Consider the following 57,168-nt stretch of genomic DNA (forward strand, 5'->3'; position numbering starts at 1 on the left):
ATCTTGCACCGTTACTTTTATATTTCCATTGGTAGTAGAAGTAAATGTTTTGTTATCATCCCAGTAAAAATTTCTATAACCTCCTACCATCTTACCACCTGCATATCTTCTTAGTAGTACAATTTTCCCACGGGCATCCCCCATTGTTATATTTCCCTCTTTTTTTAAAAAAATAGAGTCTTTAAAATATCTTTTTTCAAACGTATCTACAAAAGTATCTTTCGCTCCTGGCATTGCTTCATATTCTTCTTTGAGGGACATTATAATTGTTTCACTCGGATAATCTTTTAAAAACCATTTCGCTTGATTAATAAATTGATGGAGAGTTACTTTAAGATATATAGAACCATGGTGTAGAACAATTGTATTATCATCAGTGACACGCCCTCTGATATCGAAAAATCTCACACCCATATGCATTTGTTGATGAAAGTCCCGATCTTGAGTTTTTGCCCATATTCTGTTTATCATGCCCTTCAACTTAAAAGTACCACTGTCATGGGTTCCTGGAATCGACATTTGTGCTAGTGTCCATGAATCTGGTATTTTCTGCATCCATTCCGAAAGTATTATGCTTCTCTCAATTTTTGTATTCATATCTGTCATATTACCACTCCTTAGAATATTAGTTACTTTAATTATTTTCTTTGACTTATTTTGAAATCGAAACTATATAGTCAAATTAATATCACGATATAAAGATTAAATATTAAATATTTTCTTAATAGCTTTTAAACAAAAACAATAAACTTAAATACAAAATTAATATATATTTATATTGGATTATAACAATTAAAGAGCGTTATCCTTACCTTAATACTGAAAAATTAACTGTAATTAATTAAATATTATTTAATTACATAATTTAATTTGAATTTTTGCGCTTCAATTGATGGATTATCTAAAGCATGTTGCTCATTTACTTTAATATTTGTACCATTTGCAGTTTTGTGTCCATCTACATCTAACACCAGATTTTGTTTCTTTTTATTTCTAATAAGATAATTACCTTCTCCTAAATAGTCTAATATCCAGTAATGTTCATCCTTCTTTGAATTATATGTAGCAAACACATTCTTTGATCCACCAAAATCATTCCACGCCAATACTATATTTTTATCAGCCTTACTTTTAATTTGGAAAGCTTGTTTACTACTATCATAATCAAAATACCACTTTTGATTATCTTGATTGCGCCGCTCCCATAAATGAACATTCGAATTCTTATCTTTTGACCAGTCTACGACACTTTTATTATTTATAGCTGTAATAATTTCATATAAACCATTAATAACTTCATGCTCTTTTAAGAATTTAATAGAACTAATTTTTCTGTTTAAATTGTGCCCTTTTAAACTAAGCTTTTGTCCTCCCGAAACCTCTATATATTCACCTTTATAATAACTATGTTCAAATAGTCTGACAGTACCAGATACATTGGGGCTAACAACTATTGAAGATGTCTTATCATTAAAATCTGTTAGATTCGGTATATCATCAAAAATTAGTTTCTTTTCTCCTTTATAATTATCCTCTTTATACAGGCCTAAATTAGCAAACTTTACAGAAGATAATCTCTTATTAAGCCTATGATTTTTTAAACTTAATTTCTCGCCACTTCCAAGATCAATAAAATCTCCACTATAATGATAATGTTCGTAAAACCTAACACCGGCTATATGAGAACCTACCTTTATTGAAGATGTTCTATCATTGAAATCCGATAAACGCGCTGTATCCTCAAAAATATATTTTTTTGTCCCAGCATAGTTATCTTTGTCATATAAAGTTGTAATATCAGGGTCTTTTATACTATCAGAATCCATTGTCAATTCAAGTGACCCAAGATTCCATGTTTTTATATTTGCTGAAGATTGAAGCACATCATTATGAATGGTAATGCTATTCATGCCTCTCTTAAGAGGAAAGGTTCCTATTAATATTCTTTTATAAACAATGCTTTCATTTAATGACATTCCTTCCCAAATATCATGGCTATCAAAAGAATCAGTTATAATTTTTTTTTGCTGTTTAGTATTAAGTATTACCTTAAATGATAATTTATCTTTTTGTTTTTTTGCACCTATTATGGCATGTAATTGATAGATACCCTCTATCTCTGTATTAATTTGATACGTCACAGAACTATCTTGATTCATAGTATTTGCATAATTAGTAAATTGCAAAACTCCATCTCCGAACATTGGCTCATCAGTTATTTGAATATTTGATCCGAATTTTTCTTGGTGGAAATTTCCTGCATCTATCACTTTAGTTACAGGTTCACCAGTTTCATTAATACCAAGTAATCTATTTTCGGTTGTATAATCGTCTCTTTTAAAACCGACTATCATTGCATCTAAAGAATTAAATCCACCAGTTTCATTTTTTCCGAATCCTATAATAGAGGATACTTTATTACCTACAAAATGATAAGCACCAAATTTATGTGGTTTAGGCCACCATGATCCTCCTCCAATATTTTGCTCTTTTTCATCATAAAATTTGAATCCTAAAGAAATTGGCACTAATTCGGACCACATATTTACTTGTATTAGAGGATTCTTTATTGGATCTTCTAATACAAGTGACGATATCCTCCCACCTACTCCACCAATTTTAGTACTATTAATTATCTCGTTGTTTCTTATATAAGTGCTTTGTATACTATCAATTCTCTCTGCATGATAAACTTGCAATCTTTTTAAAATTCCACGATATTTAAGATTCTGATTTTTAATAGTATTATTAATTTCATTTGTTGTTTTTATATAAGGATATACTGAACCAGCAATATCTGAATAAATTGTTCTGAATGGGTTTAACGTTATATTATTTTGATAAACTTCATGATAATACTTCCATTTATAAGCAAAATCAAAGGCAGTTAAAGTCATACCTCTTTTATATTGATTGATTACATTCCATCTAACTGTATTAATATAGTGATTTTTATTGTTAGTTGTTGGAAAATCTTTGTCATTCAGTTCCCTTTCTGACACTTCTTTTAATCCCTTATTATATGTTTTCAGCAAATAACTAGTATATTCATCTATTATTTCTTTTAAATTCCTTTTGAATTTTTGATGTATTTCTTCATCCATTCCCCATTCTAATCCATGAATTGCTGCATCCCTAATTAGAAGAATGTGCATTTCTGCAACGTGAACAAAGAATGGAAGGAATAATACATCATATTTAGGATTTTGAAATGTCGGTATTCTTTGTATGAATAGTAGATTTGCTGAAGTAAATACCTGTACTAAATATTCTTCAGGTGTCAGCCGATCTGGTATGTCAAAAACTTTTTTACCATTATATGAATCGTATGCATCTCTATATTCTTTCAACACATTGGCTAAACCAGCTATTTCTTGCATAAGCTGAGACATCAATGCTTCTTCTATTTTTTTATCAACTATTTGATTAATAGATTTTTCTAAATTCTCCCATATTTTTTTGAAATCTATACTTGATTTTGTAGGGAAAAATAGCATAGATACTAAGCTAGAAAGTACTCCACCTACAACCGGAATAGCTTCTAAAGCAGTTAACCCAATAAAACTAAGCACCCCTAAGACATCATCACCATCATTAATCCCTTTTTCAATAAGATCTAAAAGAACAGAAGTATTATCAAGCGCACTACTAAACATTTCTTTATTCCACCTAGTGCCTGATATAGTGGGCATATTCATATTTCTTAAGACATTATAAGGTACCATACTATTACTAACCAATTTCATCACTCCTGATAAAAATATTTATTAGTATTCTATAATTTAAATTAATAGAAAATAAGTAACACATATGCATTGTTACATACTTTCCATTTCAAATATTACACACTATTTAAGTTGTTTTTTGGTAAAAAAATTAGAAAAATATAAATATTTTTACTTGAATTTAGTAATTATATGATATTAAATTAGTACTGTTAAGCATTAATAAATTATATATGATACATAATTCTAAAAGTTATTATGTTTCTAAATAGATACTAAATGAACTACTTTTGTTAATAATCCCTCATTAATAATGATTGTACAAATACATAAAACTGAGTCCTTTTCAGACGATAATTCACAATTCAATGATGTTACCACTAGGAAATATTTTCTCCCAATCGCAAAAATAATCAATGTAAGGATACTGCATTCAATATACACCCTTTCAAAAAGGATTATTATTACTATCCGTTGAATTTGCCATAACAATATTCGTGTATTAAAATTTATAGATATAAACATTTAATTATTAAAAGAAATTCTATGATTACTTATTTTTATCTTCTGGTTCTTATTGATAAATGGTTTAAAGATAACTATAGAGTAACTCACATTTGCTATGATAATAATTAAATAGGATTAGGATACTTCTATGAGAGGCGGAAATTTTTCATGAGTGTTTTAGTAAAGAGGGGGAATTTATTTGTACAGAAACTTGTTGAATTTTTCATTATATTGTATTCTAAGTCTTTTTATATATTTAACAACTTATTTCATCGCTATAAAACCTGCTATTATTAATGCAACATCCTTAAATTATAATAGGATTCAATTTGTTTTGCTGTTACTTCTACTCATTTTAGTTTCTATGATATATGGTTTAATAATAAAAAAATTAATTCGTCATAATTCTAGATCTTCTCATTCAATCACAAATGAAAGTATTTTATTTATATTTAGTTATATTTTCACTGCACTTATTCTCTTTTTTATTATGTCTATTTAGGCTTTTAAACGAGTACCAAGTAAGATATGGCTTATTTTATTTTTACAATTGATTACGGAGAAATGTTGAAAGATAAATTACCACAAAAATAAAGTTTTTTCGACGGGATAAGGAAAGAGATATAGCCATCATAAGCCTCATTTTAAACAATGGCCTTCAGGTTTCCGATGTAGCTAGCTTACTATTTCTAGTATAAAATTCCGTCAGGGAAAGATAAAACATTCAACATATATTTCCAGAAAAATCACTAGATTTATTGACAGGAATTCTGACATAAGTCACAAAGTAAAAACACAGAGATGAAAAATCTCTGTGTTTCTCCAAGTTTTCTCTGATTGATTGCGCAAAAAACAGCTGTCTTTTCTTTTAATTAACTTGATGGAAGTAATAAGTAGCGTTATCAGCTTCCACAAATACTTTGTATAAATCAGGAACAGCCCAAGCAGCAAGACCTATTGCACCTGCCGCTCCTGCAATTACAGTCCATGGATTTGGAGTTCTTAATAAAGTTAAACAAGCTATTCCTATTTCTCCGCCAACTTTAGATAAAAACGAAACTTCATTTGTCATTAAGTTATTTACTGCTGTTCTAAATCCATTTAAATCAGCTTTATTTTCACTAGTTTGAAGTGGATTTTTAGCATAATCTACAGATGGAATTTTAATTACCCATACATTTCCTTTATAATAGGTATATTCAAAAGCTCCATCTAAAGAAACAGCACGGTCTATAACTTCCATTGCATAATTAGCTTTTTTATTTGCGTTTGCATAAAATTCATTAGCACTTGGTATATTAATAGTCTCTGTTGTTACAGAATTATCTGCTATCTTTTTTGTTGTTATATTTAATACCTTATTTTTTTTATCATATGTAGACGTGACAACTATATTACTGTCTTTAGACTCTACTATCTTTTCATTGGCATCTTCTTTTAAAATTTTTATAATAGGTTGTTCTACTTGTTGTATATTTTTACTAGGCGAAGCTGAAATAACCGGATCATTTGTTTCTGCAAAAGCACCTGTTGGGGTAATAGATGTTAATAAACCTAAAGTAATAGCTGAAACAATAATTTTATTTTTTCTAATTTTCATAGTGCATCCTCCATTATTTGTAATTTTTATAACAATACAAATAATAACAATTATCAGAAAAAAATACAATTATTTTTTGAGAAAGAGGGTAATAGTATGTTTAAATCAAATAATGTTTCTTTATTTTTAGTAGTCATTTCTTTTTCTTGTTTTATTTTATATCTTCTAAATAGTCTAGTTAAATTTCAACCAATTGTTCTATTAGCTGTTATGTTATTTTCGATTTTAGGGGCTATTTTCACGATAGATTCTACTGATAAGACATACAAAAAAAAGATTCTTTTATTTATCGTAATTCTGTATTTCATTTCAATACCTGTAATACTTTTATTTAAACTTATTTTCAAGTGAATCAAACTTTTAATTTTCGAGAGGATAGGCAGAAATACTCATTTTCTAATTAATTAAGTTTTGGGTTATATGAATAGCTTGATATTTTTCATTTTTATGAGTTGTACATTATCAATAGGGTACACTCTATTGATAAAATTTTGACTTCCTGATAATTAAAGGTTTGTAGGTTATCAATCGCACTTATCAAAAATAAAAAAGACATGAAGACCAATTGGTTCTGGTTAGTCAACCTTGATAGCATTACCTTTAAGATTTGTAAAAATAATAAGTGGATATAATCCTTTCAATGATTCATCTATCAATTGTAAATGTAAGAAAATTCCTTCACGTACAATTTTCTTTTTTGGGTTGTGTGACCCCTATTAGATTCTTTACAAGAATCTGTAGATAATTTGTATGATGAGGATTAGTTGATTTTAGAATACTAAGAATCATATTTTATGTAATAATACATATTTATAGGTTTCATATGATTTTACTGTTTTGATTTACAAAGAAAAAGCCGATTATCTCTAAACGTAGAGGAAACGGCTTTTTTTCTATGAAAATTTGCTTAGCGTACCAAATTTACGTTTATTCTAACTAGTCATTATGTATGAAGTACTGACATTCACAATGCTATGTTTTATATGTTCTCCTCCTTATCATTTTTTTCTTCCAATGAAATGTGTTTGTTATACCATTTATTTATTTTTCCTTTGTAATACTTTTCGACTTCGTAATCCGGAATCCAAATTTCACAATCATAGATTTTACTCATAACCCTTTCTAAAACATCCTCATGTTCTCTCGGTTTCAATCTACGGTTATGAACCTTAATCATCCCTATATAAGCCTCTCTCAGCCAATTTGATATGGTTTCACGCTGTTTTTGCTTTAGGTGAGACCATTTCTTATTTGTTTGCAATAATTGCCCTTTAGGACCTTTTATATGGTTTTTCACTGTCTTCCCCTCATCGCTATGTTAGATTTATACTTATCACTTATTTTAAACTTATATGAAGAGGAATCCAAATTGACCAAAATATAACTGAATTTTCTGGTAATTATTTAGAAATATACTTTTAAACCTCTATTGCCTGTAATAATATGGATTTAACTGCTATGATAAAAACATATAGATATAATTATACAGAGGGGGAAGCTATGTGATTGTAGCAAAAGGAAACGAAAAGATTACTAAATTAATGAACGACTGGTACAAAGCTATGCGCTCTCAAAAGTTATTGAAAGCTAAAAATCTAAGATCAGCTGTTGAAAAACTTATCGACGAAATGGAACAAGATCAAACGCTTCTTATTTACTATTCGTTACTAGAGTTTAGATATAATCTTTTGATAAATAATACATCAGGTTTAGTAAAACCTGGAGAACATATTGAAGAGTCTACCACAGACATGCTCAATTACTACTACTATTTGTTCAATGCTATATATGCAATGAAGATTGGACAATATAGTGACGCCAAACACTTCTATCACAAAGCTGAAACACTTCTATCACTTATTCCGGATGAATTAGAACAAGCGGAATTTAATTATCAATATGCCCTCTTCAACTATTATCAGTTCCAGCCACTAAATACAATAACATACGGTAATAAAGCGAAAGAAATCTATTCTAATGAAGTTGGGTATGAAATAAATGTAGCTTCATGCAATAATATTTTGGGGCTTGCAAGTACTTCTCTAAAGCAATACGAGTTAGCTGAAGAGTATTTCCTTTCCGCTTTAGATATGGCAACCAAACTAGATCAAACACAACATATTCATTTGATTCGTCATAATATAGGTCTGCTATATTCAGATCAAAATATGCCTCAATTAGCAATCAATTATCTCTCCAAGGCACTAGAAGGTAGCTGTAAAACAATGTATTTGTTAGCTAAAGAACATGAGAAACTAGGCAATATAAATGCTGCTGCCGAGTATATAGATAAAGGATTGCAAATTAGTAATGCACAAAATAATAAAGAATATTATCATCATTTATCGATTCTAGATGCAAGATTACAGCGTATACCTATAGATGAATACGAAAAGATTGTTGTTGACGGAATTCATTATCTCCAGGAAGAAAATTTATGGCACTTTGTCGAAATATATGCTGATGAATTAGCAAACAAGTATTATGATGAAGGTAACCACTTGAAAGTAAGTCAATACTTCCGTGTGGGATACAAAGCTAAAAGTGAAATGGAGAAAAGGAGTGCTTTAAAATGATGAAAAAAATACTAATTAGTACAGCAGGACTTTTATTCTCAGGTTTTATGCTAGTCGCACCAATCACTTTAAGTAACACTCACGGCGAGGCAATGATTGCAGTACAAAAGCAGGAAAATATACAATATACAAATACCCATGGTGAAGGAATGTAAAAACTGCAGAACTCCTCTCCCTACAATTAATACACTATTATTTGCAGGGAGGATTTCTTTGTATGTTACATATACTTACTTTGTATTAGTTAGGGTATAAGACTCTCCTTAATAAATCCATGCAGTGAAATTTAATAATTTAAAAGCAAAATTAAAAGGAATCTTATAATAAAAATTCGCCTAAGAAAATAAGAACTAATATATAAATAAGAAAAGGTCTTTACTTTATTGTAAGGGCTTTTATTTTTATGAAAAAAATCCTTAAAATGGTATAATTTTACCATTACTTTTAAATTCACGGAAATAATTCAAAAAGATCAGAATATTTAAAGAGAGGAAGAAACAATTGATGTATACACAAGAAAACTTTTATAAAAAATTAATAGAGGAACAAAGAGTAGTAACAATATTTCTAATAAACGGAGTTAGAGTACCTGGAATCATTATCGCTGTTGATAAATTTTCAGTATTAATCTCTAATAATGGCAAACAACACTTTCTTTATAAACAAGCGATTTCAACTGTTGCTGTTTAAACAATCTTGAACTCCGGTGTTTCATTATTAATATACTCCACTTTAAAATCGCAATCACTGCCACTTTCTATGTCCAAAATACAGTATATGTAATTATATTTCACTGTGAATGGTTAATTCAAAATCCTTTCAACTCGAAATAAATTGTGAATTAATCAGGATTCGTGAAATTTTAATATCTTTTTTACGAGGAGGAACTTTTTTGACTTCTATACGTGACATTATTCAACCTATTTTATTTATAGTTACTTTTGTTTTACTCTTTTTTATTCTTGTATTAGCAGATAAACTATCAGGATTAGGACTTTCTAATAATAATCATGCCGTAGAGTCTCTCTATTCATTTTCAGTTTTATTAGCAGGGATTTTCATCTTCCCGATAATAAGAAATGATTTCAAAAATCGCTTCATTCTCAATAAAAACAAATTATATTTAACTATAAGTCTCCCAATTATAATTGGCATACTCATTCAATTTATCGTCACCTTCATTCGCTTTATTCCTACTTTGCTAGGTCAAGATATGATCGGCATAGGATCAGAACAAATAACATATACATCAGACCTAACCAAAACAGGATTTCTTATCTTGGTTTCTGTAATTGGTCCATTTCAAGAAGAATTTGTCTTTAGATATTTGTTTTATGCTGGAATATTTTTAGCGCTTGCTAATTTTAAAGTAAAGTTTTCATGGATTAAAAAAATTTACAATGAATTGTTTATCCATAAAAATCCCTTATATATATGGGGATGGATATTAGTAACTAATTTAATATTTACATTATACCATGGACCTGACATAACAAATTTCTATGCATACTTCATTCCAGGTGTAATTAATGCTTTATTTTTTATAAGATTGGGATTCCTATCAGCTTGGTTAGCTCATGGAGTTTTTAATTTATGCTCACTGACTATCTTCAGCATCGTATCGATTATATTTTTAAAGTAAGCATATAAATAAAAATCTACAGTTAATGAAATATTGCATATACGACAGCTAAAGCATATATTAAATTATAAATTGATAAAAGGTGAATCCCCTCTCTCACAAGGGATTCACCTTTTATATTAACAGTACTGCAGGTCTCCACCATCCAGAATATTGTACTTTTATCCATTAATACATATTCCCTTATAGGATATTACTTTTACTTTACTGGCATAAATTCAATCTTATCTATATAAACTTCTTCATTATTTCATTCGTATTCTCATAATCTCCCTCTCTAGGTATTTCAGCCAAAGATCCGTTCTATTTTTATCTTCCTTGCTAAATCTTTATAAAGTTTCATAGAACATGTTTATTTTATATGTTTCGTATAAAGGTAACATATTACAACGAACCTTTAATTCTTAGTCTGGCCAATGAGAATTAAAGACTATCATTAAACATATTTATTAGTTTATCTGTTGTATTTTTACTTTCAAAAACAACAAAATACTTAAATGCCCTATCTATAGTAGATAGGGCATTCTTTTTTAGTAACCCTTAAATCAATTTTTCACCATAGTTAGCTCCTCCACCATTAGAAGAACTACACTCTAAGCTTGTGAATTTATCATTCTGCAGTACAGCAGATGTTACAACTAAATTTAATAACACTCTTTCTATCAACCTATTTCGAATTAGAATTACAGACCTAATACTCCGACAATCTGGCATGCTTTTGCATTGGCAACATGGTAGTACATCTCCAATCCTTTTCTTTCTGCACGAAGGATTTTTCCGCGCATTTTAGAAAGATGCTGAGATACGGTAGATTGAGGTATATTTAATAGCTCCGTTAACTGTGTTACATTGCAAATCTTGCGATGTTCTAACTCTTTTACAATTTGTAGTCTAACTGGGTGAGCCATGATCTTAAGTAATTCTACATCTGCCTCTGGAATTTTGTTCATTTCATTATTTACTTGTAGTGTTTTCATTTTTATTATCTTCCTTTTCATATTTTTAATTTTTAAATTAAGTTTTTAATGCATTTAATTAGACTTACATGTAAATCTCTCTTGTTTTGCGATCTGTTTTACCCCGATTTAATTTACTGTTTGGTTTTATGTACAGAAGTACGATTATAGCTAAAAACCCAACAAAAGATAGCATAGGTATCGAGATGAAACCAAATAAATTCAGGTAATCTTCTGTACAAGAAACTCCTACTGAACATATCTTCATCTCACTAGCTGGAAACGTTTGAATTGTAATTTGATATACAGATAACATTAAGCCGATACACGCAAATGGGAATGCATACGTGCTGACGTTCGGATCATTTCTGTACATTCCTATCCCCAATATCAATACTAATGGATACATGGCCATCCTTTGATACCAGCACAAATCACATGGCGGCAGCTTCATCCATTCACTAAAAAACAAACTAATTAACATTGCGCTAGTAGCTATCGTCCAAGCAAATACAATGTGATACTTTTGAATGATCAACATCTTATTTTCGCCTCACCTATTTTTTAAAATACAAAACATTTGCTAGTATATGACTAGTTTATTTCCGTATTTTGAGTACCCTGTTTCAATAGAAAGTATCCAATCATTGATATCTTCCCAATCGTATCCCCTCTCTTTTAATTCTAGAGGGAAAAGTTTTTCAAAATCACCACGCATCTCGTACATGGTTTCTAATGCTTTTTCTAGCGGACCAAATCTATATACCATGTGTGTATGTACTTTTTTGTTTTTCTTTTCTGCTACAACTAAATATACATACCGTCTTTCTTTCGCTAAAACAAACTTTAAAAATCCAGGTACTTGACTCACCTTTCACACTCCTTTTCGGTTTTCCTTACCAAGCTTAAAAGGATATGAGTAAGGAAAACTATTAAGTTTTAATTTACTAATTTAATAAATGTTCCGTTTTTTTACTTTGAAAATACAAGAAAACGCTCATCATCACAATATTTATTACACCAGCTGCAGCCCCAATTTTGGAGATAACATACACATATTCATTATTACTAAATGGTAATAGGCTCGCGAAAATAAATAAAATTGAAATGATAAAGGATAAGAGCATATTTCTTTTGTTTTCATTCATTCAAAAAACCTCCATTTTGCACAAATATTTGTATTGCAATGGATTAGAATGCTAAGCCGCATCATTACGGTTATAATGATGTTTCTCTTCATCCACATACCCTTTTATGTTCCAAATGCCAGTCTTTGATGCTTTTGCTTCTTTTTCGCTTTCTAGCATTTGTGGTAGCAAAGTAGTGTTAGGTTTTGAAATGTAAGCTACAATACCATATCCTGATTTGATCATTAACTCGTTTATATGTATCCCTTCACAAAATACATATGCTAATTTCCTGCCATACTTGTCCTCTTTGGGTCCACGATCATAGACTATTGTTACATTTTTTCCTTTTAACTGTTTCTTTAGAAATGAAGATGCTTCTTTTCCCATCTTTTGCGGTGGGATTTTTTGAGATACAGACTCAGGGGTATCCAATAACAGTAATCTTACCGTCTGTTTCTGCCCGTTTACGTTTACGTCTATCGTATCTCCATCCTTTATATGTATTACCTTCCCTTTAACAGTATCTAAGCCTTTTAATTTCTCATTATAAGCTTCTGGAATATCTACAATACCTTTCCCTACTGTGTGCTGTTGTATTCCGTTTTGTACTGTTTGGGCAGGTCTTGAATCATTTTTTGTTTGCGTCGAATTACTACATGCTGTCATTTGAAATACGAATGATGTTATACAAATAGCCTTAATCCATATTTTCATATCGAATTTTCTTCCTCCTAATCAAAATACGTAAATAGCTACATCTAATAAACAAACAGACTCTCTATTGTATTTACTTCTCGATAATTACAACATAGGCAAAACTGTATCCATTTTGGATGATCATTATAAAGTGCCCTATATGACCGTTCCTTACACTGCGGGCATATTAACACCATACTTTCTTCTTACTTTTCCTGACTTTTCAATTTTTCAAAAGATACATTAGCAGATGCTATATTACTGGTACACAATATATATCCCCCTTTTGAGTCTTGAAATTCTAAAAATACATAAAAAAGGACACACCTATGGCATATGTATGCGTAGGTGTGTCCTTTTGCAAGATAGTTTTAGAAGTATTTTGTTACTTTCATCATATCATAGTTCCTATTAATTTTATATATGAAATTTAAGATTTTATGATATTATTTCTTTTTATTCATTATAAATGTAATACGTTGTTTTTGTACATCATAGGTTAATTTTGCATCGAATTTTTCTCCGGTTTTCTTACTTTCAAATCCTGAGATTGTATCGGTCATATTCTTCTCTAATAACTTTTTTACTTGTGCGCTAGTTATTTTCTTTTTCAAAATGCTTCCAGACACAATGAATTCGCAAGGATTTTTGTAATGTTCACATAAATAAGTAGTTTTTCCTACAATTACCCTTCCTTGGCACAAAGGACATTTCCCTATAGTACGATCATCCGTTGTTGGACGTTCAAAACAAATGCTAAGATCTTCTTTTAATCGGATAGCTGCAGTGAATTCTCCGTACTCTCCTTTAAAACCATGAATGAAGTCAGTAACGCGATTCTTCAATAATTTCTTAATCTGGCTATCAGATAATTTCTTTTCTTTAATTTTAGCTGATATCGCAAAATTACATCCGTTTTGATATTCTGAACACCCAAAAAACTTATCACGGTTTAAAATGTGTCCATTTTGACACTTTGGACACTGACCTAGCGATAATTCTTCAACTGTAGGCAAATTAAAGCTTACTTCACCGTTAACGAATGCTAGATACGCAGAAAATTCTTTACCATTAGATTTAAATCCTTTTATAATGTCCGTTTTATTTTCTTCAAACAGTTTTTTAATTTGTGCTGCAGGAATTGTTTTTTCCTTTATTCTTTTGGGTAATCCAATGTTACAGTTTGGATGATTGCTACACCCGAAAAATTTCCCTCTATCTAAAATTATTCCATTTCCACAAGGACATTGGCATACTTCTATTTGTTGCTTCCAGGTCTCTATTAGATTGTGCGAAACCGTGTCAGGTATTCTTATAATATCTTGTGTTATTTTTTGTACAAATGTATTTGTTTGTGCAATGAAGTCTTTATAACTCATTTCATTCTTTTCAATGCGATGTATCATTCCTTCCATTTCAGCTGTGTATAGCGGATCTTTAATTTGCTGAACGGGAAATTGTTCAATAAAAGCACGGCCAATTGGAGTTGTTATAATTTTTCCCTTTTCAATGTCTATAAAATTCTTCTCGTGTAAAGCCGGAATAAAAGCTGCTTCTGTTGCAACGGTTCCAATTCGTTTTCCTTTCATTAGCTCTTTTAAATGTTCATCATCAATTTTACGACCAGCCGTTTCCATGAAAGTAAGAATTGAGCTTTCTGTGTGTAGAGCAGGTTTCTTTGTTTTAGATTCCAGCAACTCAAAATCACAGACTTGAAGTTTATGCCCTTTTTGCAGAATAGGCATTTTGAATGCTTCCATACTTTCTTCTTCTACTTCCTCTTTAAACACTTCTAGAAATCCTTTTTCTCGAAGTACACTTTCTTTTGTTTGATAGATATTTCCCATTGTATCAATAAAGGATACATCTCTTACCAGGTACACTGCAGGACGCATGAAATTGCCCACAAAACGTTTTACCACGAGACTATATAGTTGTTTTTCAATCTCGGGACGGCCTTCCTCTTGATATTGTTTTGTCGTCGGTATAATAGCAAAATGGCTTGATACAAGATCATCATCAAATGTTTTATGTTTTATATCAATGGCGTCAATATCGACGGATTGTACCAGTAAAGAATAACGACTCTTAGCTAGCGCCTGCATAACACCCTTTACCCGATCCACTTGTTCTGTAGGTAAATGTCTAGACGAAGAACGTGGATAGGTTATGAACCCTTCTTCATACAAGTTCTGAATGTGTTTTTTTGCAGTTTCAGCATTAATTTGTAATTGTGCATGAGCATCTTTATACAAATCTGTTAAGTTGTATAGCAATTTAGGATTATGCTTCCTAGTGCCCTCTTTAAATTCTTCAACCGTGAGATATTGACCTTTTAGATTCTCCCCCAAACTTCTTAATAGCGATGGGTTTAACACCTGATCTTCTGTTTTCATAACTGGAGTGATCCCTAAATTTGTTGCTAGTTGCAAATGATAATAAGACTGTTCCTTATAGTTTTCAATCGCTAACTCACGTTGACGTATCTCATGTAGCAAACACATTTGTACACGGCCAGATGACAATAAGAATTTATTTTGTGCTAATTTTGTGGTGCATCCCCTGGTTATATTCATTCCTAATAGATAATCCAGATACTGCCTTGCTTTAGCAGAATAAGCTAGTCCATCATACTTAGACGCGCTCTCTAATCGATTGAGAGCTGCTTCAAGTTCTGCAGCTTCAAAAGAGGATTTATAAACACGAGATTGCTTTTTATTCACACCTGCGTATTCATACACTTCTCTATAGATTAACTCTCCCTCGCGGTCCGCGTCACAGATATTCACGGCATGGTCAACATCAGGTCGCTGTAACAGTTTAACAAGTATTTGTAGTTGCTCTGCATTTTCTTGTATCACCTTATACGATGGTTGAAAAATTAAAGGTAAATGTTCTAACTGAAACACTTTATACTTTGGATCCATCTCTTCCGGATTTTTCAGTTCCAGTAAATGTCCACGGCACCAACTGACAATATAATGATCATTTTCATAATAACCGTAATAAGGTTTGCTCCCAATGTACTTTTGTGAGTGACGGAATCGTGGCGATTTCATAATTTCATTGGCCACTTTTGGTTTTTCTGCAATAAATAACGTTTTCCCCATAACTTTTTCCTCCTTAAACAAAAAAAGGACACACCTACGCTATGGTTATGCGTAGGTGTGTCCTTTTGCAATCTGATTTTTTAGTATTGAATTATTTATATCATAACATTGCTTCTATTTATAAACAAATATAATCAAATCCCTTTGAGATTCCTAAATATCTATCGTTTTGTTTTAACTCAGGAATTTAACAAGCAGAATTTATGAAATATCTCTTGGATAAAAAAGATTTCAATACATCCATTGTTATGTTTTAACCACTTAGAAAATCATTTGTTGCAATTATTACTCAATATTTCAATACATCTATTGTTATGTTTTAACTAGCGCCATACCAGGAGTGCCAGGACATTATTGTATTTCAATACATCTATTGTTATGTTTTAACTTGCTTAGTTGTATCTCGACAATATAATTATAGCAATTTCAATACATCTATTGTTATGTTTTAACCCCCGATAATATATGGATGATTAACAATGAATTGTGCGACGATCCCTTGTGTATTAACAATACCCTGCTTTTTTACCAGCAAATTAATGTATTATGTAACGGTCTTTGTGTTACACCCTTCAAAGCATCCAGGATGCTTATGTATCAATGTTTATTTAACATTCGATACTACCTTATGGAGCGTTGACACTTGGTAAATTCACCTTGTATTACTTCTCCATTTATGGCGTGGAAATCCACCAAAAATTTAATAATTCACACTCTTGTACCCAGGGTTTCTTATTGATTTGTTTTCTTTTTAAATACATCTATTAGTTTGTTAAAACCTGAATAGAGGGCTCTTACCGACTTATTAATAAGTATTTCAATACATCTATTGTTATGTTTTAACGAAGGAAGCTCGTGCTGTATGTATCCATTCATAATATTTCAATACATCTATTGTTATGTTTTAACTGGGTTTAACTCCTGGAAAGGTTCAAAAATCTTTAAAATTTCAATACATCTATTGTTATGTTTTAACCCCCGATAATATATGGATGATTAACAATGAATGTGCGACGATCCCTTGTATATTAACAATATACTGCTTTTTTACCAGCAAATTAATGTATTATGTAACGGTCTTTGTGTTACACCCTTCAAAGCATCCAGGATGCTTATGTATCAATGTTTATTTAACATTCGATACTACCTTACGGAGCGTTGACACTTGGTAAATTTACCGTGTATCACTTCTCCATTTATGACGTGGAAATCCGCCAAACTATTTCCTACTACGTTATTTAATTAATATTTTTCATTTGTTCTATATACTGTTCTTTATATTTTGTTTGATTTAATTTTTCTTGTAACTCCAATTGTTTTTGTATTACCTTCTCAATATTGTACAAAGAAATGTTTTTTGCGGCATTGTAGTCTGCATGAACTTTAAAACTACATTGCTGACATTCAAAGGTAGATTGATCTTGCCGATTATTTTTGTGGATATACCCACATTCACTACATCGTTGACTTGTATAGGATGGGTCAATTTTCACCACTTTCACCCCATATTGATTTGCTTGATTCTTGATTTTTTCCTGCAAATCAAAATACGTCCAATTTTTTAGGAATGTTTGCTCCTTACTTATTCCTTTTAGATCCTCTAACTGTATAGTGCCACAATTATATTTTAAACACTGTTGTACTATATAATTTGCGTATTTATGATTCGTTGCATTTCTGAATTTAGCTACTTTATCATTTAGTACGTCAATTGGTTTAATTCGTTTTTCACGGCCTTTCCCTATCCTATTTCCACTACAATACTTACCTTGGCGTAATAAACTTATACGTCTGTGCTCAATTTTTTTTCGAAAAGCCTCAATTTCTTCACCACTAATTGCCCCTCGTACCAAACCTTTATTAAACGCAAAATAGAGAACATTTATTTTCCCCATATCTATACCCATAATCAAATCTTCATCAAATTTAAGTTCTTCTTTTATATTTGACTTATAAGTAATAGATAAATACCATTTCTTTTTATGTTTATGGAGCATGCAAGCGCCTTTGGCATACGTACTATCAATTATTCTATCTAAAATTACCTTCATACTATTTTGTTTTCTTGTCGATAATTTCACTAAGATTTTACCATTGGGTAAATCGTTTTCTTTTATAAATTTTGATGAAAAAAGAGATACGCTTGCAATATAATCACCACTCTTTTCTTTTATTATCTGAATAGAGTTTCCATGAATATCAATTGGTAAATTGTTTCGGAATGAAGGAATGGACATCTCACCACTCCAAATTTCTTTTTTTCTACTATTCCAGGTCCTAATTGTTTTCTGTAGAGTAGTGGACATATTGGCTTTATTAATATCTTGATATTCTTCTTTTAACTGATCATAAATATATCCACTTATCGTTTTTTGAGTACACCCATATAATTGTTGGGCACTTGGATATTGGCCAGTATCTTTAAAATGCTTCAATGATTGATTATCATATTCCCACAATTTTTGTATAGTTCTATTCCCAATAGTTCTAAAATGATATGAAAGTGTACGTAAATATATTTCAAACGTCTTCCATTCTATATTTACAGGACAGACTATTTGGTATTTCATTACTTTTACAGCTATGCTCAAATATGTCACCTCACCGTTATATTAATCAATACATCAATATAACCGTTTTATTAGAAAATATACTAAGCAAAAGGGTCCATTTCTGTTTAGCTTTTATCCTTATTTGTGCTGCATAACATATAAACCAAAATGTAGTACCATGTCCCACTCGTAAATGAACTAATGTTTTAATATTTAAAGAAAAGACGATTTTTTATCATAAATGTAAGGATATTCTTCTAATTTGAAAAAAATTGCCATATAAATATCTATTCGACAATATATGACAATTTATAAATTAATATTGTGTTATGATATCGAAGGATTTATTTACAGTAGGAGGAACGCATAGATATGTTAAAAAAATTATCAGTATTTCTTATTGGTACTTTGCTATTATTTGGTTTAGCAGCCTGTGATAGCATAAAATCGGTAACTAGCAATGTTACAGTAGGAAAAGTAATTGAAGAATTTAAGGCTGCAGGGCTTGAAGCAGAACAGCCTAGTGATCTGCCGGAAAAAGAATTTGGGAATACTAGAAAAGATGCGAAACGCATTCTTGTTCCAGCACTAGGAGAAGATAGTGGTGGTAGAATATTTGAGTTTAAAAACAAAGAGGATCTTGAACAAGCGAAAAAGTACTATGACGATTTAGGTAACGGTAATCAAATGTTATTCTCACATACTTATGCAAAAGATAATTTTCTTTTACAAATGAATGGTGACATGGAAGATGCCCAATTTAACAAATATAAAGAAGTAATGGACAAAGTAATTAAGTAACTTAAAGAATCCGCTTTCATTTTTCAGAAAATATGATATGATTGTATTTGGATGATAGTCCGTATACATCTTATTAAATTTAAAGTGGTTATCAAGTCGAAGAAAAGGCACTCAAATGAGTGTCTTTTTTTATGGACAAAACAACATTAATTACTTTATAAATATATATTGATTTTAAGGAAGTTAGGTGAGTATGATAATTAATTTCGAGCAATTAAGTCCAGTTATGAATAACATAGCAATCAAACTTCCCACGGTACTATTTATACCTATATTCCTAGCATTACTTGTCAAAGTCATACTTATGTGATTTATAAAATTCCATTCAATTTAAGTTAATTATTGAATGATTTATAAAGTGTTTTTCAAATTTAGGCATTTCTATTATAACTTTGGACATCTATACCTAATAAAATGCTTTAAATGCTTTAATTTTATAAGGGGGGATTATGGTGACAAATTTATACATTCAACCTGAATTTTCAGGTTATGATTATGAACGGGATGTTCATTCACATCACCCACATTATCGGTGGAAATTATGTATTTATAAAAATGGTTGGACACAGCAGTATTGGCATAGATTTGTTCCTTCTTGGCAGTCATGCCCAACTATGACTGATAATGAATTAGTATATCAAGTATTAATTCCATAAAAAACGGAAACTACTTATTTAAAAATAAGTAGTTTCCGTTTTTAAAGAAAAAATCCTAGCCTATTTTCAATTGCGCTATACTTATATAGTTCTGTTCTCTGAAATTTTCCGTGTGGATTTTACACTCATACATTTTACTATTTTCATCATTCTCAACTATTTATTTATTCTTTTTACAAGATTTTTTGAATCTCCTTTTAACTTGTAATACTTCATATTAAGACGAATAGCTACTACAGCGATTAAAATAAACCCTATTACATATAACATTGTTCCTTTCTCCATTTCTTATTGTTTAGCGAACTTATTATGTAAATACTTCACATGTTTCTTTTTAATATCCTTATCCGTAATGTTCGCTCGCAATATTGTTTGGTAGATATGTTGGACCTCATCTTTTGTTAGTTTCACGTCAGTATATGATTCAATACATTTTGGTAGATCGTTATAATATAGGACATGTCTATCTGTAGAATGAACATGTACCCTTTTTATACTGCATTTTGGATGAAAGGCTGCTATAGAGATGCACGGCAGCTGTTGTTCCATCACCCATTCAATTGCTTTTATATGCTTATAATTTTGTCGAAATGGATTTTGAAAAGAGGATTTCTTTCTAAAAATACCCTGTGTCCATCTTGCCGCTTTCTCATTTCCATAGATCCATCCCTCGTAGTTTTTCGTCTCTACAACAAATACACCGGTTTCCGCGATAACAATATGGTCAATTTGCGTTGTATCACCATACTCCGTATAAACCGTAACATCATGTAACACGCAATAACTTTCAGAATCCAACTTGCTCAATATACGTTTTACTAATTTTTCTCCGGCTTTTCCTTTCCATTTCGGTACATGTTTTTTCACAACACTATTCAACGGTATTAGAACCGCAATAAGAATCAATTCAAATATCAATACTTTCATAATAGAGTCCTCCTTTTACACCTTTGCGTTTCTGCGCATTAAACGATAGACATGCGTTTCTAATCCTAAAATAAAATATGAGATACATAGTCCTTTTATCACCATCTCTACAAATCCTAGAGCTAATGAAACAAGGAGTCCTCCCCTAAACTGAAATGGTCTTGTCGCTCTTCGATTTACTGGTTTTTCAATAACACCAAAATTAGCCCAGGTAGGCAAACGTTTTTCTACATTCTTTACGGTTCCCATTAATCCGTATTTTAACGATAGAATGAAACATCCGATTAATAAATAAACAACAGAAGAAAAATAGATAGATAGGCCTATTACGAAGCATGTCAGTAACCAGCCTATTAATATAGAATTTCGCAAGGCAATATATTCTCGATTTCTATTCAATACAAACAGTCCTTTCAAAATTAATAAGGTTATTTTTATTTGGAAAATATTTACATTTGTTTATAAGCATGATATGATACGTCTATATTAATTTACGAATTAGCCTAAAAAGGATTGTGATAGACATGTTAAAACTTGTAGTAGATAATACCGTAACAGAACAAGAAACAGATTCAGCTTTTTCAAACTTTTTCACTTGCAAAGACTGTGTATACTATCTTTCAAAATCAGATTCTTGCAGTCTACAATTAGCAGCTGATTCAAATAATCCTCTTGTTCCTTATGAGTGTGGGAATTTTGAGGAAACCTATGAAATCGGAACGGAAGATCCATTAAATTCACACATACATCAGCAACTTCGTGAAGAAAAAGCGCAAATACTAGCTGAAAGCTATCCAGCACAACCTGCTATTGATCCAATTCATAAAGACGCAATATGGTATGGAGCAGTAAACTATGGTTGTTGGATTATAAATGATTCGAAAAAACGTTTAGCACTTGCAGAACTGGTTCCTTTCGGTGATAATAATATGTCATCTGAAAAATACGCATCTCCTTTTCCTTTACATGACCATGGAGCAAAAGAAGGTATTAGGCACTATATGTGCTGGTATGTAAACGAAAAAGGAATAGGCGAATACCATATACTTATTGGCGGTGTCATCATGAAAATTGCAGAAGGAGTTAAGAAACTTGGATTCAATAACTAATCACCTCTATAAGAAAAGAATGTTAGAACATACCATACTATTTAGTTTGGCACAGTTGGTACCACTGATCATATCTACCGGTATCATATATATATTGCTAGAACTTACTGATACAGAGTGGATAACCTGGTTTAGTTATGAGGGGATCTTTGCAGTTCTTTTCCTTATAACGAGGTTCCAGGTGTTCCAGAATAAAAAAAGTATTATTTCTTTGAATCAATATGAAAAGTGGTTTTCAAAGTTAAATATCTTCTTAATCTCTATATTTCTAGTGTTATTTGCATCCATACCAACTCTATTAAAGATTGCTTTCATTCTACAAATGACTATTATTCTATTTCTATTAGAGCGCATTTGTTTGTATATTGATCGTTTACCTATACATAATTTATATCGAGTAAAAGAGATCGTTTGTGATAAAAAACAACTACAAATCGAACGAATCATTCCAAATAATGAAGAACACGGTACTCATACAATCAAAACAAAAGATGGGCAATACTTTTTATATACCGCTGTATATATGAGTGGCATACTATCACCAATATCGAAAGAAGTTTTTGAAGAATATGAAAGAAAGAACCTAATGGGTAGATAAAAGGTACTGAATGTAGATTCAGTACCTTTTCTATCTTTATATATAGTTCTTCACATATTAGCAAATAACCATGGAGCAAGTATGGCTAACATACACAGCAAACAAGATCCTGTTATGACACGATTGGCCCAACGGTAATATTCCGGCTGTTTCGTACTCTCATGAATTCTTCTTAAACGAATACCTGCGATTAACATAAAGGGTGTGAAAATAAGTGCTGTTGCTTTAAACAGGTCTAAAAAATCCGTAAAGATGTTCATAAATGAAAATACATCGGAACTAAACAAAAAGTATACACTTAGTCTCATCGACATCATGCTGATAAATGAGAAAATCATACTTCCGGTTGCCCACTTCATCCATTGACCATTCTTTGTAATTAATGCCATAACCATGACAATAACGCCTAATACGAATGAAATAGAAAAGATATTGACTCCTACTTTAAAAGCCGGCGCATACAATCCTTCAATCTTTTGTATGATTGATGATCCAAACGAATCATCTTTCTCTGTTGTTTTCGTTCGATTATTTAGTCCATCTTTAAATGATGACGAAACATCATTTCCTTTTAACTCATTAAAATCTACTTTTACAGAAGCTTGAGCTGCTTGTAAGGGTACAAGTAATAAAACCATCAAAACAAGCGTGCATAAGACCCCTATCATTCCTTTTTCTCGTTTCATCACACATCACCCGCTAATTTTGGTTTGATGCTCTTTAATTTGATTTCATTTCCTTCTGCAGCATAATAAAGATCTGCTGCATAATAGATATTTGCTTTTGTATATGCCCCCATAATTGCATTTGCAATTTCTTCTTTTTCTACTGCCACATATGTTTCATTTTCATTGTAAAACTCAATTTCAATTCGGTTAATATTATTATTTAATACTGTAATATGTAATTCTTTTAAGCTATCTAAGCGATTCCCTAATCCACACACCAACTTAAATACTTTATTTGCAATTGTTGGTGGTTTTACATACGTCGTATTAAAATGAATTGTTTCATCATCTATCACACCATCTTCCTCGACTTCACATGTCATAATGAAAGAATGATTTTGTTTTTCAATTTCTTGTTGACTCAACTTACGATCAATGACATACTTCACGCTTGTTGACAGGTTTTCTATATATTCATCCAGTTCGGTATTTGAAATTTTAACCTCTGAGAATTCCGGAAAAATCATGTAAGCGTGTATATTAGAACTACTTTTACTTACACGTAATACCTGGACTTGTTTCTTTTCATAGCGCACCGTTTGTTCTAATTTTTCTACTACATTGTTACTTATGGAATTAATATTCATTTACATTCACCTTTCAAAATTGTTATTTTTTTAACTCAAAAATATTTTTTACTTCATATAATCCTCATGTTTGGATTTAATCTATTTTAAGCATTGTAATATTACGAAGAGTTCTCAATTCTCCTGTTTTAAGACTGTTAATCACTTGAATCTCAAAACATTTCAATATTACAATGACGTACAATGTCTCATTATAGTCGAATATCCTTATATGGTGAATCATTCTGTCCCACTCATTTGTACTAAAATAAAAAAATGTTTTATTCTTGTACAAATGAGTGAGAAATTGCTGTATATCATGCTATTTAACTAAGAAAATACAACTAGGAAATAGATTTATATATTCCCTAGTTGTCTATTACTCCATTCAACTAGTGTATAAGAATAAGGTGAATCGACCTCTAATTCTATATACAGTAATTGATTTTCTGGTAATATCTCTCCCTCTGTATGAATCCAATAACGTTTCTTATTAGACATATTTATGACACGTGTCAGTCCTTGTTCTCGTCCTATCACTTTTGCAGTCCACCTCACAAAATCCATATCTTCAACATCAGCTACTCCTTGTTGAACAGGAAAAACGTGTTCCGTTTCTGGTGGAATTGAAACATATTCTTGTTGTGGATACATGTCCTCATATTCGAATAATTCTTCAGGTATATCCTCATCACTTGGAAAAGGAATATCATAAACAACTTCAGAAGTAGGAGTATGATGAAAAGATTCAGCATACTCCACTTCTTCTATATCCTCATGTTTTAACCTGTCACTCTCTTCCTCACCCAGATTCTTATGAACAGATATAGCAACTAAATCATATATACTTGCTACATCCTTTTCTAAGGTGATTTCTTTTGTTGGAACAGTAACACGCTCTTGTTCCCTTCCAATAGGCTTGTTTTCTCTTGGGCACCAATAAACAGGGCGTTCCACCGGTTTATTTTCCATTTCTTTTTTCTTGGCTTCTTCTATTAGAAATTTTTTCTTTGAATTACGAACTACCAAAAATACATAACAAAATAGACCAATTAAAATTTTTGTAAACATAATATTCCCCTCTCGATCATCCAAATAAATCGAACTCAAACTGTCCATCGATTACTTTGTTTTTTCGTTTCCCTTTCTTTTTAGAAGAATCCACTTCTACAATAACTGAATCCCAAAATGTAATATCTTGTTTTTGCACAAGCATACGCTTATTGGTATTCAGTGTTGTTAAAGCTCGAATGACATCTTCTATTCCTCCATCTATTTCAAGTACATTCTGCTTCACTCGAACTCCAGGTACTTGCTCTTTTTTAATATATTCAACTGCTCTTTGTACAAATTGAGCCTCTTTCATAAATGTTACGTTCATCGTTTCTGGTAATTTCTCCACCCAATTCGTAAATTGAATTTCAATTGATTCAAATACAGGTGTAATGACATTACCGATGTTTGCTAGGACGCGTTTCGATTCATCAGATGCTGCTTTTGTCCATTCCTCTGTTGAACCTTTTAATTTATTTCCACTCTTAATGTTTTGAATTAATAAAGTCTGTAGATCTCCAGTATCACCAAGCATTGCATTCAGCCCATCGCTTGTTGCATCACCATTCATTGCTTCAGCAGCTTTATTCTTCTGAGCAATTAACTGTGCCATCTGAGCTTGGAATGTTTCTTTGTAGCCCAGATAGAAGGTTCTACATTGCTTAGTTTGTCCAATACGCCAGTGTCTTCTTGCGGCTTGGTTTAACGTAAATAAGCTAAATGAAAGCTGGTAGAAAATGAGCGTTGGTGTTGCCAATAAATCCAAACCAACTTTTACCAATTCCTGTGAACAGATAATTACATTTACACCACTATTCACTTGTTCTTCTAACCATTGACTACGTTTTGGCGTAGCAATTGTATTTGTACGGAGTATTGCTACTTTAGCTCCAGGTACTTGCTCTGCAACCTTCTTCAAACGAGGTTGAATGTCTCGTTCTTTTACTGTAGATCCTGTATCAGATACATAAATAATCGTTGGACGGCCTTCAGAAATTTCAGTGCGCAATATCTCTTGCAACTTCCTCTCTTTAGGCTGTATACAATCCTCGTCGAATCTGTATTCTGTATTGGACCAAACAACATTTTTCTTATTCCCATCTAAGTAATAGTTAGGATAATGGTTCATATTATCTGGATAGGCATTTCCTGTACGAATATAAGAAAGCCATAATTTGCCGACATCTGGTGTACCTTTTGCTGCTTCAATCGCTCTTTCAAATGACTCTTTCATATGCTCATAGGCTTGTTTTTGCTCTTCTGACATATCTACAAGAATCGTAGGTACATTAATAAGTTCGACTGGATTTGGCCATACATCTTTTAAGCGTACATTAATCGTTGTATCCATTAAGAATTTGGTAAACACATATGGTGAAATACCAGGAACAACTTTTGTTTTATCTAGCATCCTATGTGCACTATGCGAAGCTACATTGGGTACAACTTCACCATTATGGTAATACGTTCTCTCGATGTTCCCGTAGGTTTCATTCCATTCCATTAAAGAGCTGTATTTAAACCCACTCTTCACCATTTTTTGAGGATATAAGCGCCATAACGTATAAAATACGTCGCTTGCCTTTCCGCCAAATAGAGTCCCCGTACCACCTACAAACTTCTTACACACCTTTGCTAAACTCCCTAAAGCAGTTCCTTGTGCAGATTCACTTTTCAGCTCATGTATCTCATCAGCAATAAGAACGTCAAAGAAATGCTTCATTTTTCTACGAATATACTCAACAGCAGCTACTTTTCTATACGCTCTTCCTGAATGTTTTGCGTCATATGGTTTTACACGATTTTCTAACTCTAGTTGTTTTTGTAAAGGTTTATTTTCCTCTTTAATTGCCTGCACTAACTGTTCCTCATATTTTGTCCACTCTTTAAAACTTGCATATTTTGTTTTTATTTTGGGGCTCCAAATATTTGAATTACAATCAGCACATACACTATTTTTATTCGTTTTAGTATCTAAATCACTAGCTGTAAAATCTTTATATTGACATACTTCTTTTTGTTCACCATTGGCCTGTTGAACCATGATAGAAGATGTTTTTTTACGCAACTTAGCACCACAATCTGGACAGTAGTAGCCATTCTTATAATATCTTTGCACCTCTTGCTCCGATTTTTTGGAAAGTGCAATTTGCTTATAAGGTAGTGGCATCTGTTTAATAGAATCCCCTCGCATCGTTGTAAAACTAATGACAAAGAAGGTTGGTTTTTGTGGCTTTGGTCTCCCGGCCTGAATCCAAGCTTGATGAATACGAATAAGATCCTCAGTTCGTTTAATAAGGTGTATCTCTGCGTCTGGTAATAAGTGTCGTATTTCTTCTTTTGCCCACTTCTCAGTAAGAGTTGGTGGAACGAATACGCATGTACGATATCCTTTTAGCCCTTTTAAATGAAAATAGCCATCTACTGCAGCTGTCATCATTGCGCTTTTGCCCGTGCTCATTTCCCCCTGCAAGATGATTCCCTTTTGTACTTGTAAAGCTTTTGCTACACCTGTTGCTACATGTGCTTGTACAGGGAATAATGGTCTTTTATATGTATCAAAATGAGATAATGCCTGATCTTTCATCGGTTGATGTAAGGGCTCATCCAACTTTGTAACCTTATCAAGCATGACAGGCGAATATTCCAATAGGTATTCATTTAAATCATTAATTTCATTGATTTTTTCACCTGTACCTTCTTGCGGGAATTGACATTTCCCAGAGCGAATCATTTCTGATAAAAACTCCTTACAATCCTTTTCCTTTAGTAAGACTTGCGCAATCGTTAAAGAAGAAAATTCATTCTTATCAAAATACACCTCTAACGGTTGTAATAGATTTCTTGTTAGCATCTCATCATAAATTGGCTTCGCCCATTCTTCTAAGATCGGTAAACCATACGGAGGAGCCATTAGGAAATCTCTTACTTGTATCTCTGGCGCTTCGTCAATTGCAACAATATACTTTTCTTCTAATTCTCTAGAAAATGCAATAATTGCCTTCTTCTTATTTACTGTTTGTGTGTTAATAAATTCAAACTGACCTTTTGAGTTTACATTCACTTTTTTATCTAAAATGTAATGTAATTCTTCTTTTTTTCCTTCTCCAAAATACAAACGACTAGTTCCCATTGATATGGCAGCACGGAATGACTTTAATGTACTGTCATTCGCACCTAGTACTGCAAATTGAATTTGATGATGACGATTTACTGCCATTGCAAAACAAAAAGCTGTATGTGAGGCAGCGGCTGTCTCCAATTGCAACATCGCTGGTGTTTGTTCCTGATCAAATGTATCTTGTTGAATCACTTCTTGTATCATAAAGTTCCCTCCTAAAATAAAAAACGCATCATATTCGATACGTTTCATGCCCTACTCATTTAATTTATTGTTTAAAAATCTACAAACTGTTTCCATTCTGGTAATGATTGCTCAGCTGCATGTAGCATATCACCTGCACCTTGGAACAGTGAGAATTGCTCTAATACTTCCAAATATGTACCTGCACCGAATTGAGAAATACATAAACAAATGACTGTAAGTACAATAGCAATGCGAAACATTCGATTACTAAATTCCCATACGATAAATAATGCTCCTATTCCCAATAGTACAGACATAGCCTTCTTCCTTTCCTAGACAAGTTCTTTGACAACACCAGTTGGCGTAGCGGTGATAAATTTCGCGCGGCGTTTTTGTAAAACAACTTCTTTCGTTGTTTTTTCAAGTGGCTCAAATGAAGTTTCATAATACACATTCTCGGATCCACGGACCGCATGGAGTGTATCTCCTTCACCCATTAAGCCGTCTGCCACACCTGTTATCAGCAATAGTCCTAATTGTCCGGAAGCAATTGGCATCTTTGCTCTTTCAGCAGCTGTTTTCTCAACTTGAAGTGAGTAGCCATTCCCTCTATTTAAACGCTTTTTGAACCACGAGATACCTTCCGATTTCCCTACTCCTTCATAAGCACTTTTATAATCCGCTCGTGATGTAAAAATAAGTTTATTTTGATGACGCAATTCTGGTATAGCCCAGTTCTTACGATTTACCATTTCTGCTAATGTATTTACATGTTTTTTGACGAAAGAAAGGTCAGACATGTTTTCGCAAAAATTCGCGAATCGATCGTTGAAGTATGGATCATTTTTCGTAGTAGCACGCTTACGTCCAATGAAGACACACTGTTTAAATGCATCGAACCCCTTATTTTCATCATCAAAACGCATTAAGCCTATTTCCTCATAATTCTTAGCTAAGAAATAACTGATATCGTCCCTAGCAAATCTGTCATATGGAATGACATATACCATAATCCCACCTTCTGCTAAATAATGATGAGCACGTTTTAGGAAGTTGAACTCCATTTCCTCTGATTTTTTATTATCTGTACGAAGTTCCGTATTATAAGGTGGATTTAAAAAGATAAGTGGAAAATAGTCATGACTAATCATCATGCTTTCAAAGCTGGAGCGTACTACAACATCTAATTGCTCTTTTGCTTTGTTATATCGGTTTGCATCTACTTCCACGCCATATGTATCAAGTTGTATGCCAACCTGTCTCACCTCATCTGCAAAACTTCGTAAAATTGTACCTTCTCCACAACATGGATCAAAGCAAGCATACGCTCGCTGTGATTCCATTTGTAATAGTTGTACTAAGTGTTTCCCTTCTGTTAGTGGTGTTGGATAAAATCCCACCGCTAAATCATTTCCTATTTTCATAATATTTTCCTCCAAGTTCTTTTTTTGCAATAAAAAAAGGAAGATCCAAGTATATACATCACTTAGTTCTTCCTTTTATCCTCTATATACTACCTCGACTTGCTTAAAATGGTAGTTCATCATCTGTAATCTCCAATAGCTCTTCCATACCAGCAAAAATATCATCCAGCTCTTGGAATTGCTCTCTTGTTTCCTGCTCTTTTGGATCATCTAACACTACCCAAATGTTATCTTTTTTCATATCTATCCCTCTACCTTCCTTATTTTCCATTCTCATAAACAACTTCCTCGTAGTCAAAAAAATAATCTTTCAGCTTACGCATAATTTTACGAAACTTCGGTTCAGCTATGACCTTTGTACCCTGGTAAAAACTTTGTTGCCCGACAAAGCGCCATAAGATAACATAGCCTCCTTTTGCTTCCTGTACGCCTTCAATAAATAACGCAATTTCTTGAATGGCTTCCTTTTCATGAATGGCGTTTGGTTTAAAATATTGCATTTTACCATCAGGTAATATGATTTCTGCCTCTAAACAACCTCGCAATTGATTAATTCTCGATCTGGATTCGATTAACATTGCTGATGCAGCATATGACTTCCGGTTTTTTTCCATTCGTGTTTTATGTTCCTCTGCTGTTGGTACTAATCTTAAGTGTCTACAATCTTTTTTCATTTTCATATCTCCTCTAATTTGCAATTTGTTATGATTCATAATCCAGCCTGCGAACTTGAAAACAACACAAAAAGGGCTTCTTCAAGTCGATTAAAAATGTGCATAGCAAAATAAGCTATATATACACTAATCGGCTCAAAGAAGCCCTTTCACAATTGAAACAAGACGCAACTTGCTTCTACAACTCAACCACAACACAAAAAAGGTGTGGGAATAAACGGAATCAAATAAACTAACAATATACCTACATATTATATAATATAGGTATATATTTCAAGAAGTTTTAATTAAAGTTAACGCATTACCTAAAAAAATCCTGCTTCCTCAAGCTTATGAAGGATGATAGTCAAAAAGTATCCGAGTAATGCGTTAAGGTTTAATTGAATACTATAAGTGTTTTACCACTTTCAATCCACACACCTACTAGAGGTGTGAAGCCCATACAATCCCTTTAGACGTGTAGCGCTAGCGATTTCAATCCGCGCACCTACATGAGATACGACATTAAGGTGTTTTAGAAAGGCCACCCACTTTGATATTTCAATCCACGCATCTATAAGAGATGCGACTTCTCTGTATCCTTTTTTGCTAAGAGTTTAAACTGATTTCAATCTGTGCACCTATACAAGGTGCCACCAGCACGAAATTTATCATCGCAACACCATCTGGTATTTCAATCCATGCACCTAAAAGAGGTGCGGAAAAATTGGACCCTCGGTGTGTATAATGCACTACTATTTCAACCCACACACCTATATAAGGTGCGACCATATCCTTTAACTTTTCCTTTAACAAACACATAATTTCAATCCACGTACCTACAAGAGGTACGACTTTTCTTTAATAAATGGTTGATTAACTTTTTAATAAATACGCTTTCCTTCAATTATTCTAACGTTTTCTTCATTACAGTCCATCAATAATCGCCACTTTTAAAATATCTAATTCATTTACCAAAATGTTATAGTCATCAATTATTTTTGGTTTGTCAATGTTCCGCTTAACATCCAGTAAACGGTGTACTTTTGCGGAAGAGTACTGGCCAATTTTTGAATTATGTTTCCACCAACAAACTTTATGTACTTCTATACTTCCTTCAGGGCGTGTTACTGATCCATCATTTCCAAACAATGTAACCAGTTCATTTTTAATCTTTTCCGTATCCCATTTGGTGAAATCTGTCTTACTTGTTCATTGCATATTAATACTTCCATAAAAAATATAAGCTCCAAGATCAACACGATGCTTCATCCCCATCGTATCTAAACCTTTATCCTTCCCATGCTCAGAACTTACACTTTTCGTAATCTGCATACTAGTATAATGTCAATCGGATCAATATTAGTCGTCGTATGAACTGAAGCAGGTCCTCTTACTCCAACAGAGACACTAAATTACTATCAATTACCTTACCAGTCTTAAAATCCACGCACCATCAAAAGGTGCGACAAGGAGATTTAACACATTAAAGATCTGTGCCTGATTTCAATCCATGCACCTATATAAGGTGCGCCCTTCCCAAGCGTCCATACTTGCAAGGTATCCTCATTATTTCAATCCGCGCACCTATATAAGGTGCGACAAGCCCGGTAATCGAAATCGTAAACATCCATGAATTTCAATCCACGCTCCTATATGAGGTGCAACCGCCATAAGATGACATAGCCTACCTTCATTTCCTATTTCAATCCACACACCCATATAAGGTGCGAATCTTATCTATAGTTCTTTTAATATTTGTCGCAATATTTCAATCCACGTACCTACAAGAGGTACGACTTTTCTTTAATAAATGGTTAATTAGCTTTTTAATAGATACGCTTTCCTTCAATCATTCTAACGTTTTCTTCATTACAGTCCATCAATAATCGTAACTTTTAAACTATTTAATTCATTTACCAAAATATTATAGTCATCAGTTGTTTTTGGTTCGTCAATGTTCCGCTTAATATCCAGTAAACGGTGTACTTTTGCGGAAGAGTACTGGCCAATTTTTGAATTATGCTTCCACCAACAAACTTTATGTACTTCTATACTTCCCTCAGGGCATGCTGCTGACCCATCATTTCCAAACAATGTAACCAGTTCATTTTTAATCTTTTCTGAATCACCTTTGGTGAATCTGTCTCCTTGCTTATTACATATGAATACTTCCATAAAAAATATAAGCTCCAAGATCAACACCATGCTTCATCCCCATCGTATCTGAAACTTTATCCTTCTCAGGATCAGAATTTATACTTTTCGTAATCTGCATACTAGTAATGTCAATTGGTTCAACACTAGTTGCTGTATGAATTGAAGCAGTGCCACTTACTCCAGCAGAGGCACTAAATTAATATCAAGCATCTTACCAGTCCTAACTCACGTGCCTATATGAGGTACGACCGGCACGTATGCTTTTTATATTTTCGTTAACGGATTTCAATCCACGCACCATTAAAAGGTGCGAGCAGCATGTACAGTAAATACGATGTGATGACAAAAATCAAACCCCTATAAGGGGTTTGATTTTTGTGTTTCAAACTTCCACAATTTCTATTGAGATTTCAATCAACACCCCTAAAAGAGGTACGACTAAAAAACTCTATAATTTTCCGATATTTGGGTGATTTCAATTCACATACCTATATAAGGTGCGACCGGACGATTTAATTTAACTGTACGACCAATATAATTTCAATCCACGCACGTATGTAAGGTGCGACAGTAGCAAAAATCCATTTGTTACACGTTCATTTGTATTTCAATCCACGCATCTATGTAAAGTGCGACGACCCGATTGTTAGTTTTTTGGATTTATGTATTGAATTTCAATCCACTCACCAATATAAGGTGCGACCTCTCCAATACCTGCTGCAAATCCTGTACCAAAATATTTCAATCCACGCACCTATATAAGGTGCGACTTTACGGTAAGTTACATCAAGCTAATATGGAAATATTTCAATCCACGCACCTATATAAGGTGCGACTGTACCACCAGTTCTTACTGTCGAGCTGGGCCGTATTTCAATCCACGCACCTATATAAGGTGCGACACAACATTCATCAATGAATCTCATTACACTATTAATTTCAATCCACGCACCTATATAAGGTGCGACGTGCACTTCATTCTTTCTTGCTGCACTGTAATAAATTTCAATCCACGCACCTATATAAGGTGCGACAGCAATTCTTTTGATTTTTGCATTTGAAACTTCTATTTCAATCCACGCACCTATATAAGGTGCGACATATTCCTATCAAAGTAGACACAACAGAGTAAAATTTCAATCCACGCACCTATATAAGGTGCGACATTTCGGTATGTTTTTTTCCGCAACCTCTATGCTATTTCAATCCACGCACCTATATAAGGTGCGACATAGCACAGGGTCATCTTTATCTACTGTTGTAAAATTTCAATCCACGCACCTATATAAGGTGCGACGCAACCTTCTTAAATTCGTTACTAAGTCCTCTATATTTCAATCCACGCACCTATATAAGGTGCGACAATTCAATCATCGCAAAGCACTCCAAATCCAGTTATTTCAATCCACGCACCTATATAAGGTGCGACAGCGATTTTTGTTTAAAATCATACAAAAATACATTAATTCTGTTCAAAAATATACATATTTCTTTATTTAATAAGAGAACCTGTATGAAAAATATTAAAATTCTCTCATAAATTATGAAAATTCAGGTGCGAATGTACGAGGAATTTCATGTGTGCTATACATTCGCACCTAAAAAATCAAAGGACTTTCTAAATCAACGGATTCCTTTATACCGATATGTTCAACCTTATTTTTATAGTTGTTACCTAACTGATAAAATCTGAGACTATCCTCATCCTCATCAATAATTTTAATTAATTCCATTTTTAAAGTAGCAAATTGAGCTGCGTCCACAACACATTCAAACACTGAATTTTGGACTCGTTGGCCATAATTTTGACATGTTTTCGAAACTTTTCGCAGTCTTTTTTGTCCAATACTGTTAGCTGTACTTACATCATATGTTATTAATACTAGCAACTGTTACACCTACTTCCATAAAAATGGTGGATATTCATCTAAATCATTACGTAAATAACGAGCCAATAGCAAAGCTTGCGCATGTGGTACTAATCCCCAAGATATTTTTTCACCAAGATATGGATGTGTTATTTTTTCTTGTTTTTTATTTTGCCAAGCTGTTATAAATTTTTTTCTAGCTTCATCCGTCATGATAACAGCTCCATTTTCTTTTTGGAAAAAATCCCCCTTGTTTATGACTCGCTTATTAATTAATGACAAGACAAATTTATCTGCATAGACTCCTCGTAGCTCTTCTATAACATCTAAAGCCAAAGATACCCTTCCTGGCCGATCTCGATGCAAAAACCCAACATATGCATCCAATCCAACACCCTCTAATGCAGATGTCATATCATTTGCTAATAATGTATAAGCAAACGATAACATTGCATTTACATTATCTAATGGAGGTCTTCGAGAACGTCTATTAAAATAAAAATCCTCTTTTTGTTGTAGGATCATCTGATTAAATATTTTATTATACCTTGTGGCAGCCTGCCCTTCTAATCCCCTTAATCTTTCTAAATCCTCACATTCCCTTACTTCAAGAATAATAGATGATAAGTGTTGAGAGATTGCTTTGAATTGATCCACATCTATTCGTAATGGATAATCTCGAGTCATTCTTTCAATTATCCATTTGTTATTGTAAATCTTTCCAACAATGAAGTTGCGCGCAATTTTAGCTGATATAACTTCATCTTCTGATATACGATATTGTTTTTTTCTTAGAATGACATTCCCCTTACTTTTCCCAATAACCCTTGCAAGAAATTGTCCATACATTGTTAAAAATACCAATGAAATATTTTTTTCTGCACAATACCCCATAAGTGCAGGACTTGTACCAGTATAGCCAAAAGATACAATTGATTCTAAGTTGTGAAGTGGCAATCTTCCAATCTTCTCTTTTTCCTTTAGAAGAACGATATTATCACCATCTAACGACAAATAAACATCTGGTTGAGTTATAAACAATGTATTAAGAAGTTTTTTCATTCATGGATCTTCCCTTCAATATAACTTTTTACAGATCTTTTATTCATTAATCCTGGTAAGCATAAATTTTGAAGGGAACAATTTTTGCAAAACGATCCTGTTTTTACTTTAGGGGTATACTTTCGTTTATAATAATCATACATTTCTTTGACGATTGACCTAACGTTATTTTTTTGATATGCCGTTAGGGGAACTTCGATGCGGTGTTTTATTTCATTATAAAATATAAAGCCTGTCTTTATTTCACAAAGCAGCATTTCTTCAAGACATATAGCTTGTGCTGTTAATTGCAAAACATCCGAATCGTTTATTTTCGGTTTCCCACGTTTATATTCAATTGGCTGAACAATATATTTTCCCTCGGCACCATTTATTTCAATCCCATTATTATCTTTAATAAACTCTACCACATCACAAATTCCTGTAATTCTAAGTTCATTTGATTTTATAGGCATCGCACGTACAGTAATTTTGTTTCCCCGTTTTTCCTTAATAAATGGTTGATCAGCTTTCTGATGAAGAAAATTCCCTTCAATCGTCCTAACATTTTCTTCCCATTGTTGTTCAATATGAATAAGGGCCCATTGTCGTTTACAAAATTGAAAATGTTGAATACCAGATAACATTAAATAACTATTGTCTTCATTACATTCCATTAATAATCTCAACTTTTAGATCATCTAATTCATGTACCAATACAGTATAATCATCGATTGTTTTTGGCTCGTCAATATTCCGTTTAACCTCTAATAAACGATGTACTTTTGCAGAGGAGTATTGACCAAGTTTTGAATTATGATCCCACCAACAAACTTTATGTACTTCTATACTTCCTTCAGGGCGTGCTGCTGATGCATCATTTTCAAACAATGTAACCAGTGCATTTTTAATCTTCTCCGCATCTTCGTTAGTAAAACCTGTCTTTTCTGCTAATTGCGTATTAATACTTCCATAAAAAACATAGACTCCAAAATCAACACGATGCTTCATCCCCATCGTATCTGAACCTTTATCTTTCCCAGGCTCAGAATTTACACTTTTCGTAATCTGCATACTAGTAATATCAATCGGATCAACACTCGTTGCCGTATGAATGGAAACAGGTCCTCTTACTCCAACAGAGACACCTTTTCCAGCTCCCCCTTTAAAGGCAAAAACTTGTCCAAAGCTTCTTACATCAATCCACTCTTTACATGCAATTGCAGCAAATTGTTCATGTGGATTATCCTTCGATTTTAACGCTTTGACTAAATCTACATTGGTTTCTGCTCGTTCTCTTAAACTATTAAATTGGTCTACCTTCCTGTCATTTGATTGAACAAAAATAGATTCTTCCATGTCTTGCAGACGATTTCTAATCTTTCGTTTAATGGCTACATCAGAGATTTCACCATGTCCATCATAATTTTGTCTTGGACGATTTCCATTCAAAGGATCTCCATTTGGATTAGCTTTTGTAACTGATAAAACAACTGCAAAATCGATTTTGTGATCTAAAGGTTTCATTTTTAATTCTCCTCTCCAATATTTACTGCATCATTTAGTGAAACATTTTTTTCTTTTTTTTGATACAATTCATGCCGTTGACTATAAAAGCCTAATAAGTATTTTCCAGACAGTGGTTTATTATTAAAATCTTCAATTTTTATCATTGATCCAATCTCATCAATTAATTTGTTATAATACCAAACTTTCTCCCCTAAACGTGCTTGATACGGTTGTAGGGCCCCTTGAATGGTCCTCCATGTTCTTTCCGGATGTTGAGAAAAGGAATTCATATATCTCCTAGCATTTGTAGCACGTTGGTCACCATTATTTAATGCCTTTCTTTCCAAAACATCCGCAACCGCTAGAAGGCGTCCGAAGAGATAATCTCTATTATTATTTTCCTTATCTAATACCAATTGATATCCCTCCATTGTATTAATTAATGCACATGTAATACTTAATGTTTTTTCCCATTCCCATTTTTCCATTGATAGAGGGTTTGATGCACGCTGAAAGGCACTTCTAACAATGTCGAAAGGGATTTTTCTCCCGTCTATGATGCAAGGAAGCATGCGCTCCATCAAACTCTTGACTACTTTTTCGTTTGCTTTTGGCCCATAAGCAGCAAATGCAATATCTCTGGTTGACGGTGCCCCATAAAATTTAACAAATTCATTATCTGCATTTTTACGGTAACCATGCTCCCAGACACATGTAGAATGCCAATTCTTTAACTTATTTAAATAAAGGTTTTTATCCATATTACGATAGTAAAGAACTGCTAATCTGCCTGTTGTCGCTGAATCAAGCAAGAGAATATTTACATTTTCACTGGAAGATAAATTATTTTTATAACCATCAATTGCCTTAGCAACTTCATTGGCAAATTGTTCATGTGTATAGGATTTTATTTCTCGCTTTTTAGTTCCTCTTATATCCATTGAAAATATATTGTAACTATCCTCTACAATATCTGGAACATCTTCTGCATCATTGCCCCATACAAGAAATACACGTTGATCGATAATTTTCCCTTGCTTGTTAATAAGCCATTTCAATGCATTATGTGCTTTTTGGGACACATCATAGCTAATATTCGCTACTTCATTTGACGTAGTAAATCTTCCTCTAAATGTGAAACCTCTTAAATCATTTGAAGAGATTAACTTTGCTTGATCACTGGCATTTCTAATCTTTTTCGCATGTTTATCAGTACTCGGTTTTATTTCCCCTGTAACATAGCAGTAATCTTCATTATCTAGGAGGCCATCATAGAAATTAATAAAGGAGTTATGTATTTCTTTGTCTTGCCATACCTTTGATAACATCTTATTTGGAGAATACACGGTAAATCTAACAAACGCAGCTTCTTGGCCAGCTGGAAGCACTGTAAAGATTTCGGGCTTGTTCCCCAGAAAAACTTCAACTTTTTTATCCCATTTTCCAATCAGCTTTTGGTTTTCATCAAGCCATAATATTTTGGTTTCTACCAAGTCTTTCACTAATTGTTTTTTTCTTAAGTATTTGTAAATGCTTTTTAATTTATCTGTAGTATATGGGGATCCTACCCAATTCCTTAGCTGTTCGATATAATAGCCAAATGACTCCTCTTCTTTTTTACTACCGCCGTATTCACCAAAATCACCTGCAACGTAAGTTAATTTATCATGTAATGGATGGGGAACTTTATACGCTCCGGTACCAGACCTACTTGCAGAGTCTTCTGTACAAGGGATCAATGTATTGGCGTCGCTCTTATCTATGACTGTTGCTGAATGGAACTCCCCTTCTTCTGTAATTAAAACTTCAATATTTGCTGACTGAGTAGTGTGTGAAATAGGTAGCAATGTATATTCTTGGCCATTATATTTTTTTTCAATTTTACCGACTCGATCTAAATTCGATTGATAGGTCTCATACAAATTCAATAGCCAACTCATTTATTCACCTCCTTCTTCTAATTGTTTTATAAGCTCATCAACTGATTCAACGTTTGAACTGTCAAAAATCTTTGGCTCCATCTTGGATATTTTACGGATTTTTGTACATTCTTCTGGTCGGATGAATTGAATAATTCCATCTCTCATTACCGGATTCCATAATCGAACTTCTAATTCATTCCTACCTGTTTCATCAGGATAATTAAGCCCATGAACCATTGTGCCTAAATGAATATCTCCACCATAATTATCGTAAAAGCCTTCTCCTTCGCCAAAAACACAAGGTTCCACATATCCTTGGCATTCTCTCGTTCCTAAAAAAATGTCTCGCCGTCCGCCAACTTTAAGTGAACGTTTTAGGATGTTATGATGCTTATATTCATTACGATCATAAGCTAAATCAGGTCGATGAGGATTAAAGATAAAATGAGCCTGAACTTGGTATCTTACATTCTTTAAATATGTGTAATTTGCGAGTGTATTTCCACCACCATATTCAATTGGACGAATACCTTTTGATTCCATTTTGATTGCATTCATAATTCTTATTTTATCTACAATCATAAGAAGAGTTGGCTTCCAGTAGATTGATTCAACAATCCCTTTGATAGCTTGATAAGTTGGTACTTGGTAAGTTAACTTTTCTCCTCCCATTTTCATCAAAGGATCTGTGAAAAGTGCGTAATCACCAAAAACCTCAAATTCAATAGAATTCCGCAAAGATTCTTCCTCCTTTTTCATTTTCTATATTTTTCTAGTAAATTAATGATACTCCTCCTATGTAACTATATCAATATTTAGCGATTATATATTATATGAAATTTAAGAATTCTTTTGATGTGGTATAAAAACATGGATTAAAAAACCTATCTCAAACAAAGATAGGGTTTAAAATATAGCTGTCTTAAAATCGCTCTCATTAAGCACATTCAAACCATATTCATCATTATAAGCACTTTCCTTCAAGGCTAGAATTTTCCCATCAAGATAGTATACGAGTCCATCGTTTATTATCAATTTTTCTTTTTCATAGTTGAATAAGTTAACTGTATACTGCTGTGCCTTTCGTAATAATCGAGTCAGATCCTCAATGGAATTATTGCTATTTAATTCTGCGATAATATCCTTTCCTTCTTCATATGGGACAATAACTGAAGTGGTTATATCATCAATGACGTTAAAATGTTTGGCCGCTGTCTGGTAGCTATTTATAATAAATAATGGAATATCTTTTTTATCATGTTTATGAATATATGCTCGACGATAGCTATTTTCTATTCTTGGTACGGATAATAACTCAGTCATGTTCTTTTTTAGTTTTGGAATAAAATAATCTAGATCAGATTCAAATTCTCTATAATATTCTTTAAAATATCTCTTCATTGCCTCTCTTGATAAAATATGTCCTCCATGTATTTTATCGTTATGTTTTAAATCCATAAGGATTTTCTTAGTTATTTTCTTTCCAATTTTAATTTCCTTTAAATGACTTAAGTTTTCCTCTTCATAATCAATCACATAGACATTCTGTATGCCCTTTTCCCCGTGGCGATTACATCTTCCTGCAGCTTGTGCTATAGAATCTAACCCTGATAAAGAACGAACAACACACTCAAAACTTACATCTACACCTGCTTCGATTAACTGTGTGCTGATGCAAATGATTTTTCTTCCTTCTTTGAGACATTCTCTAACTTCTTCTAAAATTTTATGTCGATGTGCTGCACACATTGTTGTGCTTAAATGATAAATAGGGATATTTAATCCTTGACTCTGTAATTGTGTATATAAATCTCTCACAACTGATTTTGTATTTAGAACAATGAGGATACTTTGTACTTCCTCTATTTTTGTATGTATAAATGTTTTGAGTTTATCTTTATTAAAGATTTCATTAGTTGCTTGATCAATGATTTTCACCCTTTTAAATGCTTCAATTACATGATCAAGGTTATTAATCATTTCAGCATCCGTATTTATGTCTAATTTTTGTTCTACAAAGTCCAAAGCAGGTTGAGTAGCAGTGCAGAGGACTATACTGGAACGAGTATATATTTTTAAAAAATTCAATGCTTGATTAAATAATGAAACACATGAAACAGGAACTTTTTGCACTTCATCAAAAATAATAATTGCCTCACTTAAATTATGGAGTCTTCTAGTATTTCTATTTCTCTTTGCGTAAAACACATTTAAAAACTGAACCATGGTTGTAAAAATAATAGGAGAATCCCAATTATCTTTAGCTAATTTTAATTTTTGTTGTATGCTAACCATACCGTCTTCACTTTCATCATGCTCATTCACTTCTTCAACTATATTTGAATGATGTTCTAAAATATTTTCTTCATCCTCTAATATTCTTCGAACCTCTTCCGCATTTTGTTCGATAATTGTTGTAAAAGGTACAACATAAATAATTCGTTTTTTATTATGGTTTTTTGCATGTTTTAGTGCATATCTTAAGCTTGCTAATGTTTTACCACCACCAGTTGGAATAGATAACGTATATATTCCTGATGGCCTCTCAGCGAACTGATCACACTGATCTGACATGTCTGCTCTCAACATGTTAATAGGGGTATTTGCATTCTGCTGTTTTTTGAAAGCATTAATTTTTATCATGAGTCTCTCGTAGTATTTCTCAAATAACTCATCAGAATTTATTACTGATTCTACACTTTTTTCTTCTTCAAATAATCGGGTGTTTGTTCTATCGGCATCAATTAACGTACTAAAGATGAATTTAGTTAAAAACATTAATTGTTTTTCAGCATTTTCTGGGGATTCTTTAAGTAGGAAACTTTCTAGTTCTACAGTAGCTTTGTCAACATACTCATGAAAATCTTTCTCTTTTATGACATGTTTAAAAAAGAATTGTTTTGTAACATCAAATCCTCTTAATTGCTTATCTCGCACTCTATTTAAATAAGGCGATTCTAAATCTGGATTTAAAAAATCTTGAAGGTATCCGTGGTGAGAAATAATGGCATTTCCCACTATCTCAGATATTACCCCTTTGTAAGGAATCATATTTTCTGTATGGAATAATTGATATAACAATTTCCCCCCTGCAGTTGAATGATCAACACTCCCCCTTTTAGGTGGAGAATTAGGATTATTTACTGCTTCCAATATATATTCTTTAAACTCATTGGTGTATTTACCCATATCATGGAGCATACCAGCTAAACCAGCTAAATGTTTTATACCAATTTTTTCTCCATAGGTTTCAGCTAGTTCTTTTACTCCTAATAAATGTTCTTCGACTGTTTGTACTTGACTGTCATTCTCGCGTATATGAGCAATGTAGGTCATTCAATCTCCCTCCATTTTATGTTTATAACATGTGTGTTAGATACTACAGATATAGATACTTCCAGTTGAGTATCTACATCTGCAGAGCGATTTAAAGCCAGAGCATTACTAATTTCAATCCGTGCACCTATTTAAGGTGCGACGAAATGATTTCCCGCTACCTGTTTTCCCTGCAATATTTCAATCCACGCACCTATTTAAGGTGCGATGTTTGGCAGCCAGGCCAAGAAGTGTAAGGGTTGTATTTCAATCCACGCACCCATATAAGGTGCGACTATGAGCGTTCCAGATAAATATAAACCCGAGGTAATTTCAATCCACGCACCTATTTTTAAGGTGCGACGTTAATGAAGTCGGCTTGTACACCGATTGGCATATTTCAATCCACACACCTATATGAGGTGCGACCTTTTTTTGTGCTTTCATCTTGATAATCGTATTCATTTCAATCCACGCACCTATATGAAGTGCGACGGTAACGTCCATACACCTTCTAGCTTTCCTACTGGATTTCAATCCACGCACCTATATGAAGTGCGACCTTTGGTAAATACCGAGGCATGTAAACGCTAATATTTCAATCCACGCACCTATATGAAGTGCGACACCGATTTGTGTTCAAAATCAACCACAAATACGTTAATTCTATTCAAAAGTATAAAAATATTTTTATTTAGTAAAGTATTTTGTATAAAAATCATAAATCCCCATCATACATTATGAGAATTCTAGGTGCGAATGTACTAGGAATTTTATGTTTGCTATACATTCGCACCTAAAAAATCAAAGGACTTTCTAAATCAATTCATTCTTTTACACCAATATATTTAATTTTATTTTCATAGCTATTAGCTAACTGATAAACAAGAATGTATAGTTTTATAATATGATGAAGAATTTTATTTATTAAATCTTCTAATCACATCGTTCTACTTCTTCCTTGCTAATTCAGCACCTTCACGCTTCATTTGTTTTAATACATCAACGTACACATGAATCGCAGTAGCAACCTCTTTCTCAACATCTGTAGAATGTTTCGTGTAAAATGTCCTTATTCCTTGTTTATTAATCCCTGGATATAAATTCTCTGTTTCTCCATGTTCAATTACCGCATAAATACCATCTTGGCGAGAAATTACTAATTTTTTATAATCATTCCAGACTGAATCAGGCTTTTCACTAAAACCCCAATTAATAATTAAGTGAAAGTTACAATTCCCTATATCATATCCAAAAATTTTCTGAGTATGGGTTTTTATGCTTGCAGTATCTTTCCCTTTCAATATTAGAGCTTCACCCATTAATAATTCTTTATCTTGATGAGAACGAATAACTAGATCCCTTTCTCCTATCCCTCCTCTATCGCCTAGCTCTTCACGTGTGTATCCTCCTCTGCTTTGGGTATGAGTAATCCATCCAAAGGTATCTACTAAATTGGAATCCATATGTGATTTAAACAAATCTGTATATCTATCCTCTTCAGCTGCTTTATTCTGAGATGGTGTAACAATTGGTGATAAAATCTCAATTTTCTTCAAATTATCAAATATCTTTCCTACCAGGAATCCCGATACAGTTTCTTCTTCATTTCCAGTAAACAGTTTAACCTGTTCCTCTGGTCTTAGCGTTTTAAGTTTGTTAATACTACTAGCTCTCAATTCTACACTCTGCTTTAATAAACTAATTTGCTCCCTATACTCACTTACTTTCCCCTCATTATGCTTTCTACCTATAATTATTCCTTTGGTCATTGCAATATTTATATTTTCAGGATTTAATTCTTGAGCCCGATCAATATATAATTCAGCTAACTTTAAATTTTCTTTTTCCAAGAAACTTAACGCCATTAATTCATAAATAGTAGCACATGCAAAAAAACCATCAAAACCTATATAGTTTTTTTCACCCGATCTTTGCTCACGGACCATTTCTACCAAAGTATCCCAACTATATTGAGATTCTAAAAACTTTTCTGCTGATTTTATTACTTCATCATGCTGATTTAACTTAGAATATATTACTGCTAATCCAAGATATGAATATTGTGGAAAATAATCATTTGGTTTATTATCTTCATCTATATAATAATGCTCAATAGCTTGATTAAAGTAATGTGCACTCTTTATAAGATTATTGTCAGCTTGATATACCTCCCCCAATATACGATAAGTTTCTGAATGATCTCCATGTATTTTTATAGACTTTAACAAACAATCCTTAGCAGCTTCTAAGTTATTTGTGTGAAAATATATCTTCCCTAGCAGTAACAACAATTCACTATAAGCATCCTTATCTTCCGAACCTTCTAACAATCTTCTCGCTTTTTCATATTCTTCTAAGTAGTAATATGCTTCCGCTAAATCATATACCCCAGTTATATCTAGTGAATCCATAGACTCTAGTAATACTTTTTGCTTCTTGAAGAAAAATTTATATGAGTAGGAATCATTTATACCACTAAAAACATATTTACCGTTGTACCCATAATTCATTATCGCTCCGTTTCCACATAATTCAACACTTTGATTTCTCATTAATCCCTCACATGTTAGACATGTTTCACTAATATTGTAAAATTCCATCTCATCTTTACCTTTATTTACAAAATTGCTCCAATAACCTTCAAGCTTTTGAAGCTGAAAGTTATTACAACAATTTCTACAAATATTATCCCCAGCTATATTGCAGTGAAAATAATTATTCTTTGTCTCACAAACGCTACAATTACACAAATTGGCTCCCTCTTTCCCATTATCTTTTACCTTCTGTTTATATAAGATCTACTTTACTATGTATAACCAAAACCTCATATGTTCCGCTTCATTTTTCTTAATAAAAAAATCTATAAGTCAGGGGATTAGTAAATTCTCCTTTCCGACTTATAGATTAACTTCAAGCCCTTTGATGATAAAACAATTACCACATAAAATAACATTTATGATTTATAGTTTGTCCAATCTTTACAAATTATATTAATTGTAACAAATCACTATTCATTTGAGACTGTACAACTAAGTTCAATTTCCTTTGCAAACCGTTTTGTAATCTCTTCTGCATTTAATCTATACACAAATTGCTTTTTTACTTTTATTCTTTCTAAGATATCTAAAACATACAGTTCATTTAAATCTGATCTAGCGGTTTCATAAGATACTCTAGCTTTCTTAATATAATCTTTGATCGAATTAATCTTTTATGGTATTTATGTCGATAACTATTGTATTGGAGTGCCTTTTTGGAAAGTAACGCGTTTGTACTATTTGAGCCATATAAGTAGCTTGACAAGAAACTACCTGGTTTAATTCGGCATGACTCTATTCCCATGTATTCATTAGTGTTTTTATCTCTCCAAAGCACCACTGAATCGAGTACAAAAAGCCTTTTTATGATTTCACGTTTTACTTCGTAATGTTTACTAATTTCTGCACGACATTTAATACTACAACCTCATTTTCATCATTAAGATATATAAAAATACTTGCTAAAGCAGCAATTCTTTTAGCAACTTTAATCTTATCTTCAGCTCGATAATATTCAACTCCATTAGCTTTTGCCTTAGGAATACTACACATTTCTAAAACTTGTTCATATGAAAAATCAATGAACTCATCTGGTGATTTAGCCTCATTCAACCATTGAATAGTAATAGAATCCAGACAATCTGCTGTTAAGTCATCCATATTACTCATAACACCATCCACAAGTGTATTCCATCGAGCTTCTTCCTCTATGTTTGTTAACCTTAAATCCTCGTCTTTATGAGAAGAAAGTTGAGCCAGCCCATTACTATCCTTTGTTTAAATTGGGTATGACTTTATTTTCGTTTCTTCATCCTCTTCAAATTGATTTTTCGCAATTCCATCTCTTAATTTATAATAAACAGCAGAGTTATTAACCTCATAATAATCATTTGGTTTTACCTGATTATCATTCTCTAACGGAATAGATTTCATTTCATTATTACTCTTTATAAGCTTTAAAAACTCCTGATTTATAAATAAATCTATTACTTCTTGTAATTTAACAAGTTCCCTTGCAGGAGAAATAATTACTTTTAATTTTAACGCTGACAGAAATATTTTCCAACTTAAATAAACTTAATTTATCAAATATAAATTCACTCTTAGAATTTACTTTGATAATGAGTAAAATATGCCAATAGGGTATCTAGCTATAGTTTCTAGCACTCTACTAACAATTTTTAATACAAGGAGATGTTAACTATGTTGAAACACATGAAATATGTGAAACAAGCTAAAAATGAAATATTTCTTATGGCAATTCTATTTTTTCTGTTTTTTGTAATGCTTTTATATAATGAGGGGGCTGCTGTACTTAGCGTATCTTCATGTTTAATTAATATTATTGCAAAGAATTTATTCTCTCAGAGAGCATAAAAACCACATTTAAATCATTATTCAGAAACAGGCATAATAAAAAGAAGAAAAAACATCCTACAAAATGTTTTTTCTTCTTTAATAATCTGGTTGATCACTACATTTTTTCTAATATTCCTTGTCTCTCATACCACTTAGACATTTTCTCAACTGCATTTGCAGATAGCCGCTTGGTTTCTCTGTTACAAAATCTAGATAATGTAGGTGCCGATATTCTTATTTCTTTTGCTAATTCTCGTATAGACTTATTATCAACTTTGCGTTGTTTAAGTATTTTCTCTCGAACAGCCTCTTCATCAAATCTATTAAGCTCTTCACTATTCTTTTTCGGAGACATATTAACAGCATCCCTAGCATGTTCAAAACAATCTACAGATGCTTCAGTATTATTTTCTAACTCTAGTGTTTTTTTCTTAGGTAAATTATACATTGACTTAATTAATTCTTCCGGTGGAAGTATAGTAATATTTAAATTCACCCAATAATCTTTAAACCAATTCTTCTTATTAAAACGTTCTTCATCTAATGATACTGTATACTCCCACTTAGAAATTACGTTCTCTTTTTCTAAATCAGTAAGAACATTCTCTAGGTGTTCTCTAATCCGACTCGGTTTCCAAGTGAGCGGGATTGCCATAACAGCTAATAAGCCTTTATCTCCCCCAATGGAGTATGGTCGCTTCAAAGTTGAATATATTTGTCGTATTCTCCACTGCCATGTTAGATAACGAATTAAACGTTTATGATATTTATGTCGATAACTATTATACTCGAGTGCCTTTTTAGATAATAATGCTGTGGTATTATTTGAACCATATAAATAACTTGTTAAAAAACTCCCTGGTTTAATACGACAAGATTCAATGCCCATATATTCATTTGTTGTATTGTGTCTCCATAATACAACTGAATCCAAGACAAATAACCGTTTGACAACTTCTCTTTTTACTTTATATTTTTCATCATGTTCATTTTCTTCATTTAAGACTACTACTTCATTATCATCATTTAAATAAATGAAGATACTTGCTAGTGCTGCAATACGCTTAGCAACCTTAATTTTATCTTCAGGTCTGTAGTACTCTCCTTTACTTACTTTCTTTTTTGGTACATTGCACATATCCAATACTTGCTCATATGAAAATTCTATAAATTCATCTGGGGATTTTGCTTGTGCTAGCCACTGGATGGTAATGGAGTCCAATACATCAGCTGTCAGATCATCCATATTGCTCATTACATCATTCACCAAAGTATTCCAACGAGATGCTTCATCATCTTTAATAAGCTTTAAATCTTCATCTCTGTGAGAAGAGAGCTGAGCTATTGCATTACTTTCCTTTGTTTCAATAGGGTAAGATTTTACACCCATACCTGCGTCTTCTTCAAAGTGATTTTTAGAGATTCCATCACGTAATTTAAAATAAACTGCAGAATTATTAACTTCAAAATATTCTTTATCAACTGGTTCATCCGTTTCATCCTCATTTACGTCTCCCTGGATGATTGTTCCATCATTAAACTTATTAGCATTCTTAAACTCGTCTTCTAATACCTTTTCAATAGTTGCATGAATTTCATCTTTATACTCTTTTAACTTAATACCAATTTGTAACGAAGTAATTCCTTCTTCATTCTTTTTACTCAACCATGATACTAATGCCGAAAAAGATGGGGAAACATATTGAGAAGTCACAACCTTAGTATTATCTTTTTCTACATCTGAACTATAGGCAGTCCATTTGTTCCAAACTACTTTATTATTTCCATATAAGGGCTCAGATATTAATAATGCATCCGTAAACAGTTGTGTTAATCTCTCCACATTTTCACTCCTTCCGTATTTACTTTCAAACAAACATTTAATCTAATACATATATGTAAACAATGATTTTTTCCAGCTTTAGTTATATTCAAGCAGTACTGACACTATTTTTCTTTATTTACAACATAAAATAACATTAATTATACATTAGTTTTCAATAAGTCTTCAATCAATCTATTAAATTAAGAGATGAAACACTTTTTACCATATTGTGAACCTTCACTATAAATATGAAACATTTTTATCTAATCGTTCCCATATTCTCATAAAATGTTAATTTGAATAGAATTTATACCGCATATACACTAAATTCTATACTATTTATTTGAAAAAAATTTGCCATACCCTTAACCTAAACCCGAAAACATAAGACATCAATTAATTTATTAATTTAAATACGTAATACAAAAAATTTGCCAATACCTTATAAACCCATAGATATCAACAGTTCACCTTTATTTCAATACATAAAACCCTTGAATTTTAACAAATTGTTTTTGCCATATCCTTGACCTAAATACATATATGAAACAGCCATAAACCCTTATGTACCAACGTTTTAACTTATTATCCCGATATTTTCATTATATATTAAACATGAAACACTTTTACCATATCCTTGACCTTATAAAAATCAAAACATGAAACACCTTTTACCATATCCTTGACCTTAAAGCTATTACATTTTCTCCTATAACCCTTTATATAAAGGGATTTACAGTATCTTTCCCTAATGAACGACCTATGATTAAAACATGAAACACTTTTGCCATATCCTTGACCTAAAATTAGAAACAATTCTCCTTAACCCTCTATATATCAACAATCTTACCGTGTTTCATTATTGTGTTTATACAATTAGGACATGAAACGTTTTTTACCATATCCTTATCACAAATTTTTTTCCATAGATTCTCCGATCCCTTATAATCATTGGGTTTATAACGTGTTTCATGTTTTAAAAATTCCTCTTAAAGGGGCACCTTTCAACATTTTTCATTTTGCTATAATCAAAATTGGTATATTTTATAGTATTTTGGCATATATTTCTGAATTTGTAGAACGGAGGTGAAAAAGATGGGAAAATCATTTGTAATACGAAATCAACGTAGCTTAAATGGGGAAACAACCAATGCTGTGTTAGTAACACTAAAATCTTGGCAAAAGTTTGTGGAAACATTTGAGGAGAAATACTACAGCTATAAAGATACATATTTAGAAGATATTTTGCAGCACATGACATACGAAGAGCGTATTGCTGACGTAGAAGGCTTTGTCGAAAAAGCCAAACCATCTTTTTCACGTCGCGCAATGTCTGCACTTGCAGAAAAAACGGGAAGAAAGCATAAATTATACGGTATTACGAATGCTGATCTCGAAGTTTTCTTATATCTGCATAAGAAATGCTTTACTAATGGTGTCATTCCAAATGTAACAATACATATGATGTGGGAAGATTACAAGCAATATAAAGAAGAATTTGCTTATATCCAACACTCTCAATTCTATATTGCATTAAAGAAATTAAGCTTACATAACATAATCTCTATTGAAAATGGCTTAGATGGCCGATATACAATCAAACTGACTCATTTTATGAATGAGGAAACAGAAAAAGCAAATCCGTACGTATATATTAGTCCTGTTGTATTTACAAAGGATTTCTTTAAGCTCTCTGTAGCAGCTAAGAAACTATTCTTAGACATTGCGATGCAACAACATACGGAAACAACATTAAAGCGTTCTTTGGACAAGCAGGACGAAAGAGGAAACAAAACTCACTTCGGTGGGATGTATCGTTTCTTACATAAAAAATATCCGCATCAGATTCGTGCGGTTATCGAGGAATTAACAGCTGCATTACCATGTACGGGGAATCCCCTATTCAAAATTTGCAAAATGCAAAAAGGTGTAAAACATACAAAACGATATACAACACTATATCTATCTATCCATTCAGACTTCTTATGTTCGAAAGAAGCTGGAGAAGAACAACATAGGGATCCATTTACACCAAAAGCTACCTATGCTCGAAAAGCAAAATTTATCGAAGCAGTCCTACAAGAGATGAATATCGGTGAACTGTCTGCAGACATGAATAAATTCATTCATGTATTAAAGCATACTTGTCATCGTCAAATTCGCAGTGTCATTCGTGGGCTTCGTGATATGGTTGATCGAAAAGAAGGATATCCAACGAAAATTGTATATACATTGAAGAAACTATTGCATCAAACATCTCAATATCAAATTCTCGATACAGCAGCAAAAGAAGGTATCTACCCTCTTATTGCGCAGCATATACCAAAAGAGAGAAATAGTGACCGTGAGCAAGCTGTCTTTAATTTCGGTTTACATTATTCTATGTACTCTCTTCACAACATTAAGAAGATGTTTAAAAATGTGCATGCATTACTGAAGCAGAAGTTTGCGGTACCAGTGACGGAAGAGTCTTATCACCGTAATTATCTAAAATACCAGGAAGAAACGTTATTTAGAAAATATGCATATGATCAGGGAGTGAATCTCCATGCATATATCGCTTTAGAAATTGAAATGCGTGAAAAACTAAAAGTTCGTGGCCATAAAGAACGCACGATTCCAAGTGATGTACGTGAATGGTTTATCGAGGCAATTGATAAGCTGCCACAAGAAAAACTTCGCGTTATTGAGCTACCAAAGCAGTTTAATTTACTAGAGTTTATGCGTACCTTCGAACGTTTAGTACGTGCCGGTGTAACAATAACAGCCCCAGATCAGGTGCTACACGCAATGGAAACAAAATAATAGTAACGAGCTCTCTATTTTTGAAAAAATCGAAATTAGAGGGCTATTCGTAGTTGTTTCATTCATACTCCTTTTCTACTACTCTATTTATAAATACAAAATCAGAAGGACTTCATGTAAAATGAGGTCTTTTTTTATGCACTTCTATACAAATTCTCTTCTAGCATTATAGAACTCTCCACATAGTGCTAAGGAGTATTCTTTTAAAGTAGTAAAGCCTATCTCATAAAACCTACAAAAAATCAGAAGAAAAATAATAAAAATAGTGGATATAAGGAAAAATATACTTGAATGTGAATAATATTTTCCTGACATCATTGTAACTACTAGCGTCGTTGTATTTATCTAATAAAAATCATCAATAATAATGTGAGTTATGTGCAAATACTGTGTAATGTTAATAAATAGCAGCCTAATCTGGATAAAATGTGGGTAATTGAACGGTAGATACTACTGTATTTAACAAAATAAAGAAAATAAAGCCTATTTTCATAGTTGGATAAATATAAAGTGATTTGTATCAAATTCTTTCCGATTTCATGTAGAAACATATGATTCCTTTTATGCTTTTTTGTAGAATTGATAGTCTAACAATCATTGAATTTCCGAATACATTTTCTACTATTTATGATTTTTTACGTTCTAACATTAAATTTTTCCTTGTGGGAGTAGATCTCTTCCCTATTTTTGATAACCTATAATAGTTTTATCTTTATTTCTTTTTAATATATAAGATATATATTTATAATAGATTTTTAATATAACTAGTCTCCTTGTTAATAAGATATCAGACCTAATTGAAAATATTTGTAAATTACGTTATAATAATGGTAAATAAACATATCATTACCCACATACTAAAGGACAAACCTACGTATCCCTACCAGGGCGAGGTTTGTCCTTTTTTCATTTAGTAAACAATTCATATTTGGAGGATTAAACATGACTGTACTTAAAGATACGACTTACTTAGATATGGATACCTATAACGAAATTAGATTTTTCAAAGGGATGTTTTTGGGATTAGTTTTTGTAGTGCCTTTTTGGAGTATTATGATAGCCCTATTTATTTTACTTTATAAATAATAATCAACATATCCAAAACGCAAAGGGTTGTTTGTCCGTTTGCGTTTTGGATATGCCAGCAACCGTGCGTAGCAAAGGGCGGTAGCAGGTCTTTCACTTATTTTCTGTTATAATATATCCTAAGAAATTAGGTGATTATTATGAACGAAACAATTTGCTTAGAGAAAACATTAGAGGCTTTTTCAGCGTATTTAAATGAACAAGGACGAAAACATTCTACAATTCAACGTTATGCATACGATATTAAGGATTTTTTTAAGTGGTTAGAAGTAAATGAAATACTTTTTCATATCAAATCATGGAATGAACTTTCTGAAACAGACTATCAGATGTATTTCTCTGAGTTAGAAGACAAACGCAAATATTCTCAGAAAACAAGACACAGAATATGGGTTGTTTTAAAGAAGTTACACATGTTTTTAGGTATAGTTAGTCCGTTGGATGGTATTAATCTCTCTTTAATTCCGGATCAATCACTAAATGATAATGATTTTATTACCGAAATGGAAGAAAAGCTTTTAAAGCAAACTGTTCTATCAATAAAGGGATTAACGGAAAGACAAGCCCAATATCGGCCTTTAATCATGGATAGAAACGCTTGTATAATTAATTTAATAGTAAACTATGGTTTGTCTTTACAAGAGCTTGTATCGCTTAATATGAGCCATATACAGTTTGCTAGAAATATATTAATGATACCTGGGGAAAATGGAGCAACTAGGTCTGTTTCTTTAACTATGGAAGATACGCAGCAGCTTTATAAATATTACACCACTATTCCGGAACCTGTAAGACCTAGACAACACACAGATAATCCCCTATTTGTGGCATTTGATTTTAATCGAGGTACGTATCGATGGGTGTACGAAAATGATGCACCAAAGGCGTTGTCTGAAGTTGCTATACAAAAGATGATACGACTTGAAGTGAAACGTGCGGAGTTAAATAGACGTATTTCTGCACAGCAGATGAGGAATACATTTATTCTACGCCTTATTAAGTTGGGCTTAACTGAAGATGACTTGGTAAGTAGAATGGGATTCAAAACTAAGATTTCTTTAAAAAGGTATTACCAATATTCACTGGGAGCTATAAATAACTCTAAAATATAGTTTTATTAAAAATTAGAAAGGGTGATTTATTTGGAAGAAAATATTTTTGGACAGAATCTTAGAAAATTAAGAAAAACAAAGGGGCTTAGCCTAGACAAATTGGGTATAGAGTTAGGGGTAACAGGAAGTGCGATATCCTCTTGGGAATTAGGGAATAAAGAACCGAACTTTGATATGGCAAAAAAAATTGCAAGTTATTTTATGGTTAGTACTGACTACTTGTTCAATCACCAAATTTTAGATAGTGATGAACATACAAAAGCAATTGTTACACGTTTAGCTCATAAAATGTACGAAAAAAGCAAGGATGTTCTAGTATTCGAAGAAGAACTACTATCTTATCTTGGTTATTTAGATTTTAAAAATAAATCCAGGCAAATAGCATTAAAAAACATTGAAAATGAGAATGAAGAAGAAAATGTATAGCACAATATATATTAACGGTTTTACCGTGCATGTATTTGTCATATTCTAATAAAAAGACGTATTCTATTCGTAGAACACGTCTTTTTATTGATTTATTTTAGTTTTATCCCACTTGGTTTACTTTTGTTTTTACCATCTATATTTTCATAGCAGATTCACTCTTACTGATTACCTTTTTTCAATGATCTTCTTAATTCTCTTCTATAACCTTCACAATTTATTTTTTATTAATTGTTCTAATTCAGATACAGAAAGTACCTGAATGTGTAAGAATCTTTTTAAGGCATTCCAAAACTCTCTATGGTCATATAATGATACCTGAAGAATGCTTTCCCAAACAGTAATCCCAACCTCGTTATATTGAGGACTTCCTTTTATAAGGCATGCCTTATGTATAGTAATCGAAAACAAATCAGGTTTTACAGATTGGTGAATTTCAAGTGAAGGAATCCATTCAATCGGAGCATTTAAGTGCATAAGATTATCTATACATTTCCTTAGCATGTTGTTGTCTCCTATACAATGTACTTCACCTGTTCTGATATCCAAAATGACTGTTTCATTTGCATGTACTTCTCTAATATGAGAAGGCACTTGTTCTGCATATTGTGTATATATTCTCTGAAATCTTTTGATAGCTTCAGTTATAGTTCTTGCATGAAGGAAGCTTATCTTCTGTGCAAAATGTATTTCCAATATGTATAGGCGCATAATGGATCATCCCCCTATATTACTTGTTATACAGTGTCCTCTTGCCTTTTTAATATAGAAAGCACCTATTGTATAGGTACTCTCTAAATATATCTATTATTAATATATTATGCTATGAGATATGCTTCGTGAGCTAATTCTTTAAGTATCTTTGCAAAGAGATGGTTTGTCTCTTCGGATGGTATTTCCTCTGTTTCTATTAATCTTGACAGTCTATTTGTAAACTCTGCAGCATACAAAAGCTTCGTACTAGCTTTTTCATCTTCTTTAATCAATTGTTCATTCTTCATGGATTGAATTAATAGCTGAATTAGCATTTGTTTATGTTGTTCGTTCTTCTTTCCATGGTACATATCCATTCCTAACCAATGACGAACAATTCGTTCAGCGTCTCTTGCTTCTGTTACATCTACTCTAGATACAACAAAGGTTAGCTTGTTCCATGTTAATTTTGCAACTTCATTGGAATAATTTGAAGGAAAGAAGAAAAAGCTTTGTTGTGTAATTCTTTGCCGCTCTTTAATCCAACGAAATAGTTCCTGCTTTCCTAGATGAATATCTATTTCTACAAAAAATACGGGAAACGGAGACGTTGTTTTTTCCTCATTTATTGTACAATCGGGCTTGAACACCAATTCACCTAGATATGCGTGGTGTACAGGTTCCAATTCATCTCGATATACTCTAATTCCATCTGTTTCATACCAAGCTTGAAGAATAGCTTCGATCTCTTCTTCAGATATAAGAATCGTATTCATCTCTTGCTGCGTAAAAAGTAAATACTCTAAAAGCATTCTTCGACCTTCTACTGTAAGTCCTCCTGGTGCATAATCTCCTTTTTCTGTGCGATCAAACATAATATAGTCGTATTCAGCATGATTATGAATTGAAAATAAGTCTGAATCCCTTTTATTTTCGTTTCTAAGGAGTGTTTGTAGACTGCGCCTATTCATTACATTCCGATAACGGATATCGTTTCTAATGGAACGTAAGAAGCTTTTCCAGGATTGTAGATGAGCATAGTCCGTATACCCCTCACTTATTAGCTGGGTTAGCATTTTATCCTCACCATTCATCATCAGGCAGGTCCAACATCCACTACGTGAGTTTGCAGCTCCACAAGCATTTCCCTGCTGTTTCCCACCTGTTTTAATGCCGCATTCAAACATAGCCTGTCCATACTGTATGCTCATTTCTTCCACATCCACACCAAAAGGCAGTATCCCTCTATCTAAAAGTAACATCCATACTTCATCACCTGTTAAAAATTTAACTGGATTGAAGCAGAGTATATTTTTCATGTCATTGTGACGTGAAAATAGAGATTCGTTACTTACTGCATATTTTTGAATACTATGTCTTCTACGTGCGCTTTCTTCGTTACGAACAGCCAACGCAAGGACTCCATCATACTCTTCAAAGCAGTCTACTACTTTTTTAGTTTGGGAATCTATTAGTATTTCCTTCATCTTACGTTGTATGGGTTTAACTTTAAGGGAATCAGTACACCATCGTAGTCTACTATTTCCTGTTGGTGGAAGAACACCTCTACCTAGTAGTTTGTACCAATATGAATCTTTCATTAATGGTCTCACACTATGTACTATAAACGGAAGATTATACTTATCCGCACTCTTTTGGATTTTCTTTAATGTACGTGAGATATACGCAGTCATAACAGGTGTTTCTACCCCAACCTCGGAAGTTAATATATGAATAGGTTTTGTACGATCTTCTAGCGACAGCTCGGAAATCGCATCCCATAGCAATGTCAACATAGCAGAACTATCTTTCCCCCCACTATAACCTACAAAACAACAATCGCGAGATAAATAGACTTTTTTCATTTCCTCTTTAATTTGTGTGTAAATGTTCATAATTATATTGTTAGCCCCTAGCAAAATAAGATTTTATTTTGTTATGTATGGGGCATTCCTCCTCTTTTTTAAATAGAAAAAGAGAGTCCCTTATCATAGGCACTCCCTTTTATATATTTCCTCTATTTTTAATCGATTTCGATTTCATTTATATTTAGCTTGTTTAAGATATTTTTATAAAAACGCATTACTTTTTGAGCATGCTGTATAGCAAGTAACCCATCTTGAACGGTAAGGGCTTCAAAATACGGATAACGAATGTCAGTAGCATAACCATTCAGCTGCACGCATTGTTCTAAAATCAATGAGAACTCCTCATCTAATCTACAACAAAATTTATGCAGCATTAAAAGGTTATGAGTTTTAGGGACTGGCCTACCGTTTAGTGCAAGAAATCCTTTTAGGAGTTTCTCCACACATTGTTGACTATGATAACAAATAATTGCAGTGGGGAAAGGTTTCATATCAGATAAGTAAATAGCAGAATCTAAATCGGATTTTGCAATGAATACCCACTCTTTTAGATCCTCAATATTTCTCATATAGGACCGTCCCTTCTAGTGCAATCTTATGTTCCATAGTTACAGTACGGCTAGCACGTTCTTGAAACTCTTCTGGCCCATACACTAAAATATCAACTGGCGTTTCCATTACATCGTAAATACCCCAATTGATACGATTAATGACTTCCCTTTTTCTTTCTCCTACACCTTCCACAACAATACAGAGATCAAAATCACTGTCTTCATTTGGTGTGCCATATGCATGAGAGCCAAAAAGGATGATTTTTTGGAC

The 57,168-nt window shown here is 32.6% G+C and carries 47 protein-coding genes, 5 pseudogenes and 1 CRISPR repeat array (1 of these 53 running past the window's edge); of the genes and pseudogenes, 15 read left to right on the forward strand and 37 right to left on the reverse strand.

Annotated elements, in window-relative coordinates; translation table 11 throughout:
* Both MKY21_RS30790 and MKY21_RS30795 read right to left on the reverse strand, forming a co-directional pair.
* Window positions 1-564: pseudogene (locus MKY21_RS30790) on the reverse strand (phosphatidylinositol-specific phospholipase C) (its annotated part extends 279 nt beyond the left edge of the window); the annotation flags it as partial.
* Between the two features lie 284 nt (window positions 565-848).
* The gene (locus tag MKY21_RS30795) at window positions 849-3,656 is read right to left on the reverse strand and encodes an insecticidal delta-endotoxin Cry8Ea1 family protein (RefSeq protein ID WP_341078653.1); all 2,808 of its coding nucleotides are present in this window, start codon (window positions 3,654-3,656) and stop codon (window positions 849-851) included.
* Between the two features lie 775 nt (window positions 3,657-4,431).
* Between MKY21_RS30795 and MKY21_RS30800 the strand changes: the two genes are divergently transcribed.
* Window positions 4,432-4,734 carry a hypothetical protein gene (locus tag MKY21_RS30800; protein WP_341078655.1) on the forward strand — a complete coding sequence of 101 codons (303 nt, stop codon included), beginning with the start codon at window positions 4,432-4,434 and terminating at the stop codon, window positions 4,732-4,734.
* A gap of 23 nt (window positions 4,735-4,757) precedes the next feature.
* A pseudogene (locus MKY21_RS31305) lies at window positions 4,758-4,953 on the forward strand (tyrosine recombinase XerS); the annotation flags it as partial.
* Between the two features lie 147 nt (window positions 4,954-5,100).
* On the opposite strand, the gene MKY21_RS30805 reads toward MKY21_RS31305, so the two are convergent.
* Together MKY21_RS30805 and MKY21_RS30810 are read right to left on the reverse strand one after the other, a co-directional pair.
* Window positions 5,101-5,832, reverse strand: a complete 732-nt coding sequence (locus tag MKY21_RS30805; protein WP_341078656.1) for a geobacillin-26 family protein — start codon at window positions 5,830-5,832, stop codon at window positions 5,101-5,103.
* 979 nt (window positions 5,833-6,811) lie between these two features.
* Window positions 6,812-7,129 (reverse strand): transposase, encoded by a 318-nt coding sequence (locus MKY21_RS30810; RefSeq protein ID WP_341078657.1) that lies wholly within the window; start codon window positions 7,127-7,129, stop codon window positions 6,812-6,814.
* Window positions 7,130-7,334: 205 nt separating this feature from the next.
* Here MKY21_RS30810 and MKY21_RS30815 point away from each other — a divergent pair, with 205 nt between their 5' ends.
* The 4 genes from MKY21_RS30815 (at window position 7,335) to MKY21_RS30830 (ending at window position 10,050) form a co-directional block, all read left to right on the forward strand.
* The gene (locus MKY21_RS30815) at window positions 7,335-8,408 is read left to right on the forward strand and encodes a Rap family tetratricopeptide repeat protein (RefSeq protein ID WP_341078659.1); all 1,074 of its coding nucleotides are present in this window, start codon (window positions 7,335-7,337) and stop codon (window positions 8,406-8,408) included.
* Window positions 8,405-8,563 (forward strand): hypothetical protein, encoded by a 159-nt coding sequence (locus MKY21_RS30820; RefSeq protein WP_341078661.1) that lies wholly within the window; start codon window positions 8,405-8,407, stop codon window positions 8,561-8,563. Before MKY21_RS30815 ends, MKY21_RS30820 begins: the two co-directional genes overlap by 4 nt.
* A 349-nt stretch (window positions 8,564-8,912) precedes the next feature.
* On the forward strand, window positions 8,913-9,098 hold the full coding sequence (hfq, locus tag MKY21_RS30825) for an RNA chaperone Hfq (protein WP_151920425.1): 186 nt from the start codon (window positions 8,913-8,915) through the stop codon (window positions 9,096-9,098).
* Window positions 9,099-9,300: 202 nt separating this feature from the next.
* Window positions 9,301-10,050: a CPBP family glutamic-type intramembrane protease gene (locus MKY21_RS30830; protein WP_341078668.1), complete on the forward strand. Its 750-nt coding sequence runs from the start codon at window positions 9,301-9,303 to the stop codon at window positions 10,048-10,050.
* A 683-nt stretch (window positions 10,051-10,733) separates the two neighbouring features.
* On the opposite strand, the gene MKY21_RS30835 is transcribed toward MKY21_RS30830, so the two are convergent.
* From MKY21_RS30835 to MKY21_RS30865, 7 genes are all read right to left on the reverse strand, one after another.
* Window positions 10,734-11,027 (reverse strand): ArsR/SmtB family transcription factor, encoded by a 294-nt coding sequence (locus tag MKY21_RS30835; protein ID WP_000854874.1) that lies wholly within the window; start codon window positions 11,025-11,027, stop codon window positions 10,734-10,736.
* A gap of 64 nt (window positions 11,028-11,091) precedes the next feature.
* Window positions 11,092-11,547 carry a disulfide oxidoreductase gene (locus MKY21_RS30840; RefSeq protein WP_341078671.1) on the reverse strand — a complete coding sequence of 152 codons (456 nt, stop codon included), beginning with the start codon at window positions 11,545-11,547 and terminating at the stop codon, window positions 11,092-11,094.
* Window positions 11,548-11,589: 42 nt separating this feature from the next.
* Entirely contained in the window at window positions 11,590-11,877 is a 288-nt protein-coding gene (locus tag MKY21_RS30845; protein WP_098481647.1) for a hypothetical protein, read from the reverse strand.
* A 76-nt stretch (window positions 11,878-11,953) separates the two neighbouring features.
* Window positions 11,954-12,154, reverse strand: a complete 201-nt coding sequence (locus MKY21_RS30850; protein ID WP_098769860.1) for a hypothetical protein — start codon at window positions 12,152-12,154, stop codon at window positions 11,954-11,956.
* Window positions 12,155-12,205: 51 nt separating this feature from the next.
* Window positions 12,206-12,850 carry a thermonuclease family protein gene (locus tag MKY21_RS30855; RefSeq protein ID WP_341078681.1) on the reverse strand — a complete coding sequence of 215 codons (645 nt, stop codon included), beginning with the start codon at window positions 12,848-12,850 and terminating at the stop codon, window positions 12,206-12,208.
* Between the two features lie 428 nt (window positions 12,851-13,278).
* Window positions 13,279-15,942, reverse strand: a complete 2,664-nt coding sequence (locus tag MKY21_RS30860) for a type IA DNA topoisomerase (RefSeq protein WP_098420236.1) — start codon at window positions 15,940-15,942, stop codon at window positions 13,279-13,281.
* Window positions 15,943-17,180: 1,238 nt separating this feature from the next.
* On the reverse strand, window positions 17,181-18,542 hold the full coding sequence (locus MKY21_RS30865; protein ID WP_098927389.1) for an RNA-guided endonuclease TnpB family protein: 1,362 nt from the start codon (window positions 18,540-18,542) through the stop codon (window positions 17,181-17,183).
* Between the two features lie 324 nt (window positions 18,543-18,866).
* Between MKY21_RS30865 and MKY21_RS30870 the strand changes: the two genes are divergently transcribed.
* Window positions 18,867-19,295 carry a stress protein gene (locus MKY21_RS30870; protein WP_098420233.1) on the forward strand — a complete coding sequence of 143 codons (429 nt, stop codon included), beginning with the start codon at window positions 18,867-18,869 and terminating at the stop codon, window positions 19,293-19,295.
* Window positions 19,296-19,744: 449 nt separating this feature from the next.
* Window positions 19,745-19,951 (forward strand): hypothetical protein, encoded by a 207-nt coding sequence (locus tag MKY21_RS30875; protein ID WP_098420231.1) that lies wholly within the window; start codon window positions 19,745-19,747, stop codon window positions 19,949-19,951.
* 288 nt (window positions 19,952-20,239) lie between these two features.
* Here MKY21_RS30875 and MKY21_RS30880 read toward each other — a convergent pair whose 3' ends face one another.
* Together MKY21_RS30880 and MKY21_RS30885 are read right to left on the reverse strand one after the other, a co-directional pair.
* A complete protein-coding gene (locus tag MKY21_RS30880) occupies window positions 20,240-20,878 on the reverse strand; it encodes a nuclease-related domain-containing protein (RefSeq protein ID WP_098420228.1) in 639 nt (212 codons plus the stop codon).
* Between the two features lie 15 nt (window positions 20,879-20,893).
* Window positions 20,894-21,277 carry a hypothetical protein gene (locus tag MKY21_RS30885; RefSeq protein WP_341078694.1) on the reverse strand — a complete coding sequence of 128 codons (384 nt, stop codon included), beginning with the start codon at window positions 21,275-21,277 and terminating at the stop codon, window positions 20,894-20,896.
* A 125-nt stretch (window positions 21,278-21,402) separates the two neighbouring features.
* Between MKY21_RS30885 and MKY21_RS30890 the strand changes: the two genes are divergently transcribed.
* Window positions 21,403-21,987, forward strand: coding sequence for a hypothetical protein (locus MKY21_RS30890; RefSeq protein ID WP_098420224.1), 585 nt, complete (start codon window positions 21,403-21,405; stop codon window positions 21,985-21,987).
* A gap of 19 nt (window positions 21,988-22,006) precedes the next feature.
* Window positions 22,007-22,585, forward strand: a complete 579-nt coding sequence (locus tag MKY21_RS30895) for a hypothetical protein (protein ID WP_176522202.1) — start codon at window positions 22,007-22,009, stop codon at window positions 22,583-22,585.
* 50 nt (window positions 22,586-22,635) lie between these two features.
* On the opposite strand, the gene MKY21_RS30900 is transcribed toward MKY21_RS30895, so the two are convergent.
* The 19 genes and pseudogenes from MKY21_RS30900 to MKY21_RS30990 form a co-directional block, all read right to left on the reverse strand.
* On the reverse strand, window positions 22,636-23,271 hold the full coding sequence (locus MKY21_RS30900; RefSeq protein ID WP_141534169.1) for a hypothetical protein: 636 nt from the start codon (window positions 23,269-23,271) through the stop codon (window positions 22,636-22,638).
* Window positions 23,271-23,900, reverse strand: coding sequence for a hypothetical protein (locus tag MKY21_RS30905; protein WP_001024816.1), 630 nt, complete (start codon window positions 23,898-23,900; stop codon window positions 23,271-23,273). The genes MKY21_RS30900 and MKY21_RS30905 overlap by 1 nt, the downstream gene beginning before the upstream one ends.
* Before the next feature lie 336 nt (window positions 23,901-24,236).
* Window positions 24,237-24,950 carry a transposase gene (locus MKY21_RS30910; protein ID WP_341078699.1) on the reverse strand — a complete coding sequence of 238 codons (714 nt, stop codon included), beginning with the start codon at window positions 24,948-24,950 and terminating at the stop codon, window positions 24,237-24,239.
* Between the two features lie 16 nt (window positions 24,951-24,966).
* On the reverse strand, window positions 24,967-28,257 hold the full coding sequence (locus MKY21_RS30915) for a hypothetical protein (protein ID WP_341078706.1): 3,291 nt from the start codon (window positions 28,255-28,257) through the stop codon (window positions 24,967-24,969).
* A 71-nt stretch (window positions 28,258-28,328) separates the two neighbouring features.
* Window positions 28,329-28,556, reverse strand: coding sequence for a hypothetical protein (locus MKY21_RS30920; protein WP_341078710.1), 228 nt, complete (start codon window positions 28,554-28,556; stop codon window positions 28,329-28,331).
* Window positions 28,557-28,571: 15 nt separating this feature from the next.
* Window positions 28,572-29,663 carry a DUF6094 domain-containing protein gene (locus tag MKY21_RS30925; RefSeq protein ID WP_341078713.1) on the reverse strand — a complete coding sequence of 364 codons (1,092 nt, stop codon included), beginning with the start codon at window positions 29,661-29,663 and terminating at the stop codon, window positions 28,572-28,574.
* A 103-nt stretch (window positions 29,664-29,766) separates the two neighbouring features.
* Window positions 29,767-29,940, reverse strand: coding sequence for a hypothetical protein (locus tag MKY21_RS30930; protein WP_341078765.1), 174 nt, complete (start codon window positions 29,938-29,940; stop codon window positions 29,767-29,769).
* Window positions 29,924-30,337 carry a DUF6018 family natural product bioysynthesis protein gene (locus tag MKY21_RS30935; protein WP_341078761.1) on the reverse strand — a complete coding sequence of 138 codons (414 nt, stop codon included), beginning with the start codon at window positions 30,335-30,337 and terminating at the stop codon, window positions 29,924-29,926. The genes MKY21_RS30930 and MKY21_RS30935 overlap by 17 nt, the downstream gene beginning before the upstream one ends.
* Window positions 30,338-31,243: 906 nt before the next feature.
* Window positions 31,244-31,725, reverse strand: a pseudogene (locus MKY21_RS30940) (type I CRISPR-associated protein Cas7); the annotation flags it as partial.
* 463 nt (window positions 31,726-32,188) lie between these two features.
* Window positions 32,189-32,663 (reverse strand): annotated as a pseudogene (locus MKY21_RS30945) (type I CRISPR-associated protein Cas7); the annotation flags it as partial.
* Between the two features lie 285 nt (window positions 32,664-32,948).
* Window positions 32,949-33,905: a CRISPR direct-repeat array (repeat unit 32 nt; unit sequence ATTTCAATCCACGCACCTATATAAGGTGCGAC).
* A 169-nt stretch (window positions 33,906-34,074) separates the two neighbouring features.
* Window positions 34,075-34,365, reverse strand: a complete 291-nt coding sequence (gene cas2, locus MKY21_RS30950; RefSeq protein ID WP_098286586.1) for a CRISPR-associated endonuclease Cas2 — start codon at window positions 34,363-34,365, stop codon at window positions 34,075-34,077.
* A gap of 9 nt (window positions 34,366-34,374) precedes the next feature.
* The gene (gene cas1c / locus MKY21_RS30955) at window positions 34,375-35,406 is read right to left on the reverse strand and encodes a type I-C CRISPR-associated endonuclease Cas1c (RefSeq protein ID WP_098769819.1); all 1,032 of its coding nucleotides are present in this window, start codon (window positions 35,404-35,406) and stop codon (window positions 34,375-34,377) included.
* Window positions 35,403-36,062, reverse strand: coding sequence for a CRISPR-associated protein Cas4 (cas4, locus tag MKY21_RS30960; protein WP_098286584.1), 660 nt, complete (start codon window positions 36,060-36,062; stop codon window positions 35,403-35,405). Before cas4 ends, cas1c begins: the two co-directional genes overlap by 4 nt.
* The gene (cas7c, locus tag MKY21_RS30965) at window positions 36,052-36,912 is read right to left on the reverse strand and encodes a type I-C CRISPR-associated protein Cas7/Csd2 (RefSeq protein ID WP_098286583.1); all 861 of its coding nucleotides are present in this window, start codon (window positions 36,910-36,912) and stop codon (window positions 36,052-36,054) included. Before cas7c ends, cas4 begins: the two co-directional genes overlap by 11 nt.
* 2 nt (window positions 36,913-36,914) lie before the next feature.
* Window positions 36,915-38,834, reverse strand: coding sequence for a type I-C CRISPR-associated protein Cas8c/Csd1 (gene cas8c, locus MKY21_RS30970; RefSeq protein WP_341078721.1), 1,920 nt, complete (start codon window positions 38,832-38,834; stop codon window positions 36,915-36,917).
* On the reverse strand, window positions 38,835-39,554 hold the full coding sequence (cas5c, locus tag MKY21_RS30975) for a type I-C CRISPR-associated protein Cas5c (RefSeq protein ID WP_002182196.1): 720 nt from the start codon (window positions 39,552-39,554) through the stop codon (window positions 38,835-38,837).
* Window positions 39,555-39,722: 168 nt separating this feature from the next.
* Window positions 39,723-42,152 carry a CRISPR-associated helicase Cas3' gene (gene cas3 / locus MKY21_RS30980; protein WP_341078724.1) on the reverse strand — a complete coding sequence of 810 codons (2,430 nt, stop codon included), beginning with the start codon at window positions 42,150-42,152 and terminating at the stop codon, window positions 39,723-39,725.
* Window positions 42,153-43,081: 929 nt separating this feature from the next.
* Window positions 43,082-44,686, reverse strand: coding sequence for a tetratricopeptide repeat protein (locus MKY21_RS30985; RefSeq protein WP_341078726.1), 1,605 nt, complete (start codon window positions 44,684-44,686; stop codon window positions 43,082-43,084).
* Between the two features lie 646 nt (window positions 44,687-45,332).
* Window positions 45,333-46,105: pseudogene (locus tag MKY21_RS30990) on the reverse strand (XRE family transcriptional regulator); the annotation flags it as partial.
* A gap of 270 nt (window positions 46,106-46,375) precedes the next feature.
* Here MKY21_RS30990 and MKY21_RS30995 point away from each other — a divergent pair.
* Window positions 46,376-46,549 (forward strand): hypothetical protein, encoded by a 174-nt coding sequence (locus MKY21_RS30995; RefSeq protein WP_341078728.1) that lies wholly within the window; start codon window positions 46,376-46,378, stop codon window positions 46,547-46,549.
* A gap of 97 nt (window positions 46,550-46,646) precedes the next feature.
* Here the strand turns inward: MKY21_RS30995 and MKY21_RS31000 are convergent, their stop codons facing one another.
* A complete protein-coding gene (locus tag MKY21_RS31000; protein WP_341078730.1) occupies window positions 46,647-48,374 on the reverse strand; it encodes a helix-turn-helix domain-containing protein in 1,728 nt (575 codons plus the stop codon).
* Window positions 48,375-49,451: 1,077 nt separating this feature from the next.
* Here MKY21_RS31000 and MKY21_RS31005 point away from each other — a divergent pair.
* From MKY21_RS31005 to MKY21_RS31020, 4 genes are all read left to right on the forward strand, one after another.
* Entirely contained in the window at window positions 49,452-51,161 is a 1,710-nt protein-coding gene (locus MKY21_RS31005; RefSeq protein WP_341078731.1) for a hypothetical protein, read from the forward strand.
* 942 nt (window positions 51,162-52,103) lie between these two features.
* Window positions 52,104-52,247 carry a hypothetical protein gene (locus MKY21_RS31010; protein WP_179877605.1) on the forward strand — a complete coding sequence of 48 codons (144 nt, stop codon included), beginning with the start codon at window positions 52,104-52,106 and terminating at the stop codon, window positions 52,245-52,247.
* Window positions 52,248-52,387: 140 nt separating this feature from the next.
* On the forward strand, window positions 52,388-53,359 hold the full coding sequence (locus MKY21_RS31015) for a tyrosine-type recombinase/integrase (protein WP_098213435.1): 972 nt from the start codon (window positions 52,388-52,390) through the stop codon (window positions 53,357-53,359).
* A 30-nt stretch (window positions 53,360-53,389) separates the two neighbouring features.
* Window positions 53,390-53,785 carry a helix-turn-helix domain-containing protein gene (locus MKY21_RS31020; RefSeq protein ID WP_016078900.1) on the forward strand — a complete coding sequence of 132 codons (396 nt, stop codon included), beginning with the start codon at window positions 53,390-53,392 and terminating at the stop codon, window positions 53,783-53,785.
* 210 nt (window positions 53,786-53,995) lie between these two features.
* Here MKY21_RS31020 and MKY21_RS31025 read toward each other — a convergent pair whose 3' ends face one another.
* The 4 genes from MKY21_RS31025 to MKY21_RS31040 form a co-directional block, all read right to left on the reverse strand.
* The gene (locus MKY21_RS31025; RefSeq protein WP_001242092.1) at window positions 53,996-54,496 is read right to left on the reverse strand and encodes a hypothetical protein; all 501 of its coding nucleotides are present in this window, start codon (window positions 54,494-54,496) and stop codon (window positions 53,996-53,998) included.
* A gap of 107 nt (window positions 54,497-54,603) precedes the next feature.
* A complete protein-coding gene (locus MKY21_RS31030) occupies window positions 54,604-56,373 on the reverse strand; it encodes a phosphoadenosine phosphosulfate reductase (protein ID WP_445662229.1) in 1,770 nt (589 codons plus the stop codon).
* A 128-nt stretch (window positions 56,374-56,501) separates the two neighbouring features.
* Window positions 56,502-56,915 carry a HEPN domain-containing protein gene (locus MKY21_RS31035; protein ID WP_103622554.1) on the reverse strand — a complete coding sequence of 138 codons (414 nt, stop codon included), beginning with the start codon at window positions 56,913-56,915 and terminating at the stop codon, window positions 56,502-56,504.
* A partial coding sequence (locus MKY21_RS31040; RefSeq protein ID WP_341078741.1) for a nucleotidyltransferase domain-containing protein occupies window positions 56,902-57,168 on the reverse strand: 267 nt, incomplete at its 5' end. The genes MKY21_RS31040 and MKY21_RS31035, both read right to left, overlap by 14 nt.

It is taken from the genome of Bacillus sp. FSL R9-9497 (assembly GCF_038005805.1).
In the GTDB taxonomy this organism is placed as follows: Bacteria; Bacillota; Bacilli; order Bacillales; family Bacillaceae_G; genus Bacillus_A; species Bacillus_A cereus.

Bases quoted from the DNA above. Each gene is read 5' to 3' on its own strand.
- MKY21_RS30795 (WP_341078653.1), bottom strand. From the start codon at position 3,656: ATGTTTAGTAGTGCGCTTGATAATACTTCTGTTCTTTTAGATCTTATT.
- MKY21_RS30805 (WP_341078656.1), bottom strand. From the start codon at position 5,832: ATGAAAATTAGAAAAAATAAAATTATTGTTTCAGCTATTACTTTAGGT.
- MKY21_RS30820 (WP_341078661.1), top strand. From the start codon at position 8,405: ATGATGAAAAAAATACTAATTAGTACAGCAGGACTTTTATTCTCAGGT.
- hfq (WP_151920425.1), top strand. From the start codon at position 8,913: ATGTATACACAAGAAAACTTTTATAAAAAATTAATAGAGGAACAAAGA.
- MKY21_RS30835 (WP_000854874.1), bottom strand. From the start codon at position 11,027: ATGAAAACACTACAAGTAAATAATGAAATGAACAAAATTCCAGAGGCA.
- MKY21_RS30840 (WP_341078671.1), bottom strand. From the start codon at position 11,547: ATGTTGATCATTCAAAAGTATCACATTGTATTTGCTTGGACGATAGCT.
- MKY21_RS30850 (WP_098769860.1), bottom strand. From the start codon at position 12,154: ATGAATGAAAACAAAAGAAATATGCTCTTATCCTTTATCATTTCAATT.
- MKY21_RS30855 (WP_341078681.1), bottom strand. From the start codon at position 12,850: ATGAAAATATGGATTAAGGCTATTTGTATAACATCATTCGTATTTCAA.
- MKY21_RS30860 (WP_098420236.1), bottom strand. From the start codon at position 15,942: ATGGGGAAAACGTTATTTATTGCAGAAAAACCAAAAGTGGCCAATGAA.
- MKY21_RS30870 (WP_098420233.1), top strand. From the start codon at position 18,867: ATGTTAAAAAAATTATCAGTATTTCTTATTGGTACTTTGCTATTATTT.
- MKY21_RS30875 (WP_098420231.1), top strand. From the start codon at position 19,745: ATGGTGACAAATTTATACATTCAACCTGAATTTTCAGGTTATGATTAT.
- MKY21_RS30880 (WP_098420228.1), bottom strand. From the start codon at position 20,878: ATGAAAGTATTGATATTTGAATTGATTCTTATTGCGGTTCTAATACCG.
- MKY21_RS30890 (WP_098420224.1), top strand. From the start codon at position 21,403: ATGTTAAAACTTGTAGTAGATAATACCGTAACAGAACAAGAAACAGAT.
- MKY21_RS30895 (WP_176522202.1), top strand. From the start codon at position 22,007: ATGTTAGAACATACCATACTATTTAGTTTGGCACAGTTGGTACCACTG.
- MKY21_RS30900 (WP_141534169.1), bottom strand. From the start codon at position 23,271: ATGAAACGAGAAAAAGGAATGATAGGGGTCTTATGCACGCTTGTTTTG.
- MKY21_RS30905 (WP_001024816.1), bottom strand. From the start codon at position 23,900: ATGAATATTAATTCCATAAGTAACAATGTAGTAGAAAAATTAGAACAA.
- MKY21_RS30910 (WP_341078699.1), bottom strand. From the start codon at position 24,950: ATGTTTACAAAAATTTTAATTGGTCTATTTTGTTATGTATTTTTGGTA.
- MKY21_RS30915 (WP_341078706.1), bottom strand. From the start codon at position 28,257: ATGATACAAGAAGTGATTCAACAAGATACATTTGATCAGGAACAAACA.
- MKY21_RS30920 (WP_341078710.1), bottom strand. From the start codon at position 28,556: ATGTCTGTACTATTGGGAATAGGAGCATTATTTATCGTATGGGAATTT.
- MKY21_RS30925 (WP_341078713.1), bottom strand. From the start codon at position 29,663: ATGAAAATAGGAAATGATTTAGCGGTGGGATTTTATCCAACACCACTA.
- MKY21_RS30930 (WP_341078765.1), bottom strand. From the start codon at position 29,940: ATGAGAATGGAAAATAAGGAAGGTAGAGGGATAGATATGAAAAAAGAT.
- MKY21_RS30935 (WP_341078761.1), bottom strand. From the start codon at position 30,337: ATGAAAAAAGATTGTAGACACTTAAGATTAGTACCAACAGCAGAGGAA.
- cas1c (WP_098769819.1), bottom strand. From the start codon at position 35,406: ATGAAAAAACTTCTTAATACATTGTTTATAACTCAACCAGATGTTTAT.
- cas4 (WP_098286584.1), bottom strand. From the start codon at position 36,062: ATGGAATGTAATGAAGACAATAGTTATTTAATGTTATCTGGTATTCAA.
- cas7c (WP_098286583.1), bottom strand. From the start codon at position 36,912: ATGAAACCTTTAGATCACAAAATCGATTTTGCAGTTGTTTTATCAGTT.
- cas8c (WP_341078721.1), bottom strand. From the start codon at position 38,834: ATGAGTTGGCTATTGAATTTGTATGAGACCTATCAATCGAATTTAGAT.
- cas3 (WP_341078724.1), bottom strand. From the start codon at position 42,152: ATGACCTACATTGCTCATATACGCGAGAATGACAGTCAAGTACAAACA.
- MKY21_RS30985 (WP_341078726.1), bottom strand. From the start codon at position 44,686: ATGAGAAATCAAAGTGTTGAATTATGTGGAAACGGAGCGATAATGAAT.
- MKY21_RS30995 (WP_341078728.1), top strand. From the start codon at position 46,376: ATGTTGAAACACATGAAATATGTGAAACAAGCTAAAAATGAAATATTT.
- MKY21_RS31005 (WP_341078731.1), top strand. From the start codon at position 49,452: ATGGGAAAATCATTTGTAATACGAAATCAACGTAGCTTAAATGGGGAA.
- MKY21_RS31010 (WP_179877605.1), top strand. From the start codon at position 52,104: ATGACTGTACTTAAAGATACGACTTACTTAGATATGGATACCTATAAC.
- MKY21_RS31015 (WP_098213435.1), top strand. From the start codon at position 52,388: ATGAACGAAACAATTTGCTTAGAGAAAACATTAGAGGCTTTTTCAGCG.
- MKY21_RS31025 (WP_001242092.1), bottom strand. From the start codon at position 54,496: ATGCGCCTATACATATTGGAAATACATTTTGCACAGAAGATAAGCTTC.
- MKY21_RS31030 (WP_445662229.1), bottom strand. From the start codon at position 56,373: ATGAACATTTACACACAAATTAAAGAGGAAATGAAAAAAGTCTATTTA.
- MKY21_RS31035 (WP_103622554.1), bottom strand. From the start codon at position 56,915: ATGAGAAATATTGAGGATCTAAAAGAGTGGGTATTCATTGCAAAATCC.